Below are 57,671 nucleotides of genomic sequence, written 5' to 3'. Positions count from 1 at the left end.
GCCGCCTCAGTCAAGTGGAGGTTCAGTCGGGTTGGAGGTACTGCGATGCTGACTCGGCTGTTTCTTGGGTAAATATTTGTAACAGCCCTGTTGCCGAACTTAACGGCAAAGGACATATTGCTTGGCCGTCTGGGAAGCAAGTTTTACACTTGGGTCAGCAATTTGTAATTCCTGACAATTTGCACGGCTATCCTGTGGTTGGTTTGCGGTTGCTGCTGGGCTTGACTTGGTGGGCGGAAGATGCTCAGATTTTTGTGAACGGCGAGTTAGTCGGACAGGGAGATTTATTTGATTTTGCCGATCGAGTTTTGTTGAGTTCGTCGGTCAATCCCGGAGATGAATTTTTAGTTATTTTGCGGTTGGTAAGTCCGGGTCACGATAGCGGGGCTTTAGTGCGATCGATTTGTTTGTACGAAGCTGCTGACTCTTCTTGTTTCGATCCGGGTTTTGTGGCTGCCGAATTAGAGATTTTGCAAAATTCGCTAACTCAAAATTTAGAAAATGTAAATTCCCAATACCTCTCCACCGAAATAATAGCAAATCGCTTCGGGTTTGTCAAGGGGGAAAGGCTGAAATCTGAGATTGATTTGGCGATGAATTTGATTGATTGGTCTGCTGTGGGCGATCGCGAAAAGTTCGATCGCTCTCTGTCTGTTTTGCGGCACAATTTACTGGGATATCTGCGGGCTTTTTCGGGGGATTTAGATGAGGGAACCGCAGAAATTCACAGGCGGGACGCCTTTTCCACAGAGGACGCAGAGGGAGGAAGAAAAGATGCGGTTTGTGAGGTGGGAGAAAATAGCAATCCGACATCTATATATATAGGAGAAAGCGGTGAGTTGACATCTATATATACCGGTACAATCTATTTGGTCGGTCACGCTCATTTAGACTTAGCTTGGCTGTGGCCTGTCCCGGAAACTTGGGAAGTGGCAGAGCGAACTTTTGAGTCGGTATTGAAATTGCAATCGGAGTTTCCCGATTTGATTTTCTGTCATTCTACTCCGGCGCTTTATGCTTGGATGGAAGAACATCGGCCTGACTTATTTGCTGCGATTAAAAAACAGGTGGCTGTCGGACGCTGGGAAGTTGTCGGGGGGATGTGGGTAGAACCGGATTTAAACTTGATTTCCGCTGAGTCAATGGTGCGGCAAGTTTTTTACGGACAGCGTTACGCAAAAGAAAAGTTTGGGGAATTGATGCGGGTGGCTTGGCTACCGGATACTTTCGGTTTTGGGTGGCAATTACCTCAGATTTTGCGGCAAGGTGGAGTTGATTATTTTGTGACGCAAAAGTTGCGGTGGAACGATACAACGCAATTTCCCCACGGTGCATTTTGGTGGGAAGGGTTGGACGGTACTAAAATATTTAGCATGATGTCTGCTCCAATTGGTGAAGGTATAGAAGCTGTGAAAATGGCAAGTTATGCTTTTGACTGGGAAGTTAAAACTAATTTGCAAGATGCTCTTTGGTTGCCTGGGGTTGGCGACCACGGCGGCGGCCCGACTCGTGATATGTTGGAGGTGGCGAAACGCTGGAAAATGTCGCCTTTTTTCCCGAAGTTGGAGTTTGCGAAAGCGGTTGATTATTTGTCTTTGATTGAGAGTCAGTTTTTGCCGGAAGTTGCGACAACTAAGTCGGAAAGCTATGTTCCAGAATCGGACAATCAGGAGAATTTGCGGGCGCGAGAATTGTCAAATTTGTCGGCAATTTCCGCAACTAACCCCGAAAGCGATGTTTCAGAATCGGACAATCAGGAAAATTCGCCAGTTGTTGAAACTGTCGGGAATTTACAGGCGCGAGAATTGTCAAATTTGTCGGCAATTTCGGATGCAAATCCTCCCATCTCGCAACTCAAAACTCTCCCTGTTTGGAAAGACGAACTTTATTTAGAATTCCACCGGGGTTGCTACACGACTCGCGCCGACCAAAAACGCCAAAACCGCCGCTGCGAAGAATTGCTCTACCAAGCGGAGTTGCTGTCTTCGCTGGCCGCGATTTGTACTGGTGCGGTTTATCCGAAATCCGAGTTAGAATCTGCTTGGAAACAGATTTTGTTTAACCAGTTTCACGATATTTTGCCCGGTTCTGCGATCGCCCAAGTTTACGCGGATGCTAATATAGCCTTTGCCGAGGTCGATCGCACTTGTCGCGAAATCCTGCTAAAATCTTTGGATGCAATCTCGGCTCAAATTTCTCTGCCGAATCCTCCGCAGCCCGACGCTCAACCGATTTTGATTTTCAATACTCTCAATTGGTCGCGCTCTGAGGTTGTCGCTGTACCGCTTCCCGATTCTGCTGATTCCGCTTGGCAAATTTACGATTTTTCCCGACGGCGATTGGCTTCGCAGATTGTCAGGGGCGATCGACCGCAATCGCAATCTACACTGTTATTCTGGGCAAATAATCTCCCCGCCGTTGGGTACCGGGTGTTTTGGCTGTGTCGCGAAAACGCTGAAACTGTTGATAATGCGTCCGCGAGTCCAGAAACTGAAAAAAAGACAGAGCTATCAAAACTTACATACGGTATAGCACAAAAAAACACGCCTTGTCAAGAAACGCATTTTGCAGCCGCACAAATGGTTCTAGAAAATGAATTTATTCGGGCAACAGTAGACGGAAAAACCGGGGATTTATCCAGCATTTGGGATAAAGTAAATAACCGAGAAGTCTTGAATGCAGCAGGCGGCAATCAACTGCAATCATTTGAAGACAGCGGCCAATATTGGGATGCTTGGAACATTGACCCAAATTATGAAAAACATCAACTACCAGCGCCGACACTGAAAGATATTTCCTGGATAGCACAGGGAGAAATAAGGCAGAGTTTGCGCGTAGTCCGACAAATTGGCAAATCGGAGTTTTGCCAAGATTATATAGTAGAAATAGGTTCGCCGCTGCTGAAAATCAAGACAGTTGCAGATTGGCAAGAAAAGCACGTTTTAGTAAAAGCAGCCTTTGGCTTAAATGTAGAAGCAGATTTTGCAACCTGCGAAATTCCCGCAGGTGCGATCGCACGCACAACTAAACCGCAAACACCCGCCGAAAAAGCCAAATGGGAAGTGCCGATTTTGCGCTGGACTGATATCAGCAATGACGGTTTTGGAGTGAGTTTGCTCAACGATTGCAAATACGGTTGCGACCTTCAACCAAATCAAATTCGCCTGACTTTGCTTCGGGGTTCGACTTGGCCGGATGAACAAGCAGATGTAGGAGTTTCCGAATTTACTTGTGCAGTCTATCCCCATGCTGGAAATTGGCAACAGGCCGGCACAGTTAGGCGCGGCTGCGAGTTGAATTTGCCGCTGCTAGTAAAGGTGTTGCCGCAGTTGGGAGAAAATCGAAACAAGAGTTTACCCGCAGTTGGCAAGTTTTTGGATTTGTCGGCGGACAATTTAGTTTTGATGGCTTTCAAACAGTCGGAAGACGATTCTAATGTGTGGATTTTGCGCTGTTGCGAATCCGAGGGGAAAGAGGCTGTGTTAAAATTCAATAGTGATTTGGGATTAGAGATTGTACAGCCAGTAGATTTGTTAGAACGACCTGCCAATTTGTCGAAAAAGCTGCCCGAAGGGCGAGGATTTAAGATAGAGCCCTGGAAAATCGCGAGTTTTGCAGTTGTCCCCAAAACAGACACCTAAAGACTTTATACCGAAATCTGCGATCGGCTCTAAACCTACATCTTTTTCTCTGATTTATTCTCTTCTCATCTCCCCTCTGCGCCCTCTGCGCCCTCTGCGGTTCATGGAAAATAAATCCAGTTCGCACAGGTAAAAGCCCAAAGTTAAAATTTAATTGTACGAGCATGATATTGCAATGATTACAGCCTTTTAGTACAGCCAAAAATAAGCTATTCCCAAAGTAACAAAAGTCAGCGGCAGCCCGAACCGCAAATGTTCCTTAAAAGTCAGCCGATCGCCTGATTTTCCTGCAATTTCAGCTACAATTAAATTAGCCACAGAACCCAACAAAGTTAAATTCCCCGCTAGAGTAGAACCCGCCGCTAACAACAGCCAAGCTTGCGTATCTGTTTTGACAATCACCGATTGCAGAACTAACACTGCGGGTACGTTAGAAATTAAGTTAGAAAGAATTACTGTTACTCCCAACAAACTCAGCGGCGTATTAGTCAAATTAGTTAAATTGTCCAACAAACCCAGTTGTTGAGTTGCTTTAGTAATCACAAACAATCCCGCAAACATTACTAGCAAATTCCAGTCCACGCCTTGCAAAATGCGATCGGACTTGACGCGCCTAGTAATTAACAATATACTGGCAGCTATCCAGGCAGATTCTGCTAAAGGTGCACCCGCTAAAAAAGCTACTAAAAGTCCTGCTGTCACCCACAAACTTTTTGCTAGTAAAGGTTTGAACAATCGATACCGGACTTGGGGAACCTCCGGCAAAGATTTGCAAGAACGCACTTCTGGATAAAGCAACCACAGCCAACCTACTTGAACCAGCAAACAAATTAAAGCTACCGGTGCGAGAGACCGGGCAAATTCTAAATAACTAATTCCCGAAAAAGAACCGACGAGAATATTTTGCGGGTTGCCACTCACAGTCGCCACAGAACCTAAATTAGTACCTCCGGCTAAAGCTAAAAGATAAGGGAGAGGATTGAGAGATAAAGAGCGAGTTAGAGTGAGTGTTAAGGGGGCGAGCAAAATAGCAGTAGTGTCGTTGAGAAAAAATGCCGATAGAATGCCGCTGCCAAAAGTAACGGCCACCATAATGCCGAAAGGAGAACGAGTAAAGCGAGTTAAAAACTCCAAAGCGAGTTGAAAAAAACCCGATGATCCCAAAGCCGAATTAACGACCATCATTCCCAGCAAAAAAACGATCGTACTTGGGTCGATCGCCTCCCAAGCAGTTTTGAGATTGAGTATCCCCAAAACCACCGCCAAAGCTGACCCAACAATGGCGATCGCCGCCCTGTTCATCCGCAGCCCGGGCAAATATCCCAACCCCAAACCCGAGTAAGTTAGTCCTAACACTAGATATTTGAGTGTTATCATAGATACTTAAAACCATTTATTGCCGATTTATTCCATTGTGGAGGATGCTGGACGTACAGACTGGGTAATTGCAGCTAAACCGGATGGCGCCACAACTAGCGGGAAATATCGCCGACCGACAGTCTACCAATTACAAACAAACACAGGGCTTACACGGGAAGGCGAAAACCAGCGCGCTGGACAAATTGTAATTTTGTTACAGTTTGTAAATTTTATCAAATAACAGGTGTAATTTAGTTTCACAAAAAAGTTAAATTCCAGAAAGTAAAATTAATTACAGTCGAGTTAATTTAAAAGTGTTTGCTAAAAAAAGTCATTCAAGCAACCCAGAAACCAACAATTCTCACTTGACAGGCACGGGCGGCGAGCTCGCGGCACCAAAACTTTCGTGCAGCAAACAAGTCGAACAGGATTGGTATCGAACTCTCTACGACTATTTTCCGGGCATTTACTTCGTTCTAGACGCTTTGGGAAGGGTTTTTTCGCTCAATCAATTCGGCGAATCTCGCCTCGCCTACAAATCGCAGGAATTAATTTGTCATTCAATTTTTAACATATTTTACTGCCAAGATCGAGGTAAAATGCAAGCAGAATTTGCCGGATTGGTACATCCGAAAAACGGTACGCCTGCTTCAAAAGTTGCCTGTTGGGAAGGTCGCTTGACTTGCAAAGACGGCAGGATTATCTGGGTAAAAGCAACCGCGCGCACCATGACGGAGGTAGACTGGAAAATAGAGGAAAATAGCGAGGGTTGTTCAATTGCCAATTTCCAGGGGCCGGCTGTACTGTTAGTTTGCGAAGAAATTAAGGCTGCTTCACTGGTAGCAGCGCCGCCGAACCTGAGAGAAAATTGGCGCAGTGCAACTTTGGCGATCGCAAAATTAGCCAAAATTCAAATTACAGAACGCAACAATATAAAACAATTCATCCGCGAAGTAACAGAAACCGCTGTCAGTATTTTCAACTGCGATCGAGCCAGCATTTGGCTGTACGGCGAAAACAAAACGCAGCTTAACTGCATCGACCTTTACGAACAGAATACAAAAGTCCATTCGGTACAAATAATTATCACAGCAGCCGACTGTCCGGCGTATTTTCAAGCCTTAAAATCTGAAAGTGCGATCGCAACGGTGTCAGCAGAAAATGACCCGAGAACGCGAGAACTGGTCGGTCTTTATTTTGCAGATCGGGGTACGACTTCCCTGTTAAACGTACCGATTGTGCTGGCAAATCAAAGGTTGGGAATAGTCAGCGTCGAACGCCAGGGTTCCGGCAGTGAGTGGACGGAAGAAGAACAGAAATTCACCCAAATTTTAGCAGATTTTGTATCATCAAGTTTGTCAGATAGCGAAAAGTTTAAATTAGAATCAATGCGGCGGAAACAGCAGCAAAATTTGCTGAACAAATACTGCGAGCAACTAGAAGAAAGAGTAAAAATACGCACGGTCGAACTCAAAAACGCCAACAGAAAACTGCAACAACAAATAATTAAAAGAAAAAAAGTAGAAGCAGAAATGCGCCGGCAGCACCAAGAACAGCAAATTATTTTTGATGCCGTGCCGGCGATGATTTGGTACAAAGATACGGAAAGCCGCCTGCTGCGAATTAATCAAGCCGCCGCTGCATCGAGAGGTTTGCCCGCCGATCAATTAGAAGGAAAATCTTTTTATGAAATCTATCCAGAGGAAGCAGAGCAATATTATTTAGAAGATTTGGAAGTAATCAATTCCGGCGTTCCCAAACAGGGAAAAATTCAACTGCTGCCAAGTGTCTCCGGTCAAAAATGCTGGGTGCGGAAAGATAAAATACCTTACCGCGACGAAACAGGTAAAGTCGCTGGCGTGATCGTGTTTGCAATAGATATCACCGACTTAATGCGAGTCGAAAAAAAACTTCGAGAATATCGCGATCGACTTGAAGCAAGAGTCGAAAAACGCACTGCTATGTACAGGCAAGCCATGACCGCTTTGTACTCGGCAAATACGCAACTGCAACAGCTAATTAACAACAGCTATTCCGGCGAAAATGGCAGCAGCACAGCAGCACCGAGCTTGCTCGAATCCGAAGCTTATTTTGAAGCAGTTGCCGTGGCTGACCGCGACACAATTTTGAGCGTCAGCAGCAACTTTGCCGAACTGTTCGGTTACGAACCTGCGGAAATGGCGGGAATGAGCTTGCTGGAACTGCTGTCGCCGAAATCATACAAACAGGCGCCGCAAATGATTTCGGCTGCCAGCAATACAATCTGTGAAACAATTTTTCTCAGGCGGGATGGAACTGCTTTTCCCGCTGATGTTCGCAGCAAATTCGCGATGTGGGAAGGTCGTTTAGTGCAGGTAAAAGCAGTGCGAAACCTCACGGAACGCAAGTTAATAGCAGCAGAATTAGAGCGATCGCGCTCTCTGCTGCACGCTACCTTGGAAGCAACGGCAGACGGCATTCTCGCCGTTACTACCGCCGGAGAACTGATTAGTTTTAACGAAAAGTTAGTTCAAATGTGGGGGATTTATGAAGAAGTTAGAAACTCGATGGATAGAACGGTGCGTCTGACATTTCTCACCAAGCAAGTTAGAGATCCGAGAGCTTTTTTGCAGAGAGTTAAAGAAATTTATAGCGATGCGGAATCCGAAGGCTGCGATATTATTGAATTTAAAGACGGCCGGACTTTTGAGCGCTACACTCAGCCGATTCGAGTCGGACAAAATATTATTGGCAGGGTGTGGCGCTTCCGCGATATTACTTCTCGCGAAAAAGTGACGGCAATGTTGGGAGATTCTCAACGGCGCTTTCGGGCAATTTTTGATTCTTCGTTCCAATTTGTGAGCTTGTTGAAACCGGACGGCACTCTGCTGGAAGCTAACCAAACTTCTCTGGATTTCGCGGGAATTAAGCTGCGGGATGTGGCAAATAAACCGTTTTGGCTATTGCCTTGGTGGGGAGATTCTGAGGAAGTTCGGGAACAGTTGCAAGAGGCGATTTCTCGATCGGCAAAAGGCGAATTTGTTCGCTACGAAGTGGAAGTTCAAGGTGCAAATCGGACGGCAACTGTTGATTTTTCTCTCAAACCGGTCGCGGATGAAACGGGCAAAATAGTATTGTTGCTGCCGGAAGGTCGGGACATTACTCAAAGTAAGCAAGCCCAAGTCGCGCTGCGGCAACAAATAGAACGGGAACGCCTGATCGCGCAGATTCAATCGCGCATTCGTTCTTCTCTGGATCTACAAGATATTCTCAACACTACAGTAGCGGAAGTGCGGGAGTTTTTGGCAACCGATCGCGTGCTGGTTTTCCGCTTCCGGCCAGATTGGAACGGAGATGTGGTGGTGGAGTCGGTTGGAGAAGGATGGATTCCACTGAAGGGGATGGGAATTGACGATTGCTGTTTTGCCAATACTTACATCGGACAGTATTTAAAGGGTCGCATTCGCGCCATAGAGGATATTAATGCTTCTAATTTGAGCGAGTGTCACCTTAAATTTTTGGAGACTTGTCAGGTGAAGGCAAATTTGGTGGTGCCGATTGTCCAGCAGGGAATAGAACCGAGGGAAGGTAACAGTTCTTGTCAAGTGCCGAAGTTGTGGGGTTTGCTGATTGCCCACCACTGTTCGGCACCCCGCCAGTGGCAGCAGTTTGATATGGATTTGCTGAGTCAGTTGGGCACTCAAGTGGCGATCGCGATCGAACAATCTTTACTTTACCAGCAGCTAGCTGCTGCCAACCAGCGGTTGGACGGGTTGGCAAATTTGGACAGTCTGACTCAGCTAGCTAACCGCCGCCGATTTGACGAGGTGCTCAACCGGGAATGGGAGCAGGCGAGATCGGGGGAACCGCTATCTTTGATTATGTGCGACATTGATTGTTTTAAACTTTACAACGACAATTACGGCCACCAGACCGGGGATGCTTGTTTGCAGCAAGTGGCGCGGGCGATCGGGGATGCTTGCACGAACGCACCCGCAGAACGCCTTTATTTGGCTGCTAGGTACGGCGGCGAGGAATTTGGGATAATTTTGCCAAATACAAACATCGCGACTGCACAAGCAGTTGCTGAGCAAATCCGCCAGCGCGTCAAAGCTCTGGCTATTCCCCACATCAAGTCTGTTGTCAGCGACTGCGTGACTCTCAGCATGGGGGCGGCGACGATTTCTGAAAATCAAAATTCGCCGAAAATGCTGATTGAAGCTGCTGATAAGGCGCTTTATCGGGCTAAGTCTGGCGGGCGCGATCGAGTGGAGGTGAGTCAGTAGTCAGCAGTCATCAGTCCTCTGACGGATTGCTAAAAAAACGATCGCCCTAACTGGCATAAATAAAGTTAGTGCGATCGCGGTACTATGAATCAGCTATTTATCTATCAGACTCGGCGCGGGCTTTTTACGCATTTCCACCAATATTGTTACAATACTTCACAGAAAGAGGGGAAGAGTGAGAGATGCGGAAATTTTTCCTTCTACTGACTGCGGACTGCGGACTGCGGACTGCGGACTGCGGACTGCGGACTGCTGACTACTGACTACCGTGTTTAGCTAACAATTTTTGAAACACTTCATACATATCCTCAGCCAACTTTTTAGGATTCCACAAAGGTGCGAGATGTTCTGGCTGCTTCGACTTTACCAAATGCTCTTTCACCGCATTTCTGAAACCAGCATCGCGGCCAAACTTAACTCCCCACTGCGTGTATTCCTCCCAACTCCAAGCCGCACCCACATCGAGATTTGCACTTTTGAGAAAAGCGTAACCCATCCGCGAAAGATATTGGTCGCCGGATCTCGTTACCACTGGCAAATTCGCCCACAAAGCCTCTAAATTGTGAGTCCCGCCGTTGTAAGGATAGGAATCTAAAAGCACGTCGGCTACGTAATAAATAGCGCGGTGTTCTTCTTCACTTCTAGTTTGCCCGATAAACTTAATTCGAGCAAAATCTACTCCCTGAATGTCGCATTCTTCGCGGTAAGTGCTGTGAATAATATCGGGGTCGCCTTGACCTTTGCGGATTAACAAACTATCTGGTACTTCCTTGAGGATTTTAACTTGAGCTTGCACCATTTCGGGATTTGTTTTTCTCCCAGGCGCAACGCACAGATAAGTCATTTGATCCAAGCCGATGCCGAGAGCATTTCTAATCGCCTCTCGATTCACGGGAATGCTTTGCAGTTCGCTAATTGCTACCGAACAAACTGGCAATCTTACTAACTGTTCTAAGTAATTTTTTTCAACACCGGGCGGGTGAGTGTGTTCGTCACAAAGAAAGTAGTGATTGTCTGAAATGTAGGGCGCGTCGAATCCCAGCCAAGAAACGCAAATTCCCGCAGGATATTGATACAGCACTTCGACATTGGTCGGCACTGTCATCGAGTCTAAGTCTATTAAAACATCCAAATCGTCTTGCACTACTTCGGCGAGGATTTCGCCGCCGTCAGCAAAGCCGTTTGGATATTTTTTAGGCCAGTAAAACTTGCCCGCCATTTCTTCAAACCGCTGCGTAACTTCATCTCGGTTGAGTTTCCCGGTCACGTAAAGATGAACGTGGGGGGTGATGCGACTTAATTCGCGAATTAAAGCTTCGCTGCACCAACCTACCGAGTGGCGGCGGAAGTGTTTGGAAAGGAAGCCAATTTTTAAAGGCTTTTGTCCCGTATAATTTGCGGATTTGATTGTGTTGACCTGGCGCTGCGGGACGGCTTTTTTGTAGTATTCTTTGGCAATTAGTCTGTAGAAACTGGCATTTTTTTCGCGGTTATCTCGCAGGTGGGAAACTGCAAACAGGAAGATTTCGTAGAGCAGTTTTAGCTCGATTACGCTAAAGCTTTCGACTTGTTCGTAGCAAAGTTTTTCGATTTCTTCGAGTTTCTGAATTGCCTGCTGGCTGACACCTGATTGCAGGTAGGAAAAGACGTAGGCTGTGGCTGACATGACTAAGGCATTTTCGCCACAGTTTTCGCAGTATTTGTCTGCTATGTTGCGGGCTCCGGCAAGGTTGGTGGAATGGCTTAGCAAGTCGCAAAGTTGTTGGTAGGCTTCGCTGAATTTGGGGTTGCATTCGATCGCCTTTTCAAAATTTGCGATCGCCTCCAACGGCTTATCTTGTTTCTGAATGTGTCCTATCCGGCAGTAAACCTCTGCCCAATCCGGTTTCAATGCCAAAGCTTGCTGGTAGCTGGCTAAAGCTTCTTCCAGCCGCCCCTGCATGGAAAAACAACTGCCGAGGTTAGCGTGAACTTCCGGCCAATCTGGCTTGATTTTCAGAGTATTTTGGTAATAAGTAATTGCTGCTTCGTAGTTGAATTGCTGCAAAAAAGAATTGCCTAAATTGAAGTGCAGAACTTCTAATTCCGGCTTTAAAGCTACTGCTTTCTGATAGTTAGCGATGGCGGCGTCGAGATTGCCTTGTTGCGATCGCGCGCTGCCGATGTTACCGTAAGCTTCGGCCCAATCCGGTTTAATGGCGATCGCCTTGGAGTAGCTTTCGATGGCTTCGTCGCGCTTTCCCTGGCTGAAAAGTCGATTGCCTAAGTTAAAGTGGAAGTCTGCACCGACAAGCTGGGGGTTGAGTTCGGATGTTCTCTGGAAACAGGCGATCGCTCCTTCGATGTTGCCGTGTTGGTGATATACTTTCCCTAAGTTCCAGTGAGCGCCCGCTAAATCTGGACTCAAAACAATGGCTTGCTGGTAATGTGCGATCGCCTCTTCCAAACGCCCCATTTTGAAATACATACTGCCGATATTGGCGCGCACTTCCGCAAAATTTGGCTGCAATTCTAGGGCTTGAGAATACGATCGAATGGCAGCTTCAATTTTGCCTTCAGCTTGCAAAGCATTCCCTAAAGTTACGTAAGCGTGGATAAAATCTGGTCGGATTTTTATCGCGTGCTGACAAGCTGCGATCGCCTCTTCAATTTTACCTTGAATTAAAAACTCTTCCGCCAGTTTTTTGTAGGGTTCTACTTCTTGATAATTAGCAACTTGTCCGCTATCTGGAACATTCAGCGAGGTAACTTGTTCGGAAACTTCGGCGGGATTTGTAAACGGAGTATTTAAATTTTCAGTAGTTGGCGCTGGCGGCAAATTGATACTCGAAGGCTGCAACCCGTAACCTTCATCTTTGCTGACAGATAGTGGTTGCTGTTCGTCGGATTCTGGTTCTAATTCGATAAATTTGCCGTCGGCATTTTCCCGCTGTGTTTGTGCGATTAAACTCGATAGTTTCTCCGCAGTGCTGGCATTTTCCGGTTGCAGTTGCAGCACTTTTTGATAGCAAGCAATTGCTGCATCTAACTTTCCTTGCTGCTGCAAAACATCGCCAAGCATCACATTAACAGAACACAAAATCGGATTAATTTCAAGAGCTTTTTGGTAAAAATTTGCCGCCTGCGTTAATTGCCCTAACTTGTAATACATACTGCCTAGATTCGCGCTAGCTTCTGCAAATCTCGGCTGAATTTCTAAAGCTTGCAAATAAGCTTTAATTGCCATTTCCAGCTTGTCTTGAGCGTGCAGGGCATTGCCCATTGTCAAATAAGCCGGAGCAAAATTCGGTTTTAATTTAAGAGCGAGATTGCAACAGGCGATCGCACTTTCAAATTCTCCTTGCAAAACATAAATTTCCGCTAATTTTTTGTGAGATTCGACATCTTCCCAGTTAAACTCTAAAGCTTTCTTGTAATCTGCGATCGCCTCATCAAGCCTGCCTGCATCTTTCAGCCGATTTCCCTTGACAAAATAAGCTTGAGCTGCTTCTAAATTCACCAACGAATCCGTTATCATTTGCTCTGCCACTCTTACAGATTGTACAGTAATACTATTCAGCCATTCTACCCACTGTCGGGATCGCACAGACCAAGTACACCCTCGATTTATATATTCTACCTGCTGTCTCAGAAGATTTTCAGCAGTTGCGCCGCCCGAAAGAGCGCCCTCTTTGCCCTCTTTTAAAACTCCGACTGTCGCCTCTAAAAACCGCCTTGTATATCCCTCCCAATCCGGTTTGTCGGCACGGTTCCAATTAGTTACCGATGCCAAATTTTCCACACCTGACATTGAAACTAGACGGGCAAATCCCGCAGTTGTTTCCGGCAAAGCTGCCAATTCACTCGTCACAATCCGGCAACCGCAGGCCATCGCCTCCATCACGGCAATAGATGACGTTTCCGAATAGGTATTCGGGTAAGCTAAAACCGCGACTGAACGCAGTTGTCGGACGAGTTCGGGTTGCGCTACCGAACCGATGTACTCGACGCCTTCTGTTTCCTCGCACTGGCTGTAAAGCTGACCGAAAAAAACTTCATCTGCATTCGCCTCAATTTGGTGTACTTTCATGCTAGAAAATACTTTCAATCGCGTTCCAGGTACAGCTTGACGGATTTTCGGAAAAACTTTTAATAAAATGTCTAGTCCCCGAAACGGAGTGCTAGTGTAAGCTATAATTGGCGGTTGAGATTTCTGAGATAGGATAGAAAGATCGCCGGCAAAAATGTTAGCAAAACAAGGTGCGATCGCATTTCTTAAAACACAACTGCGATGCGAGTCAATCCCAAAACAGCGCTGGAATTGCTCCCGCTGCCAGTCGCTGACAAATACAAAAGCATCGCAAGTATTGATTTCTCGCCGATCGTTAAAATCTTGGAGAAAGACAAAACCCGGTTCGTTATGAATCCACAAAATCAACTTAGTTCGATGCCCTAAAAACGGCTTGATTTCCCGTGCTTTGCCGGCTATATTGACGATAACTAAAAAATCGAGCGATCGCAGCAATTCAAAATTAGATATGTCCCACACCCTGCGCCTGCAATCAACCCCGCGCGACATCCCCGACTCCGAAGTATTGTTGAGCAAAAATACCTCGTTTCCCTGTGCAGCCAAGGCCTCAGCCAAGTAACAAATAGCCGACTGAGTGCCGCCCAAAGGTTCGCGGTAAGGAGTTTCAATTTTGTAATCCCAAGTATAGGTATCCAGAAATCCGATTTTCATTGTGGCAATTATCCGCCGATTTGTGAATTGTATTTTTTTGTTTCACCGCAGAGGGCGCAGAGGACACAGAGAAGAAAGAGAGAAGTTCCCACTAGAAATAATTTGCGAGTTCGCTCTCTTCTTCTTCTTCCTCTCTGCGTTCTCTGCGTTCTCTGCGGTTAAATAAATCCATAATAAATGGTATAATCTTAAAACTATTGAGGAGTATCCAACATGACCGCAGAACAAGACCCCGTAAAATTGATGAAACAGCAAGTCGGCTTTGCTGCCGCCGATCGCGTAAAATCAGGTATGATTGTCGGACTCGGCACCGGGTCAACTACAGCTTATACTATTCAAGCGTTGGGCGATCGCATAAAATCAGGTGAACTCAAAGATATCAAGGGAGTGCCGACATCTTTTCAATCAGAAGTGTTAGCCAAACAGTACGGAGTGCCGCTGACAACTCTCGATGAAATTGACAGAATAGATATTGCTATTGACGGCGCTGATGAAGTCGATTCGCAGCTAAACTTAATTAAAGGCGGCGGCGCAGCCCACACCCGCGAAAAAGTTGTCGATTACCTCGCAACTCAGTTTATTGTAGTCGTTGACAGTTCCAAAATCGTAGATAAATTGGGCTCGACTTTTCGAGTACCCATCGAAGTGATACCGATGGCAATTACACCAGTTACGCGCGCCATCGAAAAATTGGGCGGCAAACCAGAACTCCGCATGGGAGTCAAAAAAGCGGGGCCGGTAATTACCGACCAAGGTAACATGGTACTCGATGTCAAATTCGACAATCTGGACAACCCTGGGGAATTAGAAAAAACTTTGAATAATATTCCCGGCGTGTTAGAAAATGGCTTGTTTGTCAACTGTACAGATTTAGTTTTAGTCGGCGAAATCCAAGACGGCAAACCCGCAGTCCGGGAGATTTCTAAATAGTCAAAACTGCCCCAGAGGTGGTCAAAAACTCTTTGTGGAACAGGCATCTTGCCTGTTCAGGAGAATGCTGCAAATATGCTAGTTAAGCTGTTGGGCATCTAAATTGTATTTTTAGGGCGGGCTTTCTGGCCCAACTCCTACTCCCACAAGACTTTTCTTAAATTTGACTATACAATTTAAATGCACTTGGGCTTACCTTGACTTTGATTGTCAAAATTCAGGGGTTTAAACTCCTGTATGACGGAGGAATATTTTTAGGGTGGTTTATAAATCTCCATCCTAAAAACCAGGCGATTCAACTGTCAACTGTCAACTGTCAACTGTCAACTGTCAACTGTCAACTGTTTATGATGCAATATCGCAGATTCGGTCGCACAGAATTATCCATGCCTGTCTTTTCCTGCGGCGGGATGAGATATCAGTACAAATGGCAAGACGTGCCAGCCAATGAAATTTCCCCAGACAATCAACAAAATTTAGAAGCGACAATTCGCTACTCGGTTGAATGCGGCATCAATCACATCGAAACTGCTCGCGGTTACGGCACTTCTGAGATGCAGTTGGGGTGGATTTTACCGAAGTTTCCCCGCGAACAGTTGATAATTCAAACTAAAATTACTCCTAAAGCTAACCCCCAGGAGTTTCGCGAGGAATTTGATAAATCTTTAGCTTATTTGCAACTAGAATACGTCGATTTGCTATCAATACATGGGATTAATACGCGGGAGTTGCTAGAGGATTGTATGCGTCCGGGTGACTGCGTGGATGTGGCGAGAAAGTTGCAAGCAGAAGGCAAAGTTCGGTTTATTGGTTTTTCAACTCACGGGCCGACGGATGTGATTGTCAAAACAATTGAAACCAATCAATTTGATTATCTTAACTTGCATTGGTACTACATCAATCAAAGTAATTGGCCGGCTATTGAAGCTGCTAAACGTCGCGATATGGGCGTTTTTATTATCAGTCCTTCCGACAAAGGCGGACAACTTTACAGCCCACCGCAAAAATTGGTAGATTTGTGCTATCCGCTGAGTCCGATCGTGTTTAATGATTTGTTTTGTTTGTCGCATCCGCAAGTACACACTTTGAGTTTAGGTGCCGCGAAACCAGAAGATTTTAACGAGCATTTGAAAGCTGTAGAATTGTTAGATAGAGCCGATGAACTCTTGCCGCCGATATTAGCAAGGTTGGAAAAAACAGCAATTGATAAATTAGGAGAAGATTGGTGGAAAACTTGGCACGTCGGTTTACCAACTCTCGAAAATACTCCCGGAGATATTAACATTCAAGTGATTTTGTGGCTGTGGAATTTGGCGAATGCTTACGATACGATCGACTATTGCAAGATGCGCTACAACCTTTTAGGTAATGCGGGCCACTGGTTCCCCGGCAAAAAAGCCGATCGCCTGGATGAATTAGACTTGCGCCGCTGTCTGGCCCACAGCCCCCACGCTGCTAAAATTCCCGGTATTCTTCAAGCAGCCGATCGGCTTTTTGGAGGTGAAGCTGTTCAACGCCTCTCCCAAGAATAATCAAAAAAAACCCGGTTTCGATAGAGAAACCGGGTTTGTTAGCCGGAGCACGCGAGATTTATTTACGCGCACACAATTAGCCTATACTTGAGAAACTCTCACAACCATCGCCCATCCGTCTCATCCATTCGGGCGATAGAACTTTTTTCTCAACTCGCTCCCATTTTGCTTTAATCTGAGATAAAACAGTTAATAATTCAATTAGGTACTTTTTATGACTCTCAAACGCCGAGATTTCTTGTATTTGCTGACTGCCACCGTCGGAGCTATTACCGCAGGTGCTTGCCAAGCGTCAGGAAATAATGTATCACAAGCAAGTCCCATTGCAGAAAGCCAAAAAATAGCCCAAACCCCCGGGCCTTTTACACTGCCACCTCTGCCTTACGAATACAATGCTTTAGAACCGCACATCGATGCGCGGACAATGCAATTTCACCACGACAAACACCACGCCGCTTACGTTAAAAACCTCAACGATGCTGTCAGCAAATACCCGCAACTTAAAAATATCACTGCGGAAAATATGCTGCGAGATTTGAGCAAAGTGCCGGAAGATATTCGCACAACCGTGCGGAATAACGGCGGCGGACACCTAAATCACAGTATGTTTTGGGAAATCATGGGTCCCAACGGCGGCGGCGAACCCACAGGGGCAATTGCAACAGCAATTCAGCAAACTTTCGGCAGTGTTGACGATTTTAAAGCAAAATTTAACGATGCCGGCACCAAGCGTTTTGGCAGCGGTTGGGTTTGGCTAGTCCGCAATAAAGCTGGCAAACTTGAGATTGCAACTACTGCAAATCAAGACACTCCTTTTATGGAGGGCAACTATCCAATTATGGGTAACGATGTTTGGGAACACGCTTATTATCTCAAATACCAAAATTTGCGTGCTGACTACTTAAAGGCTTGGTGGAATGTTGTTAATTGGGCGGAAATTAACAAGCGCTACGAAAAGGCGATCGGGTAGTTTTCGATTAGATGAAATACAGGACACGGCAGATGAAATACAGGACACGGCACTGCCGTGTCCCTACTAGCTACCGAATGGGACGATCGAACTGCTGTACAACTTTCCGCAAGTAAACGCAGTGTCGCGCGCCCTGACTCGTTGGCGTTGTGAATGCTTCGACTGACTCAATTGTGCCGCCCAAACGCTCGATCGCCCTTTGCAACTCCGTTTCTTCCTCCACCGTCCAATTCCCGCGGTAAAGTACGGCCAAACCGCCATTTTTCAGCAGCGGTAGCGCACATTTAGCGCACAGAGAAGCCGCTCCAACTGCTCTGAGAAGTGCTAGATCGTAAGCTTGTTTGTGCTGCGCCCCTCGGGCAATTTCATCCGATCTGCCCAGCAAAGTCGCCGCATTTTCTATCCCTAAAGATGGCAAAACTGTTTCCAAAAAAGTAATTTTTTTGCGAGTAGAATCGAGCAAAGTAACTGATAAATGCGGCAGGGCGATCGCGATCGGCAACCCCGGAAAACCCCCACCCGTCCCAATGTCGATCGCTTTCTGCACCGACTGGAGGGGTAATTCGGGATTTTTCCCTGCACTGCTATTAGCTGGCAGCAGTCTCGCAATTCCCCGCAGAGAATCCCACAAATGTTTTTCCCAAAACTCGATCGGATCGGTAATTCTAGTTAAATTCAATGAGCGATTGCCCTCGACAATTAACTCGTAAAGCCGCTGAAATTGTTGCTGCTGCGACTCATCCGGCTGCCAATTCAGCGTTTGCTGCCACAACTCATTCATCTGGGGCAATACAGGTATTGTAATCTGATTCATCTTCTATTCCCACTCTTTTGTAAACTCTGCAAATTTTCTGCACTTAAAAATGCTTCATAATGCGATCGACCCGCCCGCACTAACTAATGACTAATGACTGATGACTGATGACTGATGACTGATGACTGATGACTGATGACTGATGACTAATGACTAACAAAACTAATTTCCTTAGCTTCTAACTTAGCCCGATCGACCTCCTGCAAATCCCCGCGATCTAAAGTCCAAAAGCGATCGGCAACGCTCAGCAAATCGCTAGCATCGTGAGTAACAATCAACAAAGTCCAGTGACTTTTCAACTTGCTCAACAAGCTTACCAACTGCCGGCGCATCGACCAATCCAAACCCGCCGTCGGTTCGTCCAAAAGTAGCAAATGCGGCTGCCGAATTAGCTGCACCGCCAGGGCTACCCTGCGCTGTTGCCCCCCGCTCAAAGCGTGGGGGGAAGCCCGCAGCGGCAAATGTCCGAGTCCTACTTCTGCCATTGCTTTGTTGATTTGTTCTTGTCCCAATTCGGGATGTCCCAACCGCAATTCTTCTAAAATTGTGCCTCCGCAAAAATGCCGTTCGGGAAACTGGAACACTAAACCTCCTAATTGTTGCAAGTGTTCCGGTGTTAATTCCTGTTCGCGCCAGCGGATGTCGCCGCTAGTTTTTTCCGCTAAACCTGCTAATATTTCTAATAGGGTACTTTTGCCAGAACCGCTGCGACCGACAATCAGCCCCATTTGCTGCGAGGGAAGTTCTAAGTTAATGTTTTTCAGAATAGCATTCGGACAGGCTGTAGGATGATATACTAAGTTTTTTAGATAAAGCATTAACGGTAGTTGTTAGTTGTGAAGAAGTCATCAGTCATTAGTCAGAAGAAAGAAAAATAGTTATTTTGGGATCGGGAACTCCTGGTTGTGCTATTAATAGTTGAGGCTTTTTTTGCAGGTGCCGATCGCCCAAAATTATTTTACATAAATCTTTACAAAATTTTCCTTTTTTTCAGCTTTGGCGTTTGATTTTTAACTTGTTTCATGGTATATTTTAATAATGGAAATGTGTAGATTTATATATAATGAGTCACACTCCCATTATTAAAATATACCGCAACCGCCTCAAAAAATCAAGCAAATTTCACTATTTTTTTGTCGCGGCCGCAGAGTCTGAGATTTTAACTCTCAAGTTTCTAGTTTACAATATATTGCACTCAGAGAATTGACTATGACGAAAATCCCTTTAGCATCGCTTGGCAAGCAAATGTTAAGTTCTAAACAGACACTGCGGGCGATCGCCTGTGCAGGAGCGATCGGCCTCACTATCTGCATTAACTCCGCAGTAGCGGGCGATCCCTTTCGCACCAGCAACCCGCAGGCGATCGGGCCCAACACCGAAACCGCTTTCAAAACAATGTTTCAGCAAGGAAACTACAAACAAGCAAAAACTCAAGTTCAACAAGCACTATCAGCCGAGCCAAACGAGCCGCTAGCCTATGCGATGGCAGCCTCCCTATCATACATCGAGCAGGACTTAAACTCGATGAATTCCTACGCGCAAAAAACCCGCGAAGTCGGCGAAAATTTAAGTAAAACTAATCCATTGCGCGGCAACATTTACACAGCAGCAGGCCACTTTTTAGAAGGGGCGACCATTATAGCCAAAGAAGGAACAGCCAAAGGCGCGCCCCAAGCACTCAACAAACTGCGAGTAGTATTTCAATACCTAGATGCAGCCGAAAAAATAGCACCCAACGATCCAGAACTCAACTTGCTCAAAGGCTACATGGATTTAATGCTAGCCACAAACCTGCCATTTTCCAACCCCAGCGAAGCCATTAAACGACTGGAAGAAAAAGCCTTTCCCCGCTACTTAGCTTATCGCGGCATGGCAGTAGGCTATCGAGACTTGAAAAAGTACGATCGCGCTTTAGAGTTTGCCAACAAATCCCTAGCAGAAACGCCCAACAATCCAGAAATTCTTTATCTAAAAGCACAAATCTTGTTCTCCCAAGCCCGGGGTAAAGACAGCAACAAAACCTTACTTGAGGAAGCCCGAAAAAACTATGACGCGGCCTTAGCAAAACCCGACCAACTGCCGCGCAGTTTAGTAGCCGAAATCTTCTTTCAGCAGTGCAGAACCCGCAACCGTCTCGACAGCAAATCTCGCAACTGCGACCCGATGCGCGATAAAATCAGAGATGCAGATGGGATATGGGGGCCGGCGGCCTTACCACCACTATAAAAACACCAAAAAACTATGAAAGTAGAGTTTCGCGAATTTAACCCCTTTGACCTCTGGATTTGGCTGAAGTTCAGCAACGTGCCTTCAAACGGTGAAAAACAGTATGTTGAAGAAGTGTTTGACTCTTGGTTTTTTTTAGGAAAACTGGGAGGATTTAATGCGGAAAATTTGCAAGTTCAAGATGAAGGCTTAGACATCAGTGACATGAATTACGATGTTAATCTAGCCGACCAAAGCATGATGGCTTTGATGCACAATATGGGAGAAATGGAGTACGAGGGAGTTTGGGCTCGCTGCTGGTTTGACTTGGGGACTAGCGACGCGATCGGCATCGATGTTTTAATTAATGTTTTCCAGCAACTCAGCAAAGAATTCGTAACGATTGAAGAACTGATTATTGGCGGTGAAAATATAGATTGGCCAGTTGAAAATAGGAGGAACAGAGAGGGTTTTGAGCCTGATAATTAGTTGGCAGTCATAAATCATCAGCGAGCAGTTATTAGGGACGGATTAAACCCAAAATATTTGCCGTAGGGGCGGGTTTCACCCGAAATATTTGCGATAACTAACAGGATTGATAAACCCGCCCCTTCCGCCCCTTATGCGTTACATTTATCTACCTTACACTAGGCAGCGTACTCAACACCTGATAGAGCAAAGAGTGGCGTTGCTTAATACAGGTATGAATTCAAGATTTCCCAATGGCTATAAGCCAAGTCGGGTGAGTTTTGTAACTTCAAGCGAAAAGTTGATTCATACCGTGAATCAGCAACGCCCAAAGAGTTAATAAAACCGAGGGCTACAGCCCCCAGCAAAGCACTCCAAATTCCCCAGCGCAACCGAAACCCCTCGACTAGCCAAGCAGCCAATCCAAAGATAGCAGCGTTGATAACAATCATAAACAAACCAAAAGTTATCAACAATGCTGGAAAAGTAAACAATAAAAAAATCGGTCGCACTAAAGCATTCAGCAATCCAAAAACCGCAGCCGAAACCATCGCTTTTCCAAAACTGTCAATGTCCACCCCGATGGGCAACTTGGAAATAATGAAAAAGCTCACGGATGTTACCAGCCAAGCAATTGCCAGCGAAACGATATCCATGTGTTCATCTCCTTAAAAAAGCTAAACATTAAATAGGAACAACAGCACATCCCCCTCTTGCACAACATACTCTTTTCCTTCACTGCGAACTAAGCCTTTTTCCTTAGCCGCTTTCATCGCGCCCGTAGCAACCAAATCTTCATAAGCTACAGTTTCTGCCCGGATGAAACCCCGTTCAAAATCCGAGTGAATCACCCCCGCAGCTTGCGGTGCTAACATTCCGGCGATAATCGTCCAAGCGCGAGTTTCCTTCGGCCCGCTAGTAAAATAAGTCCGCAAACCCAATAATTCGTAAGTAGCTCGAATCAGAGATTTTAAGCCACCTTCTTTTACCCCCAGAGATTCTAGGAAATCCGTGCGTTCTTCCTCTGATAACTCCACCAATTCTGACTCAACTTGCGCCGAAACTATCACAACCTTAGCATTTTCTGCTTCCGCTATTTTTCGCACTTGTTCGACATAGCTATTTCCGGTTGCTAAATCGTCCTCAGAGACGTTAGCAGCATAGATAATTGGTTTGTTTGTCAATAATTCCAAACCTTTAACTAATTCAGCTTCTTCATCTGTGAAACTGTACTGCCGCGCCGGTTTCCCCGCATTCAAAACCGCGACCAATTTTTCGAGCACGTCCACTTCTGCTTGAGCTTCCTTGTTGTTGCGGGCTTGCTTGCGAGTGCGATCGAGCCGGCGTTCAATTTGAGCTAAATCTGCTAAAATTAGTTCGAGATTGATAATGTCAATATCTCGCTGGGGATCGACAGAACCCGCAACGTGAATGATATCATCATTGTCGAAACAGCGGACAACATGGACGATCGCATCTACAGCCCGGATGTGAGACAAAAACTGATTTCCCAATCCTTCTCCCTGACTCGCACCCTTCACCAAACCCGCAATATCCACAAACTCCATCCGCGTCGGCACAGTTTGCACGGAATTGGAAATATCGCTCAGCACCTTCAACCGTTCGTCTGGCACTGCCACGATACCCGTATTTGGCTCGATCGTACAAAAAGGAAAATTAGCAGCAGTCGCCTTGGCGTTCGCAACCAAAGCATTAAACAAGGTAGATTTGCCAACATTAGGCAGTCCGACAATTCCGGCAGTAAGCATAGCTATTTAGAAACATATAACTGTATCAAAATATCATAAGCAATAGCAATATATCTGACTTGTGCTTTCTAACTTCCACTGCTAAGCTTAAATAAATATACAACTTAAGGTAGATGGCTCAATGGTTAACCGATGGTTAAGCAAAGTAACGATCGCTGCGGTGCTGTCGCTGCCTCTGTTAGGGCTCGCAGCAGCTAGCGTTTTCGCTGAGAGGGTCAAAATTTCGGTGCTTAACAACAGCGGCAAGACGATGACAGGCCTCTATTCGGGTAGTTCCGACGAGGATTGGGGAGAAAACCTGTTAGACGGTCCGCTTGCCGATCGGGGCACTTTCTCTTTTGACTGGGATTCAGCTGACTACGAGGGTCCTCGCGCGGCGGACTGTGTTTTTGATGTCAGGGCCGACTACTCTGACGGCACATACACTGATTTGCGTGATATTAACTTTTGTAAAGAGAGTTCGATCAACTTCAATTAATCGATAATTTAGGCAAAAACCGAGTTTTTTCAAGTCTGATATTCATCAAAAAGATTTTGGACTTTGGGGAAACTCGGTTTTTGCGATCGACCTTACAAACAGTCTTAAATTTCGCTTTCAACTAAAACATAATTTACACAGGTTCCGGGATTGTCTGAGGAATTGGCTCGGGCACTGTTTGGGGAATCGGCGAGGGTACAGTTTCCGGCACCGGTTCTGGAATTGGCTGCGGAATTGGCGCAGGTACCGGTTCCGGTACTAGACCGGGAATCGGTTCGGGAACGGGGCCCGGTACTGGCGGCGATGCGGGTATAGTCGGCAGCCCCGGTTCGGTACTGGGAATCTGCGGGCCTGGAAACGGACTAGGGTTGGGAAAAATCATGTTATTGTTTTGCTCGCTAATAGAGATGTCTCAAAAACATTTGGTCGCCACTCCCAGCTATATTTTAAAACAAAAATAACTGACCTTGTGGTATTGTTTTATCTCATCATTTTAAACTCAAAATTCCGGCTAACACATCTATCTAAATAGCGATAATTTACTGTTACGTCCGCATGAAATTATACCTTCGGTATTAAACTAGATATCTCACCTACAGCAATCAAGATTAAGCGTGTCACCAGCAAACTCTCAACAACAAACTCCCCTATTAGATGCGCTGCGCGATCGCACAAATCAGCCGCACGCCCCCTTCTACGCCCCCGGACACAAAGGCGGACAAGGAATCTCTCAACCCCTAATTGACTTGTTCGGTGCCGCAGTATTTCGCTCGGATTTGCCGGAATTGCCCGAGTTAGATAATCTCTTTAACCCAGAAGGTGCAATTGCCGAAGCTCAAGAATTAGCCGCCGCAGCATTTGGAGCCCAATCAACTCGGTTTTTGGCTAACGGTTCGACTTGCGGAATTATCGCCGCCATCTTAGCAACTTGCGGCCCCGGCGATAAAATTATTTTGCCTCGAAATATCCACTCATCGGCGATTTCAGGTTTGATTTTATCCGGTGCAATTCCAATTTTTGTCAATCCAGAGTACAACCCGGATTGGGATATCGCTAACTGCATCACCCCAGAAGCCGCAGCAGCGGCCCTAGAACAACATCCCGATGCGAAAGCAGTCATGGTGGTTTACCCAACTTATCACGGGGTTTGCGGGGATTTGCGGGCGATCGCCCAAATTACCCATCAATACAACATACCGTTATTAGTAGATGAAGCCCACGGCGCGCACTTTAACTTTCATCCAGACTTGCCAGAAGCAGCACTATCAGCAGGGGCCGATTTAACAGTACAATCAATCCACAAAACCCTCGGTGCAATGACACAAGCATCGATGCTGCACGTCAAGGGCGATCGCATAGATATCCAAAAATTAAATAGGGCATTGCAGTTAGTACAATCTACCAGCCCGAGTTACATATTATTAGCATCCTTAGACGCAGCCCGCCAACAAATCGCACTCCACGGCGAACAGTTGATGGCCCAAACTTTACTGCTTGCTGAAAAAGCGCGATCGCAACTAAGTCAAATTCCCGGTTTATCAGTTTTAGAACCATTAAATACACCCGGTTTTGCCGATTTAGATCGAACGCGGCTGACAGTGAAAGTAGCGGATTTAGGAATCACAGGATTTGCCGCCGATGAAATTCTGCACTGTCAATTCGGCGTTACAGCAGAATTGCCAATGCCGCAACATCTCACATTTATTATCAGCTTGGGAAATACAGAATCAGATATTGACAATTTAGTTAAAGCTTGTACTTTTTTAGCTGGAAGGAAGAAGGAAGAAGGAAGTTCGGCAACGGATTCTGTAACGGATGTAACGGATAGAAGGAAGAAGGAAGAAGGAAAAGGAAAAGGAAAAAGGGAAGATTTTTCCCATCCCCCACTCCTCCACTCTCCCACTCCCCCTCTCCCCCTCTCCCCCCCTCTCTCCCTCTCCCCCCCTCTCTCCCTCTCCCCCCGCGAGGCCTTCTTTTCGCCAACGGAAACAGTAGCAGCAGACAAAGCAGTCGATCGCATCAGTGCCGAACCGATCTGTCCTTACCCCCCAGGAATACCAGTCCTGATACCCGGTGAAATCATTACCTCAAAAGCCCTTGAATACCTGCAACAAGTCCTTGCAGATGGCGGAAAAATCACAGGTTGCAGCGATCCAACCCTCCAAACTCTCAAGGTTGTGCGAAAGTAAATACTAAGGCTTGGGGGAAATGGGTGAATTTCTACTTTTTCCTGACTTCCAACTTCGGTCTTCCTTGAATCTAAAATCTAAAATCTAAAATAGAACAAATATGCTTTGGCCCTACGTCACTCCTGGTATCCCAGACGATTTATTTGAACGTTTACCGGGAATTCCCATGAGTAAGCGAGAAGTCCGACTGCTGTTAATCTCTCACCTGCGGCTGCAAGCAGACTCCGTGGTGTGGGATATCGGCGCTGGTACTGGTACGATCGCCGTAGAAACAGGTTTGCTGTGTCCCAAAGGTCAAATTATCGCCATCGAAAGGGATGAAGAGGTAGCAAGCTTGATTCGCAGAAATTGCGATCGATTCGAGCTCAACAACGTAGAAGTCATTGAAGGTAGTGCCCCGGAATGCCTCAAAAATTTGTCCAAACCCCCCCACCGAGTTTGCATCGAAGGAGGTAGGCCGATTAAAGCCATTCTCCAAGAAGTCTGGGGATACTTGCAACCCCACGGTCGAATTGTAGCCACAGCAGGCAATTTAGAGAATCTTTACGCCCTTTCTGAAAGCTTCGCCCAATTGCAAGTCCGCAATATCGAGGTAGTCCAGTCCGCCGTCAACCGCTTGGAGACTCGCGGCCTCAGCCAAACCTTTGCCGCCGTCAATCCCATATTTATTCTCAGCGGCGAAAAGCTGGATTAGAAGTCAGTTGACAGTTGACAGTTGACAGTTGGCAGTTGACAGTTGGCAGTTGGCAGTTGTCATTGGACAATACTCCGGACAGTTTTTTGGGCAGCGACTGAAACCCGCATTCTACCGTTAAGATTTCACCTGCTGAGGAAGCTGGAACCCTTATTCTACCGTTGGTGATTGAAAACTGTCCGGACTATTGATTGGAAGCAATGCCCCATGCCCAATGCCCAATGCCCAATGCCCAATGCCCAATGCCCAATTCCCGATGCCCAATTCCCGATGCCCAAATGTAATTCTTAATCTTTTTTACGTTCACTTAACCTTCATACTTAAGAATAGGGGCCACCATAGCTGGATTGACCGCCTGACTTGAGATATTGGATGACCGATCGGGGATAGGGTTAGCTGTGCAAGGGAAGAAACCGTGCTCTAGAACAATCGAAAATCCAAAATCCAAAATCCAAAATCGAATAACCCGCCATCTTCAAGAGAAATTCATTTTATGCCTTGGTCTCGTATCCTCAGTGGAATCGTTGCGATCGTCCTTGCTTTGGGAATGATTATTTTGGGAGGATGGTACTTCACCATCGGCTTTGGAGTCATCGTCTACCTAGGTCAATTGGAATATTTTCAACTAGCCCGGGCTAAGGGGATTGCACCTGCTGCCAAAACTACTTTAGTTGTCAGTCAAGTTCTGCTAATTACTGCCGCCCTTGCACCGCAACTCGTAGATGCGATGTTTCCCCTAGCTGGAACCTTCATTTGTTTCTACCTGCTGTTCCAACCGAAGTTATCGACGATCGCCGATATTGCCGCTTCTATTTTAGGATTGTTCTACGGGGGTTATTTGCCCAGCTATTGGATACGGCTGCGAGTCGGACTTGACCCAGCTTATCAAGCCACTACTGGACTGGGACAAGCAGTGGCAAGCAATTTGCCTGTTCGCATTTACCCGCCGCAGTCTTGGACAAACCTCAGTAATATCTCTTTGGGATTGACTTCGTTACTGCTAGCCTTTTTCTGCATCTGGGCCGCTGACATTGGGGCTTATTTTGTAGGCAAATTCTTCGGCCGCACTAGCCTCTCCCATATCAGCCCCAAAAAAACCGTTGAAGGTGCCGTATTTGGAGTTTGCGGCAGCATCGCCGTGGCCGCCGCTGGGTCTTGGTATTTGCAATGGCCTGGGTGGCCCTATACTGGGGTTGCTTTTGGTCTGTTGATTGGCGTTGCTAGTTTGTTGGGAGATTTAACTGAGTCGATGATGAAGCGAGACGCCGGCGTTAAGGATTCGGGACAGTTGATCCCCGGTCACGGCGGCATTCTCGATCGCACCGACAGTTATGTTTTTACCGCGCCTTTAGTCTACTATTTCGTGACTTTATTCTTGCCCGCGATCGACTCTTTTTTAATTAATCGGTAATTGGGAATTGGGAATTGGGAATTGGTGATTGGGAATTGGGAATTGGGCATGGGGTATATATTCCCAGGCTTTGCCGAGGAAGCAAGTCAACTGTCAACTGTCAACTGTCAACTGTCAACTGTCAACTGTCAACTGTCAACTGTCAACTGTCAACTGTCCACAGTTAACTGTCAACTGTCCACAGTTAACTGTCAACTGTCAACTGTCAACTGTCAACTGCCAACTGTCAACTGTCAACTGTCCACAGTTAACTAACTAAGGCAAAACTCTAATTCCGCCCCGACAAACAATCTCCCCCGGACTCAAAATCAATTCTTCAATCTCAACTTCCGGCCCGAAATCAATTTTAAAACCATTGAAATCACTGCTCTTTAATTCTCCATCCATTTCCATTTCTGGTGCTTCAAACATCAATTCGCGACCGCTAGCAATCCGCAAACCAGTCCGCAATACAAAAGGAATTTGCGTACCGCCAGCGCGCAAAATTGCCGCCGAAAGCGTCAACAAACCCGCCTCAATTACGACCTGCGAATTTTGCAACTTCAGCGACTTTTCGCTATCTGTCAGCGGCAGCAGGGGCAGCAAAAATTCGCTCAAAGCATCAGCCAGCAAAGGCGCTTTCAGCGACGCATTCAAATCCGCTTGGCTGAGCCTCAAAACGCCTGTCACGGGAACAGATTCAATGAGGCGCAGGGGTTGGCCTTTGAGAGCTTGACCGAGGTTGATGCGAATGCCGCAGCCCTCTATGGCAACTTCAGTTAGGTGTAGTCCTTTATACACAGCACCGCGAGCGGCTGCCGTGACTTTAGGGATCGCACCGCTGAAGATTTGTCGATCGCTCCCCTCAATTTTCACTTTCAACTCGTCCACCTGCTGAACTTGCGATCGCAGCCACAACTGCACCGCCGGAGACAGCACCGCGCTCGCGATCCGGCTGCCTTGACTAGGCGGCGGTGGAAGGGGCTCCGCGCCGAGATCGGCAGTCCCACCAGAGCCAGCAGCGCCACCTCTATTGTCAAATTGAAGAGAGTTTCGATCGACAGTCATAAACAATTTCAGAATATAAACCTTAATATTCAAGCACAGAAATTTAACTAGAACTTACGCATCCAGCGTCAAAAACCCGGTTTCTTCACAGATATATCGCCGTTAACCTCTGATTTTTCTAAGAAACCGGGTTGATGAGCGCAACTGTTATTAACTCCAAAACCAAGCAGAAATCTCGAATCAGCAAGGCCAGAAGCAGAAAAATCCTCACCCTTTCCCCCCGACAGGCTCTTTCCTTAGTTTGCGAGTTGTGCGATCGAGGGTAAATTTCGCGATCGAGCGTATAAATTTAACCAGCAGTACGGGATTTATGGTAGTGTTGGTTTATGGTCGGGTCAGACCCACACCTTTCAAACCAGCCGCAAACCAACGGTGCAGACCTGTGCCTGCGGCAAGTCTTTTCCTCGTAGTTTTTGCACAACATTCAGGGTCATGCCATAAGGACAATCTGCACCAGGCCGGGCGTCCTGTAAGGATTGGTCAGCATTATAATTTATTCCCAAGCAGGAATTGAGCATTAGTAGTAAGGTTAATCAATTAACCGTGTCGTGTTTCCTCCCCACCGCTCGTTGGGGATTTCCACACTCCCGTCATGTCTGATGAAAGGCTGCAAAAAATCCTCGCCCAGTGGGGCATTGCCTCTCGCCGTCTTGCAGAACAGATGATTGTAGCTGGACGAGTCAGAGTTAATGGCAATATAGTTCGCTTAGGAGAAAAAGCGAATCCCGATCGCGATTTCATCGAAGTCGATGGAGTCCCGGTGAAACCAACGGATCGACCGGCAGAGGTCTATCTGTTGCTCAACAAACCGGCAGGCGTAGTTTCTACTTGCAGCGATCCTGCGGCCCGATCGAAAGTTCTCGACCTGCTGCCGCCCAAACTGCGCTCAGGTCAAGGCATTCACCCCGTAGGACGCTTAGATGCAGATTCCACCGGCGCTCTGTTGCTCACCAATGATGGTAAGCTGACATTTTGTTTGACCCATCCGCGTCACTCGATCGCCAAAACTTATCAGGTTTGGGTGCTCGGCGATCCCCCGGAACCCATACTGCAAGCGTGGCGTCAGGGCATTATCCTGTCAGCCAGAAAGACTTTGCCAGCGAAAGTTAGAGTTCTCGATCGCGCGCGAGACCAAACTCTGTTAGAAGTCATTCTATCAGAAGGCAGAAACCGACAAATTCGGCGAACTGCCGAACAATTGGGATATCCCGTGGTGCGCCTGCACCGCACAGCCATCGGCCCGATTCAATTGCAGCGGCCCGAATTGCCAATATTGCCACCCGGCTGCTACCGACCCCTAGAAGACTCGGAAATTATTTTTTTATGGAATCTAGTCAACCTAACATCAATAAGCGTGCCAGTAAATCTCCAGGAGCACAGCATATGACAAAGAATTTATTGTTTTTATTCTTCAAAACAACTAAGAAGAAACTGCACTCCCAAGAACCAGAACCAGCTCAGAAGAAGCTAGCGGAAATTGGGGCTCAACTCCGCGAATATCGCGAACAGCAGTCGATTTGTTTGGATAAAGTAGCCCTGGTAACAATGATTCGGCGGAATTTGCTGCAAGCCATCGAGGAAGGTCAACTCGACCAACTCCCCGAACCCATCTACACCCAGGGTTTGATCAAGCGGTACGCCGAAGCAATGGGTTTGGACGGAGCTCAGTTTGCCGACTTTTTCCCGATCGAATCGCCTCCCCGATCGTCCGCCAAGCTATCCTGGCAGGATGGGCCTCAGTTGCGGCCGATGCACCTTTACCTCTTTTACACATTTCTAATTATCTGTTCAGTCAATGTCTTATCTCAGTTGATGGGCGGTTCTGTGACAGCAAAAAACGGTGCCGGCACCAAAGAACTAGCGCTTGGGCCGCAAGAACAAGCCCGTTTAGCTGCCTCAGCATCGAGCGCCTCAAAAAAGCAGAAACCGGATGGTTACGCCACTGTAGAAGCAGCCAGAACCGGTCAAAATTTAGATATATCTGGCAATAAACCAGTGATGGTTAGCGTCACTTTTAAAGCAGAATCGTGGATACAGGTTGAAGTCGATGGCAAAACAGAGTTTGAGGGAATTTTGCCGATCGGGACTGTACGCACCTGGCAGGCTCAAAAGCAATTGGTAGTTGTAGCTGGTAACGCCGGCGGGGTAATGATTGCTGTTAATAACGGACAAGCCGAACAACTGGGAGTTCCTGGAGTCGTCAAAGAAGTTGTTTTTAAAGCAGACGAACTCAAGTCTTCAGCAAAGCCAAAAGGATAAAGGTTAGCTGGGCATGGGGCATGGGTAATCGGGCAAACAGGGAATCGGTAATAGTTAGTAGTTTTTCTAATAACAAATAACAATGCCCAATGCCCAATGCCCAATTACCAATTCCCCATTATCAATTTTTCTGGGGAGCGCGCCCGCTGATGTAAGTCATCGTTTTGAACCGATCGCGCACTTCCCAATTCAAAGCTTCAGGCCGATACCGCCAGCCCCAATTTCCCTCTGCTTTCCCCGGAAAATTCATCCGCGCGTCTGTACCCAAACCCAACAAGTCTTGAAACGGCACAATTGCCAAATTAGCAACAGAAATCCAACCCATGCGGATTAAAGACCAGTGGATTCCTTGGGGATCTATGCAGCCCAAATAACGCAAAACCTCATCTCTTTCGTAGTTTTGCAGTTGATTGAACCATCCCACAGTCGTGTCGTTGTCGTGAGTGCCGGTGTAAACTACGCAGTTGCGATCGTAGTTGAAAGGCAAAAAAGGATCGCCAGGGCCCGCGCCGAAAGCAAACTGCAAAATCTTCATTCCCGGAAACTCGTATCGATCGCGCAAAGCTTCCACTTCAGGAGTAATTACCCCTAAATCTTCAGCGATAATCGGCAAGTTACCAAACTTCTCGTTAATTAGATCCAACAAAGCTGTTCCCGGCGCTTTAATCCACTCTCCCTCGATCGCAGTTTCTTGTCCGCGCTTCACCGCCCAGTAAGCCTCAAATCCTCGAAAGTGGTCGATCCGAGTTACGTCTACATAAGCGAAAATCGCTTCAAAACGCTCAACCCACCACTCGAAATTATTTGCTTGCAACTTCTCCCAATTGTAGACGGGGTTGCCCCACAATTGACCTGTACTGCTAAAGTAATCTGGGGGAACTCCGGCCATTAAAGCTGCTTCTCCGGTGGCTTCATCCAAGCAGAAAATTTCTGGATGAGACCACACATCCGCGCTGTCGTGAGCTACATAAATCGGAATGTCGCCAATAATTTTAATGTCCCGCAGGTTGGCATAGCGTTTCAACTCCGTCCACTGGCGAAAAAACTCAAACTGGAGGTATTTGTAGTAAGAAATCTCAGCATTTAGCTGCTGGCGCCACTTCTCTAGCGACTCTGGTTCTCGACGGGCAATTTCTGGTTCCCAATTGTTCCAGCTAACACCGCCAAAGCGATCTTTTAGTGCCATAAATAAGGCGTAATCTTCCAGCCAATTCTCTTTGCTTTGGCAAAAAGCTGAAAATTCTTTTTGCTGGATAGGAGAGGCTTTGGCTTGGAAGTTTTCGCAAGCTTTTTTGAGCAAAGGCACTTTCAGGGCGATCGCCCGATCGAAGTCTACATAATCGAGCGGAAATTCTGGCAAATTAGCGAAGTCTTCATCTGAGAGCAATTGATCGTCCCGCAGCAGTTCTGGGTTGATCAGCAGCGGATTTCCGGCCATTGCTGAATAGCACGAATAAGGAGAATTGCCGTATCCTGTCGGGCCCAGCGGCAATACCTGCCAGTATTGCTGGTCGCTCTCTACTAAAAAGTCTATAAAGCGATATGCTTCTATTCCCATGTCCCCAATGCCAAATCGACTGGGAAAGGATGTGGGGTGGAGTAGAATGCCGCTCGATCGGGGAAAAAGCATAATCTATCTAAAGATATAGGAGTTAAACATTGACAATTTGACCGATATTCCCTACAAGTTAAACTTCGCAGTTTTGAGGGGGATTGTCAGGGCAAATACTTTTGTGATTGTCTCATATTTTCTGCGAGAAGGTGCTTGCCAAGTATTTGTACGGCAGTCTATTTATAACTGCTGAGTGGAGCAAAAAAAATCAAAACCGGGAGTTACGCGATCGCCCCGTTTTCGCAACGTCGGTTTTTTTACCCAGGCTCGCCTGCTGCTACTAAGTATTTTGGTCGATCGCACCCGGTTTTGGCATAAGAAATGAATATAACTTTTCTTTCGCTGTCGCCCTATCTCTCTAAAATCGTGAATTCCCTGCCACCAAAAATCACCCATCACTTAAGCAGAGCCAATGCACAAATCAGCCGACTGTTTTGTATCTAAAAAAACAGTCGGCTGCGAAATTACTGGTGAAAATGCTGAGTTTAAGCTTGCTTGTTCAACAATTTCTCCACTTGTTTGAGAGCTATAGTGCCGACGTTGTAAGCAGCCCAGCCGCCAGCCAACAAGACGGGCAGCAATACAATTAGTATGCGGAAGTCAAAATCCATGAGTTCTCCTCCTAAAGTTTTTTAACAAATTCTCATAATCTATTTGTATCTCATTTTGTCGCTGTTCTCCTGACTCTTTCAGCAAATATTGTGGCTCGCTTGAAAGTTCCTCCACCTACCTCGCCATCGCCCAATCCTGACATCGCTGTGCAGCCATCGATCTGGAAACTCAGAGCGAGAGCGGGCGATCGACTCTCGCTGCACCACTCAACCCACAATCTGTTTCGCAATCCCTTCCACCACCTTAGTTAGAGGATCTTTAGGGAAGTGCAGGGCAAACACCCCCTTGCTGGCGAGCAGCATCATCTTGTCGCTGTGGGGCAGCACACCTGCCACTGGGATGTTGTAAATACTCTCTACTTGCTGCTTCAAATCCTCGAAATCTAGGGATTCTGGGGCTTTGTTGATCGTCATCAAAATCTTGGGAACTTCTAATTTGCGGGCCACATCTACCGTGACAGCCGTTCCCTGAAAATCTTGCTGATCCGGACGCAGAATCAGCAGCAGGATGTCGGAAATGGTGATGCTGAGGAGGGTTTCTTCGTTGAGCCCCGGGTGCGTGTCGATAAATAGGTAGTCTAAGTTCAGAACGTCGATCAGTTCTTGAAATCCGTCGGTAAGCAGTCCTACGTCGTAACCTTCGCGCAAAACTCGCGCTATCTCGCCTGCTTTAATGCTCGAAGGAATCAGGTAGAGGCTGCCGTTACTGGCTAATTTTGGCAGCAGCGAACTCACATTGTAGGCCGTATCCGCGATCGGACACCGGCCCCACAGGTAATCGTTCAGGCAGCGATCCATATTGCTCTCGCTGAAACCGAACAGCACGTGAATCCCGGGCGATTGAATGTCTGTGTCCACAATGGCGACCCGGTTTCCGCCGCGAGCGATAATAGATGCCAGGTTTGCAGTCGTGTTCGATTTGCCAGTTCCACCCCGGTAAGAGTGGACAGAGATGATTTTGGACATGATCTGCGTATGAGCGTAAGAAACGGGGAGAATCAATTATGATGCAATTCTTGATGCAGTCGAGTTCTCTGTCAATCTTCCTTGTCCCCCAAATCCTCCTTGTCTGCTAAACTATCAATTTTTTCATCTTTTATCCTCTTTTCTGCGCCCCTGCGCTGCCGCATCTGTTTGGCTTTGGCTTGCAAATCGCTGAACTCGTCATCGGGTTTGGTTTCGGCCCAACTAGCACCGCCGCCGGCATCTCCCGCACCCGTTTTTGAGCCGCTTTCCGATTCAGTCACGGCGGTGCGCTGCTTCTGCTGTTTGGCTTTTTCCTGCAACTGAGCTAAGTATTCGTCTGTCTGACTTTCGGGCTTGGGAAGCTCTGCGGCACTGACAGTTATTTCTTGGGGTTCCGAAGGTGCTTTTTCAGAGGTTTCTTTTTTGCTAACCCTCAGTTTATCTTTCTTTTGCTGCAATTCTTTAAAGAAATCAGATTCTGTGATTTCTGCGACTTGCTGGTCTTTTTTGGCTTGGTCTATTTCGATTTTGAAGACTTGTTTTACTCGATCGCTAATTACTTTCCCGTATCCGGCTTTATTAAATCTCTCTGCTGATACAATGCTACCGCCAGTTAGGATTAATGCGATCGCTGGCGCTGCCACAGGAACCCACCCTCCCAACAGAAAAATCCCAAAGCTAATCGCGCAACACCCGGACAGTATTGCTCCGAATGTCAGCGCCAACTGCGCTGGGTGAGCCATCCGCGATGCCAAGGTTCCTCCCACAATTGACCATCCCGAAATCCACAGGATTTCAACCCATTCCGGCCAAAACCAAAACATCGGTCTGTTGTCTAAAACTGCACTCAAAATTTGGCTGACTACTTGTGCGTGTGCTACGATTCCGGGCATGAACTGGTTGTTTTGTTTTCGCCCATTACTGTAAGGAGTATAAAAGAAATCTTTAACGGTTTCTGTGGTGTAACCGATGAGCACTATTTTATCTTTAACTAAATTTGGGTCAACTTTCCCTTCTAAAACATCTGTAATTGTGACTTGGTTTGCGACTTGCCGCCGGGAACGATAGTTAATCAATATTTGATATCCCCTGGTATCGGCATTGTTGTATCCTCCGTCATTGCTTTCTAGTTGTTTTAATTGGGTTTTTCCCAGCCAGAAAGATCGATCTAGTGCCATTTGGGGATAGATTTTTTCCTCTTGCAGGTAGCGGAGTGTTAGCTGGAGGTTGAAGGAAGCTAAAACTTGAGAATTGTCATTACAAAGATGTTTTTCCACCGAGGAGTTGCCCTCAATTTTCGGCGGTTTCATAAATAATAAAGCCCTGCGGAGTATGCCGCCCGGATCTACTCCGAAATCTGCAAATCCTACGCGGTTTTCTGGCATTCCTGGGGGAGGCGGAGAACCCGGATTGTCCGGGTCTCCGTCGGTGACTAAACATACTCCGATAATTCGATCGCTTTTTTGTAAAACTTTAGTTAATTCCTCGCGCCCGTCTCCTAAAGGTACGTCTCGCAGTACGTCTAAACCGATGACTGCCGGCTGCATTTTGTCTAGTTTTTGTAAGATTTCAGCTATTTTGCGATCGGATATCGGCCACTGTTTCAGTTTCTGAATGTCTGCTTCGGTAATCCCCACAACTAGCAAGCGCGAGTCTGGCTTTTCGTCGGGACGCCACCTCAGCATTTGATCGTAAGCGCTTAATTCTATTGGTTCGAGTATTCCTAGCTGTCTGGCCCCCATCAAGGATAATGTTACTGCCGCGCTGGCAATTAATACAGACTTAGCAAATGCTAGTGATGGTTTATACCTTTGACTCAATTGAGCCGCTGCCGATCGAATTTTGTTAGATATTTTACTCATTATCCCAGGATAAAAGTTTGACTTGTTTCTGGAACAGCAGTTGTTTCGCCTTTGCCGCCTGCCGGAGACTTCCTCCATCTTAGAACACCCGGAAACTCCGACCGCTTTGTAACAAAATTTTACACTTCGCTGCGAGCAATTGTATGCAATGATACTCGCGACCTAGACCGCCTGAGTTTGCAGACGTAGAATCCACTTGCCGATCGAATTAATTAATGTTATTGATGATATGTCAAGGTTCAAATTGTGTATCTGCGCCCTCGACTAGCCGCTCAAAAATATTTGTCGCCATCAGCGAATGCCTGTGTTTGCAATATTATAGTCAGGAACTCTTGGCTCAAGCCACTGAGCTTGTAATTTTTTACAAGCTGTTCTGACCAGACCCCTCTTTTGAGGAGACGTTATTCAGGTCACGACACCGGAGAATGCGACGCCAGTTTTCCGCTCTGTCATCTGCAATTAAATAGTTTTAAAGTCACTGAAACAGTGTTGCAGGTCTAACAAGCCTTTATAACCAGGTCGAGGCGAACATTACCCGAAAGGGATTTGGAGACAACCATATCTCCACAGAGGGGCAACCATACCCCTCTACCCCGCAAGGGGGATTCAAGACGATTGAAATCGCCTGGTCGTTTTCCTCTCAGGACTAAAGTCTCTGAGCTTCTCACTTACCGAGCTTTTTTGTGAAAGGTACAACAAAATGAAACGTTTTCTACATCGGGCTACACTTGCGGTCGCCGTAGCTGCGATCGCAGCTACCGTCCCCAGTTCACTTGCACCGATGCCGGCCGGGTCCCAGCCGCTTCTGCTGAGTCAGAATGTTAATTTCAAGCCTCCCGACGTAACCGCCCCCGGCAGCCGACAAGGAGGGACACATCGCGGCAGCAAGCTTTGTCCGGCGGGTTTATCTATTACTCCTTTAGTGCCTCCTAGTAATATTGGTTTAACCCTAACAGAGTCTCCCACAATTTTTGTTTATGTTCCTCAAACCTCGGCCGAAATAGAGTTTACTTTGCTCAGCGACAACGAGGAGAAAGTGGTCTACGAAAAAACATTTAAACTTGACAAATCCGGGATTGTTGGAGTTAGCATTCCTGCTACCGCCGACAATAACAAATCCCTTGAAGTTGGCAAGCGATACGTGTGGTCGTTTTCGATGGTTTGCGACCCCGAAGACCGATCGGCGGATTTAGTTGTTAAAGGGTTTGTGCAGCGCATAGAAGCACAGGCAACTCTCAAGAGCGATTTGGCAAATCCCGACCCGATGACTAGGCTCAACGTTTACGCTAAAAATGGGATTTGGTACGAAACTCTCGCTACTTTAGCGCAAATGCGGCGCCAGACACCGGGGGATGCGAGGCTGACAGCCAAGTGGACGCAATTGTTGCAGTCCCAAGGACTGGAATCAGTTGCAGCTCAACCGCTCGTTGGGCCTCTTTAAAGCTCGCTATTTCTTGAAGTTTTGTCGGTCTTCCGATTGCGATGCGAATGACAAATTTACTCGATCGCGCCCGGAGTTTTAACCCCGGGCGCGATCGGTAGACTGCAATCGATTGCCGATCGACCCCTAGTTCAGTCTTTTTAATAACGACTGCTGACTAATCACTGCTGAGTGTTTGCACAGTCAATTCTTCAATTCTTCAATCCAGTGACCGAAAGCAGCCACGGTACAAGCCCCCGGATTTATCGGTGCAGAACTAAAAAACATAGTATCCGATAACAAGTCCCCGGATCGATCCGCGAGGTCGCTTTCTTCAATTCTTCAATCCAAAATCTAAAATCTAAAATCTAAAATCGATTGATGGCTAATAACTTTCCGACTATTCTAGCTCTTGATTTTGACGGTGTGATTTGTGACGGACTAATCGAATATTTCCAAACAGCTTGGCGTACCTACTGTCAAATCTGGAAACCAGTCGAAACAGTGCCAGATCCAGATTTAGCTTTGAGTTTTTACCGAGTGCGGCCCGCCATCGAAACCGGTTGGGAAATGCCGCTGCTGATTCGCGCACTGCTGACAGGAATTACGGAAGAGCAAATTTTGCAGGAGTGGCCGAATATAGTACCGCATTTATTGACCGAAAATAATTTGAAAGCGCAGTCTGTCGGCGCTATGTTAGACGGATTGCGCGATAATTGGATTGCTGAGGATTTAGCTGGGTGGCTGTCTTTGCACCGCTTTTATCCAGGGGTAGCCGATCGCTTGCACTCGTTGCAGGATAGTTCGGTGAAAGTGGCGATCGTCACTACGAAGGAAGGCCGTTTTGTGCGGGAACTTTTGCAGCTAGCAGGCGTACAAATGCCGTCGGAGTTGATTTTTGGTAAGGAATACAACAAGCCGAAACACCAAATTTTGCGGGAATTTTTGGCCGCGTCTGGCAAAGATTCGACTATTTGGTTTGTGGAAGATCGGTTAAAAACTTTGCTGTCGGTGAAGCAGCAGCCGGATTTATCTCAGGTGAGGTTATTTTTGGCTGATTGGGGTTACAATACTTTGGCAGAACGGGCATCTGTGGCTCAAAATCCACCAGTTCAATTGCTTTCTCTGTCGCAGTTTGCGGGAGATTTTGCCGATTGGCTGCCGCTCGAATGTTGATGTTAGATTTGTTTGCACTTGTGATTTTTTTCGCTTTTCAGAGTCAAAAAAAAATCACAAAATTTTACATCTTTTTTGTTGACTTTTGCGGCGCTGGCATGGTATATTAATATAATCGGATGGTGGCAAAAATATTATTTTTGCCACCATCCCATTATAAGATATATAATAACAGGATTTCCCGAAAAAAGCAAGGATATCGATAAAAAAAATGATTTTTTTTTATACAGTCTTGGAGGTACTATTGACCTGAGAAATCGGTTTTTTTTACAGTTTCTTCGGGCTGCAACGAAGTATTTTAGTTGATGAAACTCGGTTTATGACAAAAAAAGCAAGCTTCGGAACCCAAAATTTGAAAAGTGTTTTGATAATTTCTCAGCTTGAAAGCTTTCTAATATTGAGACTTAAAACCCATGCTCGATTTAACTAAAGCAGCCAAGGCAATGCAGGGAATGAGCCAACATTTGAATGTGGAAGCGGCTGCCGCTCGCCAGCGTTTGGAAGTGGCTCAGAATTTGCTGGTCAAGGCTGCTGCGGGACAGGCAAAATTGGTGGAATTGCAAGAGAGTTGGCGCGATCGCACTTTATTCAATGCTGCCACGCCGATCGAGCCATTGTCCGATCGCACCTACATCACCGCACCCCCCGCCGCCCACACAGTCTTCGCCACAGACGGCTCGCAAATTTCCCCCAACCATCACGAAATAGCCTACTGCTACCTGCTCAATGTCGGCACAGTCATGCTGCACTACGGACAAAGCCGCCACCCTGTTTTAGACAGCGTGCCCGAGGTTTTCTACAAACCCGAAGACTTGTACGGTTCGCGGCAGTGGGGAATTAGAACCGAAGAATGGATGGGATACCGGCGGGCAGTTTCCGAAGCAATTGCTTTGGCAGAAATGGGCGAGAATTGGGCAAAAGTTAACGGCAATAAATTGCCTGCGCCAGCTTTAGCAATGGTAGACGGTTCCCTGATTTATTGGTTTTTGGAACAGTTACCCAGCGAAGCGCGCGATCGAATTTTGCTGCCAATTTTAGAAGCTTGGGACAAGTTGCGTTTAGCAGGAATTCCCCTGTTAGGATACTTAAGCGCTTCTCGCAGCAGCGAAAGCTTATCTTTTTTGCGGTTTGAAGCTTGCACCCACGAAGTACCAGACTGCATGACAAACTGCCCGAACGTCGGATTTGCCGCCACAATTTCTTTCGCCGAAAAAGCACCTTGTCAACAATTTGAACCTCTGCGGGATGCCATTTTGTGGGCAACAATCCTGTCACCGGGACAAAGGAGTCCTTTGTGGAAATCCCAAGCTCGCATTTTAGATTTGTACGGTCTTAATTCCGTCTATTTCTGTTACGTTCACGTCGGCACAGAAATTGCTAGAATAGAAGTGCCGGAATGGGTAGCACAAGATCCAGCACAGCTAGATTTAGCATTAGGAATGATGCTAGCTCAAGTACACAAAGGCGGCGGCTATCCGGTGACGCTAGCAGAAGCCCACAACCAAGCAGTTGTCACTGGGGGCGATCGAACTCGCTTTTTCGCTTTGTTAGAGCAGCAAATGATTAAAGCCGGCTTAAAAAATGTTGGAATTTCTTATAAGGAAACACGGAAGCGCGGCAGTATTGCTTAAAGTAATAAGCTGTTACGCATTTAAAATAGTATTGTAGGGTGCGTCAGCCCTTTATCGTTTCCCTTGTAAGCGTAAGTGTTCTAGCTGACGCACCCTACAGGCCTCGTTAGTGGTTTAAATGCTCCACAGCTTAAGTACAGTTCTCGACGCAGAAACCGGGTTTTTTACAGAAATACTGAAATTGAGCCTTTAACATAGATGAAAAACCCGGTTTCTTTGGTATGAATGCGTAAGTTATGTAGAGTTAAAATAGAGTTAAAACTGTTATATGCCCATAGAACTAATTATCTTAATTGCTTCGTTACTTGTATCTTGGCTGGTGTTTAATTGGGCGTTTAAAGTGTTGAAAGCCAGCATCGGGACAGCGATTTCTTTAGCAGCAATTGTGCTGGCGATGCAGTTATTGTTTGGCATCGGGCCAAATCAACTTTTCCAACATATAATTCACCTGCCGGAAACCCTGGGGAAAATGATTTCGGGCAAGTGATCCGATTTTAGATTTTAGATTTTAGATTTTAGATTCTTTTAGATACCCGACTTCTTGAAGAAGTCGGGTATCTGGGTATTCCGAGAATTTTACCCTCTTATCGATAATTCATCCGTGTATCCGTGTCAAAATCCGTGTCGTGCTTTCCTTCATATACTCACATCTTGCACCATTCTCAAGAACAGGCAAGATGCCTGTTCCACAAAGAGTGAATTGTCTTGTGGAACAGGCATCTTGCCTGTTCATAAAAAGCTTATTGAGGAGGGTGCAACATCTCAGTATATTAACTTCCCAGCATTTGCAACTTGTACAAACTGGCATACAAACCTTCTAGCTGCAACAATTCTTCGTGGCTGCCAGACTCTACTAACTGCCCGCGTTTGAGCACTAAAATACGATCGACATTTCGGATAGTCGATAGCCTGTGAGCAATAATTATCGCCGTTCTGTCCGCCATCAAACGCTCTAGAGCTTCTTGAATTAAAGCTTCCGTCCCCACATCCAAACTAGCAGTTGCCTCGTCTAGAACTAAAATACTGGGATTGCGAATGGCCGCGCGAGCAAATGCTAATAATTGCTTTTGTCCCCCCGAAAGATTGGTTCCCCGTTCCCGCAATTGCGTATCGTAACCTTGAGGCAACTGTTCGATTAAACGGGCAACATTTGTCTTTTCTGCTGCTGCTTGAATTTCCTCAATCGAGTAATTTTCTCCCAAGCTAATATTGCTCTTCACATCGCCAGCAAATAAAAATCCATCTTGGATAATCACGCCTATGTGCCGCCGCAACTCTGCTTGAGGCAAATCCCGAATATCCACATGATTAACCAGAATCCGCCCTTGAGTAGGTTCGTAAAGGCGGCAGAGGAGACGGATAATCGAACTTTTGCCTGCACCGGTGGGGCCGACTAATGCTACTTTTTCGCCGGATTTGATGGTAAAATTGAGATTTTGCAGGACGTATTCGTTTTCTTTGTACGCAAACCAAACATTGTCAAACTGAATTTCTCCCGATTCAGAATTCTGCGATTTGACATTTTCTCCTCCCCGAAGCTTCGGGGGGTTGGGATTGTTAGGCAATAAACGATATTCTGAACTTGCTGGATTTTGATGATTATCTGCCAATCCTCGATCGAACGGAGACAAGTTGTAAGCCGTTGCCTCTGGATGTCCCGTTATCAACAACGGTGAATAACCTGCCCTTCTTCCTTCTTCCCTCTTCCCTCTTCCTTCTTCCTTCTTCCCTCGGGCTTCAAACATCCGTGTATCCGTGTCAAAATCCGTGTTGTGCCCTTCCTTCTTCCCGCTAGTTGGATCTTTAATTTCAATCGGTTCGTTGAGAATATCGCTAATCCGTTCTACAGCGGTAAATCCTGCTTGAATTGCAGTGAATTTCTCAGCAAATTGCCGCAGCGGATCGAAAAGACGCTGAGCAAATAAAATAAATGCCGAGAGAGTACCGAAATTAAGATCACCGGCTAAAACCCTTTGGCCGCCCATCCACAAAACGGCTGCAATCGCCACTAAAGCAATCCATTCTAATGTCGCAGATACTGCTGAGTCGTAAAAAATCGTTTGATCGACTGCTTTAATGTAGAGTTTATTGGTGATCCTAAACAATTCTGAGTTGAATCTTTCGCGGCGGAATAGCTGCACTACGCCAATACCAGTCAAGTTTTCTTGCAGTTGTGAGTTAAGGTCTGAAAGTTCTTCTCTTGTAGTGTAATTTGCTATGCGATATTGGTTCTGGAAATAAATTATGACTGCGGTAATGGGTATCATCATCAGCACCAACATTAAAGCTAGCTGCCACTGCATGGTAAACATGAAAACGGCAATTACTAAAATTGAAAATAAATCGCTGACAATGCCGATCGCCCCTGAAGAGAAAACCTCTCCCAAAGCTTCCACATCGCTGGTGAGGCGAGTCATCAATTTACCTACAGGAGTGCGATCGAAAAATCTCACGGCTAGCGATGTGACGTGCGCGAACAAATCATTTCTAATATCAGTAGTAATTATTTGCCCTACTTTCGTGACTAAATAGCCTTGAACTGATTGCAGTGCCAATCTAACTGCTATAGTTAGCATGAGCAAAACTGCCAGAAGATTCAATGCAGCAGATAAAGGCAATCCGCGCAAGAATTCGTAGGTAGGTTCCGAACGAATTACCGAAATTGCCTGTCCGATTAGAATCGGCTGAATTGCTCCTGAGACTGCTAGCGGTACTAATAGTGCGATCGAAATAATCAGCAAGCGTTTGCTGCGGGTTGCGTAAGATGCCAACCTCATGAATAACCGCCAGTCTGTTTCCTGGCCGGATTTGTTTTTGGTATCTGCTACTGGTGAGGAAATGGTCATTGACAGAAAAAATGGTATAATACATCCAATTAATAAGTGTAACAAATAGAATCAATATTTTCCACGAATATCAGTAACAGGCAAGATGCCTGTTGCACAAAGAGTGTTTTCTTGTAATAGGAGGTTGAGTTGAGGAAGGAAACCCAACTAAAATGTTTGTAGCCATACAACACTGGTATCATAATCTAGTGGTAGAAATTATATTAATTATGCACGAAATAGAGACAGCCCGATTGTATCTGAGACAATTTACGCCCGACGACTTAGATGAGCTGTACCGCATCTACAGCGATTCAGAAGTGATGAAGTATCTGAGCGAAGGCGTCAGAAATAGAGAAGAAACAGCAGCCGATTTATTTAAGATAATCGCAGATTGGGAAAAACACGCTTTCGGTTTGTGGGCTGTTGTCAATAAAGAAAATAACCAATTGATCGGCGACGGGGGGCTTCGCTTTTTAGGCAAAACACCTGAAGTAGAAGTCGGTTACGTGTTAGCAAAAGCTTATTGGGGGAAAGGTTTAGCATCGGAAGTTGCAGCGGCGACGCTCAAGTACGGATTTGAAGTATTGAAACTAGAAAAAATTGTGGCTGTTGCAGATACCGAAAACATCGCCTCGCGGCGGGTAATGGAAAAAATGGGGATGAAATACCAGCATAACCTCGACGATTCCGATCGAGTATATTATTCAATCTCGCGAGAAATCTACCAGTCAAAAGTAGTTGAGTTGAGTTGAGGAAGGAAACCCAACTAAAATGTTTGTAGCAAGACTTATCAAAACTGGTATCATAATCTAGTGGTAGAAATTAAATTAATTATGCACGAAATAGAGACAGCCCGATTGTATCTGAGACAATTTACGCCCGACGACTTAGACGATCTGTACCGCATCTACAGCGATCCGGAAATAATGAAATACCTCACAGGAGTTAAAACTAGAGAAGCAACAGAAATCGCCATTCATGCTATGCTCAAAGGTTGGGCAGAAAACAACTTCGGAATGTGGGCTTTAGTACATAAAATAGACCGTAAATTGATCGGTCGCTGCGGACTTGCTTTTCTGGATCGGACACCGGAAGTTGAGCTGGGCTATGCGATCGACAAAGTTTATTGGAATCAAGGATTGGTGACAGAAGCATCTTTTGCTAGTCTAAATTATGGATTTGAAATATTAAAGTTAGAGAGAATAGTTGCGATCGCACGCCCAGAAAATATCGCCTCGCAGCGGGTGATACAGAAAGTTGGTATGAAATATGAAAAAAATGCTCGTTATTACGAAACCGATGTACTGTATTACTCTATCTCGCGAGAAACCTACGAGTCAAAAGTAGTTTTGTAGGGTGTGCGTTGCACACCTTACTGCATTTAAATTACTCACATTGCACTTGGTCATTATTGTCGGCTGACAACTACGAAGTCCTTTGCAACTGCTTGTTAACTTTTTGAATTTTCTTAGCAAAATACTCTTGTCTGTGTCCCAATCTTTTAGCCACGTCCAACCCTTTTTGATAGGATTCCAAAGCTTTATCGTAAGCCTTCATCTCTTGATAAACTTGACCGATATTGTCGTAAGCGTTCATCAATCCGTAGAAATTGTAAGCCCGTTCTTCTAACAGCAACTGCATTTGATAAATCCGCAAAGTCGGCTCCCACTGCTTTTGCGCTCGGTAAAGCAATGCTAATTTATCTAAAGCTTCGCTCGCCTGAGCATACTGTTGAATGGGGACGGCTAAATTGTAGGCTTCCTGATAGTATTGAGCTGCTAAATTGATTTGACCTATGGTTTGGTAATCGGTGGCGATCGCAATTTTGAGCGGTGGTATAGCACTCGGGTTTTGCAGGTTGAGATACACTGAGGCTAGTTTTTCCCTGGCTGCGATCGCCTTTAGGGGTTGTTTCGACTGCTGGTAAACGTAGGCCAACTGTCTCAGAGTATCTACCTCAGTTGGAGGAGTTACAGGCTGCGGCGGCGCACCGTTTCCCGCAACTACAGCCGCATTTTGCACAGCAGAATTAGCAGCAAATAAAGCGCGGTTTTCCTGAATTAAAGTTGCCAATTCCTCATACACGGGAGCCGCTTTATCGTAACTCAACCAATTGATGTGAATTAGCCCGATCGCCTTCAAAATCTGACCTTCAGCCAATATATCTTGGTTTTGGCGCGCATTTTCGAGAATTTCTTGGTAAACTTCTACAGTCGGGCCTTTAGCGCGCACCTGCTGAAAAGCCGCAGCCAGGGCGGGGAGCAACTCAGTATTAAGTGGTACTTGGGATTTGACTTGTTTTTGAATTGCTTGCAACCGTTTAGTAATAAGCTGTAATTCCAGGTTTTTACCGTTACTCCAAGCAACACTTCCCACCCGACTCAAAGCAGCAATTTCCGCCTCCGGGCCCAGATACCTCCGCAGCCGCAATTCTCGGAACCAAATTTCAAAAGCACCCGGGCTGTCTCCAGCTTGCAGTTTAGCCGCTGCTTCTAAGTTTAACTCCTCCAAAGCCGCTGTCAGTTCGTCCCGCTGAGTGCTGCTCAAAGATTCATTAGCGGGAGCTAGGGGATCGGGTGTGGTAATTTCTAGAGGATTAGGAGAAAATTGATCCAGGGCTGGTGGATTAGTTTGGGCGCTAGCAATAGAACCAGCACACAGCCACAAGAAAAGCAAGCACCCAATTGGCACAGAATTTCTCATTCTTAAAATTTGGTTGCCGCGATTCGGCATTCCTTCTCGAAAGATCAAATTTTGCATATCTACAAAACGGTATAAATTATGTTACAAAGATGGCACAAAAGCAAACTGTTCAACAAGAGCAACAAAATAAAACTTACCGCACTGAGCAATTCTTTTGATTTAAAGGCGTTGGGCGATCCTCTTCGAGGGCTTCGCCAACGCATTTTGCGCTTATTCAGTTTAGCCCTAATTTTGTTAACTGTTTGCACAGCTTGCGCCCCCCCTCCCGCCGCTGCTAGAGACCGCTCTTTTCCAGAAATGTCCTTGGACTTTTTGGGCGAGTACCAATTGCCAAAAATCAATTTTGAAGGAGCACCAGTCGGCGGTTTGTCAGGAATTACCTACGACCCCAAAGGTATTAGCGCAGTCACTTCCAAAGCTTATCGCTTTTATGCTCTTTCCGACGACCCTAGCGAAAACGGAGAAGCCCGATTTTACAGTCTCAGACTCGACCTCACATCAAGCGATCCAGCAAATATTCGCCTGAAAAAAGTTGCCGTTGAAGGCGTTACCTCCCTGAAAAAAGCAGACGGTGAAACCTTCTCTTGGGGTTCCATCAATCCCGAAGGGATAGCCCTTTCTCCCCGCAATTCAGTATTTGTCGCCAGTGAAGGCGTTACTCATGTTGGCATCCCTCCTTTTCTAGGTGAATTCGACCTCAAAACAGGGAAATTGCGGGGAAATTTGCCAATTCCCAAACGCTACATTCCCGATGCCAGCGATGAAAAACAGCAGCAAGGAGTAGTTGACAATTTAGGTTTTGAATCTTTAACTATCGACCCAGAAACCTTTAGCCCGGGCGGTCTAGATCCGTTTCGTTTGTTTGCAGCTACGGAAGCGCCGTTAATGCAAGATTCAGACCCAGAACAGGCAAGCAAACTCCGTCTTTTACATTATATCATCGTAGATAAAACGCCGCAATTAGTCTCGGAAAATCTTTACACGCTAGACCAAGTTCCCATGACTATTTTGAACGGTTTAACAGAATTAGTAACTGTCGGTGGCGGTCAGATTCTGAGTTTAGAACGTTCTTTTGGGCTGTCGGGATACAGCGCTAGGATTTATCAAGTAGCGGTTGGGGCGGCTACAGATACTTCGAGAATCCAGAGTTTTAAAGGGCGAGTGGCAACGGTCGAACCTGTTAAGAAAAAGTTGCTTCTGGACTTGAGCCAACTCGGAATTCCGCTGTACAATTTAGAGGGGATGACCCTCGGCCCGCGCTTGCCAGATGGCAGCAAAAGTCTAGTTTTGGTCAGCGATGACAATTTTGATGAAGCGCAAAAAACTCAGTTTATTTTGTTGAGTTTGAAGGGCCAAGTTTAGGTCAGAAGGGCGGGCTAGAAGCCCACCCCACCCCACAAGAAGATTTATTGTTTGTGAAACAGGCATCTTGCCTGTTTATCAAAACAGTACAATAAAATTCACTCTTTGTGGAACAGGCATATTGCCTGTTCCTAAAAAAGTTAAATCACATTACAAAAAGATTTATTGTTTGTAAAATAGACCCGCAAGCCTGTTGAGGAAAACCGTACAATAAAACACCCTCTTTGTGGAACAGGCATCTTGCCTGTTCATAAAAAAGTTAAATCACATTTATCCACCTATAAAATACCCGAATTATGCCAAACTGTAAGACTTTACAATTACCAGAAATCGAACTTTCATACCTAGAATGGCAGCCAGAAACTGGGCAAGAAAAACATCCCCGTTTGCTGCTGCTGCACGGTTTAGCAGATAGTGCGTGTGTCTGGACTGGCTTGGGCAATTACTTGTCCAACCGCTATCATATTGTAGCGCCAGATATGCGCGGTCACGGAGAAAGTAGCAAACCGAAAACAGGCTATACTTTTAAAAGCGCGATCGCAGATTTAGAAGCTTTGATGGCACATCTCAACTGGACTGATGCACACATTTTAGGACATTCTTGGACGGGAAAACTAGCAGCGATTTGGGCGAGGGAAAATCCCGATCGCTTTTGCAGTATGATTTTAGTAGACCCCATCTTCATCACCAAAATGCCCGCCGCGATGAAACTCACTCTGCCAATTGTTTACCGAAAATTAGACTGTCTCAAATGTGTGGGCCCGTTTGCGACTTTATCCCAAGCAGAAGCAGCAGCAAAACAATCGGGAGAATACGCAGATTGGAGTGACGTGCAGCAAATGGTATTCCAACAGCAAATCGAACAAAAATCAGACGGAAATTGGGGCAGTAAATTTGTGATTCCCGCCAGAAATCAGATTTTTGCCGAAGTAATGAAAGTTGCCGGTTTAACTGAATATATTGATATTCTGACTTTGTTTGTACAGCCGGAAAAAGGCGTAAATCGCATGGCTTGGCAAATGCAGCCGTATCAGACATACTTGAAAAATCTTACCGTTGCAAAAGTACCGGGGAATCACTGGTCTTTTTTGACTCAACCGGAAACTTTTAATCAAACTGTGGCAGATTTTTTAGAGGGCACAAAACAGTGAATGTAGAAATTATCGCACATCGGGGATTTTCGGCGATCGCCCCTGAGAATACTTTAGCAGCTTTTGAACTGGCGATCGCCCGCGGAGCTCATTCGATCGAATTTGACATCCAGCTATCCGCCGACAACGTACCAGTGATTTTTCACGACGCCACATTAGATAGAATCACGGGCGTTTCTGGCAAAGTTAGGGAAACCACCCTGTCACAATTGCAAACACTTAATGCGGGAAAATGGTTTAGCGATGAATTTTCGCCAGAAAAAATTCCTACCTTAAAAGAATCATTAGCTACATTCAAAAATGTTGACAAATTTCTTTACTTTGATGTCAAGCCGCACTGCGAGTGGTCTGATGCAGATGTAGCGGATTTTGTCAATACTTTGAACGGTGCGGGAATCAAAGAAAAATGCGTTATTACCTCGTTTAGCGACAAATTTTTGGAACAAGTGCGGCGGCTATCTGGCGATTTGGCGATCGGACACATTGTTGCTAATCTAGAAGCATACAACACTCAATTAGCTCGAGCTGTGGCGTATCGGCATAATTTGATTAGCAGCCAGTATCGCGTGTTGCTGGAAAACCCCGCACTCATTCAAGAAAGCCGGAGTCAGGGAGTTGACATTGTGGCCTGGACGGTGGACGATCGAGCGGATATGCAAAAGTTAATTGATTTGGGTATAACGCGGATAGTCACTAATTGTTTGATATGATTTTTTTAACCGCAGATTAACGCAGATTAACGCAGATAAGAGATGAATTATTTTCGCAAAAGCATCCACGAAATGTCTGGCTATGTGCCGGGAGAACAGCCACCGCTAGGCACAAAAATTATTAAACTAAATTCTAATGAAAATCCCTATCCGCCTTCTCCCAAAGCCTTAAAAGTGCTTCAGGAAATAGACGGAGAAATGCTGCGGCGCTATCCAGATCCAACTGGCAAAATTTTCCGCATTGCTGCTAGTCAAGTTTTGGGAGTGGCTGACGATTGGATTGCGGTAGGTAACGGCAGCGACGATTTATTAAACTTGATTGTTCGCGCTGTGGGGGAATCAGGGAAACAGATTGTTTGTCCCGCGCCTACCTATGTATTGTACCGCACTTTGGCAGAAATTCAAGATGCAGAATTTGTTGAAGTTCCTTATCCAGACGACTACCAGTTACCAGTCGATTTGCTAATAGCAGCCCAGGGTGCAGTGACATTTGTAGCTTCGCCAAACAGTCCCTCGGGAACAGCCATATCTGTTGCAGATTTGGAGAAACTGGCTAAAGAGTTATCGGGCATTCTGGTAATTGACGAAGCTTATGTAGATTTCGCCGAAGAAAATGCTTTGGAGTTGACAAAAAACTACAGTAATGTTATAGTTTTGAGGACGCTTTCAAAAGGTTATTCCCTAGCAGGATTGAGGTTGGGTTTTGCCATAGCAAATCCGGCGCTGCTGGCAGAATTAAATAAAATCAAAGACAGCTACAATGTGGATGTTTTAGCCTATGCAGTGGGGGCAGGTGCGATCGCACATCAAGAGCACAAAACAGCCAACGCCGAAAAGATTAAGGCTTCGCGAGCAAAACTAGCCGTTAGCTTCAAGGAATTAGGCTTTGAAGTTTGGCCCTCGCAAACCAACTTTTTGTTAGTGCGGCCACCAAACGGCGATGCAGAAAGAATTTATCAAACACTGAAAGTACGGGGAATATTGATTCGATACTTCAATCAGCCGCGATTAGAAGACAAGTTGCGGATTAGTGTAGGTACGGAGGAACAAAATCAAATATTGGTTAAAACTTTGAAAGAAATCCTATAAATAGCGATCGCAGCAATATAGATTCGTAGTGAGAACTTCAGTCCGCATCTATCAAAGGACTAAAGTCCTAACTACAAACCATTTGATTACGGATAATTATTAGGATTGTCGATCGCCAACCCTTCTGAATGAGCAATATTCAGCAATCGATTGTCCGCCGAAACAAAAACCAGTTGAGTATCTGGCACGGAAACGAGAGTAGATTGAACGCGCAAAGCCGAGGCTAATTGCACAGAATCATAAGCCCGTAGCGGGTTTTGCATCACCAGTGCGCCCGCTGTTTCTATCAAAGTGCGATCGACTTCAAGAACTTCATACTGATTGTCAAAATCCGTACGAAAATCTCCCCTAAGTTGGTCAACCTCATCGACAGATAGAGTACCCTCTCGTTGACGGCGTGAAAAAGCGCTGCATACCTCCACCCAAGTAATCTGAGAAATCGCGAGAAAGTTACCTGCTGCTGGAAGAGTAATTGATTGAATCCAATTACTTCCCAATTCAGGCACATACCGTTTAACCAAAGCGCTGGTGTCTAAGAAATAGGCATTTACCACGGGCCGCGATCCTCAATAACGATTTCAGAAAGAGGTTTCCCCACTCTTCCCTTGAGTTTTTCAAACAGTTCGCGCCGCTTTTGTTCTGCCGCTGCATCTAGCTTACCCTGTTTCTTTGGCAAACGCACCAATCCCCGTACATCCATCAACTTAATCGCTTTTTCGCGATCGCCCTTGAGTTCTTCCTGCGACACTTCCGCTACAATTGTGATTTGCACAGTGTCCCCATCATTCAATGATAAAGGACTCAGGGGACGAAAAACCCCGTTTTCGTACACAGCAGCAATAGTTTCTGGCATAATTAGCCTCTTAATTAAATGCTTTGACTTATTGTACTTCTTTTAGAGTTTTCAGTAGGGTGCGTCAGTTGTGATTATTTTTGCTCCAAACAAACCATCTCGTCACTGACGCACCTGATAACAAATGGTGCGTCAGAATAATACTTTCGGCGCTGATTTAAAATCTCAAAACTGACGCACCCTACCACTTATTGTACTTCTTTTAATTACTTCGTTGCCACCACCGCCAAATTCCAAGCTAAGCGATTCATCAAAGGCAACTTTTTCAAAAACCCATCCAACTCTTCCAACCGAGAGTATTCCGGTTTCAATCTCTCTTGTTCAATGATAATCTTTTTCCAATAACGCTCCTCATTCGGATGCACTTTTTCTATCAAATAAAAGCGCAAAAAAATCCACAGCGCCGTCAACCAAAACGTATCGTAAGCCGTCTCCGAAAACAAAGACTTGACAAATTTCACAATATTAATATCCAAAGGAGTTTCATCCTCCGTCCGCACCTCAGTCGCCATTCTGCGGTAAACATTAATCACCGGATTGTGCTTCATCGGGTCCCAAAAACAAGCTTTACCCCCAGGCTTCAGCACGCGGTGCATTTCGCGAATAGCCTTGGATGGTTCCGGCAAATGGTGCAGCAAATTAGAAGCGTAAACAATATCAAAACTGTTGTCCGGGAAATCCATAGCCATTGCATTTACAGTGCAGCCCTCTATTGTGACGCCGTTTTTCTCGGCTAATTTCAGAGCAACTTCTACCATGCCCTGAGAATAGTCAGCGGCTACACAGTGCGCGCCTTTTTTAGCAAAATAAACGCTGTTTTCTCCGGCGCCGCAGCCTAAATCTAACAAGCGTTTGCCCGTAATATCGCCCAGTTGCTTGAGGATAAATCTATTTTCTGGGGCGGTACAAGCTTCAAAGTAATCATTGACCCGAATGCCGTCAACATCAATTGTGGATGCCCAAGCATCGTGGAATTGTCGCTCTTTTTTTAAAGTTTCGTCTTGCATTTTTTCTGGGGGGGTGACAAATATAGCTAGGAACCATGCCTGAGTAAGGTTGCAGCTCTGAGTCCATGTCGATAAGAGTGACACTTATTGCGAGTTAACTTCAATTTCTCAAACTAAAAATTGAGAACGGGTTCGTTGTCTTTGGAAGTGACCCTGATAGAATTTAGGTAACATATATTTTTATAGGTCGAGTTTAACTTTCATTACTCCTATATTTTTTTAACACAAGTCGGTCAAATATGAGCCATGTCTGGGTTTCCGGCGGGGTTGTCACCCCGCCAGCGCCACTCTATTAAAACATATTTGCAGCACTTGGATCGGGCGCGATCGTTGAACCCCTTGTTGCTCTTTCCAATTGTTGATTGGAGTTGGAGTAGCTATGTACGGACTGGTTGCCGTGATTCGCTAATCAACAAATCACATTACCTGAGTTACTGACTGTTTTATTTTTCCGTTCTGTAAAACCTACTCATAACTACCAAGAGTAGCTGTAGGGTGCTTTTCGGTAGACCTTACGAGAGCTTTAGAGTGCGCCCAAAACCACCTCGCGAGTAGCTGTACGGTACAGGACAATACGACCTCACGAGTAGCTGTACGGTACAGGACAATACGACCTCACGAGTAGCTGTAGTTTATCCTATATACAAATATATTACCCAATTGAGCGAGACAAAAAGTGATATAATACCAGCTAATTAATTGCAGGAGATCGATCGCACATCAAATGGATTACAAAACAGCCCGCAGTTTTCTGATCGACCAAGGAACCGCCCTCGAAACCAAGAAAAATCCCGACGCCTTCCTGATGCGTCTCAAACAAGGTCAGCCGCCCGTACCCGGACAGGTGACATCAATTTTATTAGCTTTAAAAATATTGTTTGAAGGCCTGCAAGAATCTCCAATGCTCGATCGGCAATTAATCTCGGCACTGCATTTACTCTCAGTAGAAGGTTTGCTGCAATTTGAAGCAGGACTCCGCAAAGGAGTTGCTTGGCCGCCGCTGCTGAAAGAAGACTTAAATCGAATTGCCATCGCCGTCAAGAATATCTTTTCCGGCGTCTGGCAATAGTTTAGCTCAGTCAACTCCCGATGTTTAACAATAGAAATTGTCAAACTCTACTCGCGAAAGCTTTCCAGCGATGCCAAAAGAGCCGGCAGTCCCGCCAGCGTCGCCGACACCAAAGCCTCATCTTTGTAAACTCGCGATGCTCGGACAAAGTGGATACTTTTAGACGCAGAGGTGATAGAGCCTCGCAGTTCCGAGTTGCCGGTTTCAACCCGCCCTAAATTTTTTGTTCTTCGCGTCAGCCCAAACATAGCAGTATCCTCAGTTTATCCCTAGTTTATCCCTAGATATACGCCCGTAAAGTTTCTCAGGGCTTGGCTCAATACTTCTATTATTACTCATATAGGTAACAGAGATGAAACCTTGAAATAATTATTCACGATAGGCAGGGATCAAGTGAAACTACATACAAGCCCTTATTAATTTGTTACTGGCCCCTCCTGTTTAAGCCGATCGCCCACAGCGACTCAGACACCAGACAGCAACATCACCGATTTCACAGAAAAAACTCGTATCAATGATGCTAACTCTTAGCGCAACAACAGTTCTAGCTCAAATCAGACCGACCGTGCAAAGCTTGCCCGACGGAGACTACCGCTACCGAGACTCGTTTGCGATCGATCGACCTTTCAGAGAAATCCAATTTCGCAAACAAGACAGATACATCACCGGCAGCGACTCCGACAAACGCACGGGAAAAAGTTACTGCTTCCGGGGAATCCCCCAGCACAACAACATTATTAACATCACCGTAGCGATCGAAATTTCCCCAAAAAAAGCACAGCAAACCGAGTGGAAATTGGCACCGGGAAGCCCAATTAATTTCGACAAGCTTTATCCGCTGCAAGCTGGGCCGGGATTAGAATTGTACAAATGTCTGACAGCATTTTTGCCAAAATTGAAAGAGTCATCAGTCATCAGTCATCAGTTAGATCGAAATCATCATTTTCGGAGTGCAGTGCGAGCGTCCCCGATCGCGATTCAAAAGGCCCGCGCTCCATACAGTGCCAGCGTCCCCGATCGCGATTTAAAGCGCCTGCTCGCTGCTGAGAACACGCGAGCGGGGACGCTCGCACTCGGATATAATTCCGATATAACCCGATTTAATTTAACCTAAGAACCGGCATTTTCCAATTCTTGCCGCAGCATTTCCCGGTAGACTTTCGGCAAACTAGAACTCATAGAATTGTTCTCAATTCCATATCCCAAACTCGTCCAAGTTCCCGAAAGCATCCGCAATACCTCAGTTAATCTTTCCTGCCGCAGCATCTGTGAAATATCAGCTTTCCAAAACTTGCGATCGCTCAACCAAGCATAAACCACAGCATCCTGATCTTCCGGTTCAAAACTGTAATCTTCCCAAAATAAAAAATTAGCACGGCGCGCCTGATAGCGCTTAGCCTTCTCCTTCCAAGTCGAAGTCAGAAATTGATACCTGCCCGCTGCCGTAGTACACTTGCCCCGATTCGGGCCATTAACAATCTTCACGCACCAGTCAGGATGGCGGCTCAAATCTAATATGTATTTGCCACCGTAAACAACGTGATAAGGGCGAGAAACATTCGACTCGCTAGCAGAAATAGTACGCATCAGCGCCCGAATGTAAGGATCGCCTGTTTTCATAGCCAGCGGCGGCGATTTGCTAACCTCACTCGCCGACTGTGACAACTGCTGATTTCCCCGCAAATTGGCAACTAAAAAAACACCGCCGCCAATCACAGCGCCGATTAAAAGTAGAAATCCGAGGATTTGAATTTCCGATCGCCTCAGCAAACCCCTTTTTCGACGGCCCAATTTCTCAGCTTCTAGCCAAGTCATTTCCATTTCCGCAATTTCAACCCATTTTCGAGCCGCCCGCATCCGGCGCACCAGAAAATCGTATTGATATAGCGGCGCGGCTAACAGCGTTAAACTCGATAAAGCCCCCGCCAATTTAATCAGCCAGAAATCTAATTCACCGGCTACGGCAACATTTGTTAGAGTAGATATTCCTGTGAGTAACTGAGCCGGATCGATCGATCGCGCCGGCCAATAAAAAATCGCAAGTTGCACCAACAGCGACAGATTGAATGCAAAAAAAATCACTACTAAAGCATTCAAGCCTTCTCGCAAGTGCGATCGAATACCAGTATGCCGGCGCTTGAACTTGCGCGCAACGCGAAAGCGCCCCGGCAGCATAATTAGTAAGGGATTTAAGATTTTGACGGCGAACAAGTGAAACACAAAAAACAAAGGCAACTGAATCAGCCAAGCCGCCAGCAGTAGAGTCAGAAAGCCGATATCATCGCTGACAAAAGGAATGCCCCTGCGAAGGACAAAACTAAAACTCTGAGCGAGAGCAAATGCCCTTAACCACGAAATCGGATAGGGGAACCAAGCTGGCCACTTGAGAGTTTTCATGCTGGGAAAGAGAAATTTCAACGGCGAATCGTAAAACTATTAAGATTTTGCCAGATTTGGCGATCGGAAAATTGGTGTAGCGTGCCTCAGCCCAAATTTTTGACCCAACTCACATCTTGCACCATTCTCGATCGGCCTTTTTTGGGCGGGATCTCCTGCCCAACCCCTACTCCCCACAAGAAAATGCACTTTTTGTGGAACAGGCCCGAAAGCCTGTTCTTGACAACGGTGCAACATCTCAGATCCAAATCAAATTGTTTTTTGTCTGGCGCACCGAACCCAAGCGGAGCTAATTCAATCAAATCACACTGGCAAACAACTCCTCAAAACTCTTTGGCGCAGCGTCCGACTTCGCCACAATTTCCACAACCCGGTTGCGAGAAGCCGGCTGAAACAGCGCCTCCACGCACACTTGGGCTACCTTAGTACGGGGAATGCTACCGTCTGATAGTTTGTCCGCAGCAGCCATGACGATCGCATCTGAAGTATCCTCATTTTTGAGACCGCCCGGACGGACGATCGTATAAGTCAAACCGCTTTTTTGCAAATACTCCTCCGCCTGCTTTTTCCAAACCAGAATCAGCCAAAACAGATTCAGCGGGTGAAAAAAGTTAGAGACGCACAGAGAAGTCACAAGCACAAAATGCTCAATTCCCTTAGCCTTAGCTGCATCCACCAAATTTTTAGTACCTTCAAAATCCACCTTGTAAGGCGCTGTCGGGTCAAAACCAGGGGCCGCCCCTGTCGCGCACAGCAACACCGTACTGTCGCCGATCGCATCGCCCAGAGAAGTCGCATTTAATACATCGCCTGTCACTAACTCTGCCTCCGGTGGTAAAATTTGCCTAGCTGTCTCTAGATTTCGGACTAAGGCGCGCACGGGAATGCCCCGCTTGACTAATTCTGTGACGATTCTGCGCCCAGTCTGACCTGTGGCTCCTGCTACAAATGCTTTCATAAGTGGAGTTATGCTGAACTAGGGTAAGTTTTGTTGCTATCTATTTCTCAATTGTAGGGAGGAAACTCCCTTACCACATCCCCAACCCGATCGATTGGCGTGTATAACAGGAGAGCATACGATGAAGCAGGATTCCGCTGAATATCAAACTGTTGAAGCTTCTGACGAAAATTACTACCCAGATGCGAGTTTTGCGCCGCCCGAGAGTAGAGGTGCGGATGCAGCAGAGGAACTTGAGCCGATTTGGTTTCACACGCATTTTGAAGACAGCATGGAGATGTACGCGGATGCGGAGACGGTGGCGAAGCATTTGAACAACCACAAGATTTGGTTTTGTCAGTGCGCTTGGCCGATGAAGGCCGAGCCGATCGGCGAAAACGGCTACGATTTATTAGTCGGGCGTTTTGGGGCTTTCGGCTACCGCGTTGAAGCGAGAATTGGTTTAGAGTTGCTGCCGCCTGACGCTGAAGGCTGCTATTTGATTAAGACTATTCCGGTTCCGAATTATACCTCGCCTGGATATGAAGTGGATTTTCGATCGGCGATGAAGCTAGTGGAGATACCGTCTGACGAGTTTGCCGCCGATTGGCCTGCGTCGGAACGTGCTAAGCTGCCGCCTGCGATTACCAGTGCGACGTGGAAGCTGGATTTGGCTGTGGGAGTTTGCTTTCCCAAGTTTATTCGATCGATGTCTCAACCTTTAATTGAAAAAACGGGCGATGCGCTTTTGGAAAAAATCATCAAACAAGTTAACCGCCGCTTGACTTATAAAACTCAGCTTCTTTTTCACGATAGTTTGGGCATTCCTTTTCCGAAAAATCCTAAGAAGCATTAACAATACTTACGCTCTAACTCAAATTTGTAGGGTGCGCACTGCGCACCTTACCCCTTGAAGCAATTCCTTAGACCTAGATAGCAACTGGGGTAAACTTTAATTTTAGGGTTTAGCTAGGTGTAACTCTACAAAGGGAGTCTCCACCCTCCCGAAGTAAACCATTTCTAATAACATTTGTTCAATTGCTTCGCCGGAATAAATAATCTTACTTCTAGGATCAATATTTTTTTGATAGCTGAATCTAAATTGATATTTATCTGGTTTGAGTCCTCCAGAAACCCAAATACTACCATCTCCAAAATCTATGGTTAGCTCTGCCTGATTACCCTTGCGCCAAAAGAGGATAGTATAGGGGAAAAAGGTCACACTTTCTCCAGGCAGCGCTAAAATAAAATCCGATTCCGAGGGTAATATAAGTATATTGCTGTTTCTACCCCACTCTCTGATTTTGCCATCCGGTTCCCGAAGTTCTGGAATTAATGTTGTATATCCACTGAAATAAAGAGGGATCGGAGTACCGTTGGTAATTTTCATCCCTAACTCTACAGAGGTATAACCATGCGAGTTAGATTTTTTTACGGGAACACTCAGCACACGGTTGGGCAGGGCGAACGCATCTAAATTTTATGTTAACAGAATATGGTATATTGGAGAGTAATTATTGATTACATACGAAACAT

At 46.1% G+C, this 57,671-nt stretch carries 46 protein-coding genes and 1 pseudogene (1 of these 47 running past the window's edge); 26 read left to right on the top strand and 21 right to left on the bottom strand.

Annotated features, from left to right (window positions below; translation table 11 throughout):
• A protein-coding gene (locus tag QUB70_RS08030; protein WP_332979499.1) for an alpha-mannosidase crosses the window boundary here: on the top strand, positions 1-3,641 show its 3' portion. 58 nt of this gene lie to the left of the window's left edge; 3,641 of the gene's 3,699 nt are visible here — the last part of the coding sequence; the start codon falls outside the window, past its left edge; it ends in the stop codon at positions 3,639-3,641.
• Between the two features lie 189 nt (positions 3,642-3,830).
• On the opposite strand, the gene QUB70_RS08025 is transcribed toward QUB70_RS08030, so the two are convergent.
• Positions 3,831-5,018 carry an anion transporter gene (locus QUB70_RS08025; RefSeq protein ID WP_332979498.1) on the bottom strand — a complete coding sequence of 396 codons (1,188 nt, stop codon included), beginning with the start codon at positions 5,016-5,018 and terminating at the stop codon, positions 3,831-3,833.
• Between the two features lie 296 nt (positions 5,019-5,314).
• Here QUB70_RS08025 and QUB70_RS08020 point away from each other — a divergent pair, with 296 nt between their 5' ends.
• Positions 5,315-9,265: a PAS domain S-box protein gene (locus QUB70_RS08020; RefSeq protein WP_332979497.1), complete on the top strand. Its 3,951-nt coding sequence runs from the start codon at positions 5,315-5,317 to the stop codon at positions 9,263-9,265.
• Between the two features lie 256 nt (positions 9,266-9,521).
• Here QUB70_RS08020 and QUB70_RS08015 read toward each other — a convergent pair whose 3' ends face one another.
• Positions 9,522-13,985, bottom strand: a complete 4,464-nt coding sequence (locus QUB70_RS08015; RefSeq protein ID WP_332979496.1) for a tetratricopeptide repeat protein — start codon at positions 13,983-13,985, stop codon at positions 9,522-9,524.
• Between the two features lie 213 nt (positions 13,986-14,198).
• Between QUB70_RS08015 and rpiA the strand changes: the two genes are divergently transcribed.
• From rpiA to QUB70_RS08000, 3 genes are all read left to right on the top strand, one after another.
• Entirely contained in the window at positions 14,199-14,915 is a 717-nt protein-coding gene (gene rpiA / locus QUB70_RS08010) for a ribose-5-phosphate isomerase RpiA (protein WP_332979495.1), read from the top strand.
• A gap of 347 nt (positions 14,916-15,262) precedes the next feature.
• Positions 15,263-16,447, top strand: coding sequence for an aldo/keto reductase (locus QUB70_RS08005; protein WP_332979493.1), 1,185 nt, complete (start codon positions 15,263-15,265; stop codon positions 16,445-16,447).
• A gap of 214 nt (positions 16,448-16,661) precedes the next feature.
• Positions 16,662-17,417, top strand: coding sequence for a Fe-Mn family superoxide dismutase (locus QUB70_RS08000; protein WP_332979492.1), 756 nt, complete (start codon positions 16,662-16,664; stop codon positions 17,415-17,417).
• Positions 17,418-17,487: 70 nt separating this feature from the next.
• Here the strand turns inward: QUB70_RS08000 and rsmG are convergent, their stop codons facing one another.
• Both rsmG and QUB70_RS07990 read right to left on the bottom strand, forming a co-directional pair.
• Complete coding sequence (gene rsmG / locus QUB70_RS07995; protein WP_332979490.1) at positions 17,488-18,231, bottom strand: 16S rRNA (guanine(527)-N(7))-methyltransferase RsmG; 744 nt, start codon at positions 18,229-18,231, stop codon at positions 17,488-17,490.
• A 146-nt stretch (positions 18,232-18,377) separates the two neighbouring features.
• Complete coding sequence (locus QUB70_RS07990; RefSeq protein ID WP_332979488.1) at positions 18,378-19,049, bottom strand: ABC transporter ATP-binding protein; 672 nt, start codon at positions 19,047-19,049, stop codon at positions 18,378-18,380.
• Between the two features lie 391 nt (positions 19,050-19,440).
• On the opposite strand from QUB70_RS07990, the gene QUB70_RS07985 reads away from it, so the two are divergent.
• Positions 19,441-20,457, top strand: a complete 1,017-nt coding sequence (locus QUB70_RS07985; RefSeq protein ID WP_332979487.1) for a Sll0314/Alr1548 family TPR repeat-containing protein — start codon at positions 19,441-19,443, stop codon at positions 20,455-20,457.
• 15 nt (positions 20,458-20,472) lie between these two features.
• Complete coding sequence (locus QUB70_RS07980) at positions 20,473-20,925, top strand: DUF3531 family protein (protein ID WP_332979485.1); 453 nt, start codon at positions 20,473-20,475, stop codon at positions 20,923-20,925.
• A 308-nt stretch (positions 20,926-21,233) separates the two neighbouring features.
• Here the strand turns inward: QUB70_RS07980 and QUB70_RS07975 are convergent.
• Positions 21,234-21,560: pseudogene (locus QUB70_RS07975) on the bottom strand (phage holin family protein); the annotation flags it as partial.
• 21 nt (positions 21,561-21,581) lie between these two features.
• Positions 21,582-22,673: a redox-regulated ATPase YchF gene (gene ychF / locus QUB70_RS07970; protein WP_332979484.1), complete on the bottom strand. Its 1,092-nt coding sequence runs from the start codon at positions 22,671-22,673 to the stop codon at positions 21,582-21,584.
• Between the two features lie 121 nt (positions 22,674-22,794).
• Here ychF and QUB70_RS07965 point away from each other — a divergent pair, with 121 nt between their 5' ends.
• A complete protein-coding gene (locus QUB70_RS07965) occupies positions 22,795-23,151 on the top strand; it encodes a hypothetical protein (protein WP_332979483.1) in 357 nt (118 codons plus the stop codon).
• 133 nt (positions 23,152-23,284) lie between these two features.
• Here QUB70_RS07965 and QUB70_RS07960 read toward each other — a convergent pair whose 3' ends face one another.
• A complete protein-coding gene (locus QUB70_RS07960) occupies positions 23,285-23,533 on the bottom strand; it encodes a gamma-aminobutyric acid A receptor, epsilon-like protein (RefSeq protein ID WP_332979482.1) in 249 nt (82 codons plus the stop codon).
• Between the two features lie 232 nt (positions 23,534-23,765).
• Between QUB70_RS07960 and QUB70_RS07955 the strand changes: the two genes are divergently transcribed.
• The 3 genes from QUB70_RS07955 (at position 23,766) to QUB70_RS07945 (ending at position 27,445) form a co-directional block, all read left to right on the top strand.
• Positions 23,766-25,340, top strand: a complete 1,575-nt coding sequence (locus QUB70_RS07955; RefSeq protein WP_332979481.1) for an aminotransferase class I/II-fold pyridoxal phosphate-dependent enzyme — start codon at positions 23,766-23,768, stop codon at positions 25,338-25,340.
• A 100-nt stretch (positions 25,341-25,440) separates the two neighbouring features.
• Positions 25,441-26,034, top strand: coding sequence for a precorrin-6Y C5,15-methyltransferase subunit CbiT (gene cbiT, locus QUB70_RS07950; RefSeq protein WP_332979480.1), 594 nt, complete (start codon positions 25,441-25,443; stop codon positions 26,032-26,034).
• Between the two features lie 493 nt (positions 26,035-26,527).
• Positions 26,528-27,445, top strand: coding sequence for a phosphatidate cytidylyltransferase (locus QUB70_RS07945; protein ID WP_332979479.1), 918 nt, complete (start codon positions 26,528-26,530; stop codon positions 27,443-27,445).
• Between the two features lie 255 nt (positions 27,446-27,700).
• Here the strand turns inward: QUB70_RS07945 and QUB70_RS07940 are convergent, their stop codons facing one another.
• A complete protein-coding gene (locus QUB70_RS07940; protein ID WP_332979478.1) occupies positions 27,701-28,492 on the bottom strand; it encodes an LmeA family phospholipid-binding protein in 792 nt (263 codons plus the stop codon).
• A 592-nt stretch (positions 28,493-29,084) separates the two neighbouring features.
• Between QUB70_RS07940 and QUB70_RS07935 the strand changes: the two genes are divergently transcribed.
• On the top strand, positions 29,085-29,879 hold the full coding sequence (locus tag QUB70_RS07935) for a pseudouridine synthase (protein WP_332979477.1): 795 nt from the start codon (positions 29,085-29,087) through the stop codon (positions 29,877-29,879).
• Positions 29,876-30,751, top strand: coding sequence for a helix-turn-helix domain-containing protein (locus QUB70_RS07930; protein WP_332979476.1), 876 nt, complete (start codon positions 29,876-29,878; stop codon positions 30,749-30,751). The genes QUB70_RS07935 and QUB70_RS07930 overlap by 4 nt, the downstream gene beginning before the upstream one ends.
• A 121-nt stretch (positions 30,752-30,872) precedes the next feature.
• On the opposite strand, the gene malQ is transcribed toward QUB70_RS07930, so the two are convergent.
• The 4 genes from malQ to QUB70_RS07910 form a co-directional block, all read right to left on the bottom strand.
• Positions 30,873-32,381 carry a 4-alpha-glucanotransferase gene (gene malQ, locus QUB70_RS07925; RefSeq protein ID WP_332979475.1) on the bottom strand — a complete coding sequence of 503 codons (1,509 nt, stop codon included), beginning with the start codon at positions 32,379-32,381 and terminating at the stop codon, positions 30,873-30,875.
• 467 nt (positions 32,382-32,848) lie between these two features.
• Positions 32,849-32,974 carry a photosystem II protein Y gene (locus QUB70_RS07920; protein ID WP_332979473.1) on the bottom strand — a complete coding sequence of 42 codons (126 nt, stop codon included), beginning with the start codon at positions 32,972-32,974 and terminating at the stop codon, positions 32,849-32,851.
• Positions 32,975-33,181: 207 nt separating this feature from the next.
• Entirely contained in the window at positions 33,182-33,940 is a 759-nt protein-coding gene (locus QUB70_RS07915; protein WP_332979472.1) for a MinD/ParA family ATP-binding protein, read from the bottom strand.
• A 71-nt stretch (positions 33,941-34,011) separates the two neighbouring features.
• Positions 34,012-35,802: a CHASE2 domain-containing protein gene (locus tag QUB70_RS07910; protein WP_332979471.1), complete on the bottom strand. Its 1,791-nt coding sequence runs from the start codon at positions 35,800-35,802 to the stop codon at positions 34,012-34,014.
• A gap of 700 nt (positions 35,803-36,502) precedes the next feature.
• Here QUB70_RS07910 and QUB70_RS07905 point away from each other — a divergent pair.
• The 4 genes from QUB70_RS07905 (at position 36,503) to QUB70_RS07890 (ending at position 40,516) form a co-directional block, all read left to right on the top strand.
• A complete protein-coding gene (locus QUB70_RS07905; RefSeq protein ID WP_332979469.1) occupies positions 36,503-37,243 on the top strand; it encodes a DUF928 domain-containing protein in 741 nt (246 codons plus the stop codon).
• 360 nt (positions 37,244-37,603) lie between these two features.
• On the top strand, positions 37,604-38,398 hold the full coding sequence (locus tag QUB70_RS07900) for an HAD family hydrolase (RefSeq protein ID WP_332979468.1): 795 nt from the start codon (positions 37,604-37,606) through the stop codon (positions 38,396-38,398).
• A gap of 413 nt (positions 38,399-38,811) precedes the next feature.
• Positions 38,812-40,029 (top strand): DNA double-strand break repair nuclease NurA, encoded by a 1,218-nt coding sequence (locus QUB70_RS07895; RefSeq protein ID WP_332979467.1) that lies wholly within the window; start codon positions 38,812-38,814, stop codon positions 40,027-40,029.
• Between the two features lie 268 nt (positions 40,030-40,297).
• A complete protein-coding gene (locus QUB70_RS07890) occupies positions 40,298-40,516 on the top strand; it encodes a hypothetical protein (protein ID WP_332979465.1) in 219 nt (72 codons plus the stop codon).
• Positions 40,517-40,799: 283 nt separating this feature from the next.
• Here the strand turns inward: QUB70_RS07890 and QUB70_RS07885 are convergent, their stop codons facing one another.
• Positions 40,800-42,875, bottom strand: a complete 2,076-nt coding sequence (locus tag QUB70_RS07885) for an ABC transporter ATP-binding protein (protein ID WP_332979464.1) — start codon at positions 42,873-42,875, stop codon at positions 40,800-40,802.
• A gap of 152 nt (positions 42,876-43,027) precedes the next feature.
• Between QUB70_RS07885 and QUB70_RS07880 the strand changes: the two genes are divergently transcribed.
• Together QUB70_RS07880 and QUB70_RS07875 are read left to right on the top strand one after the other, a co-directional pair.
• Positions 43,028-43,609: a GNAT family N-acetyltransferase gene (locus QUB70_RS07880; RefSeq protein ID WP_332979463.1), complete on the top strand. Its 582-nt coding sequence runs from the start codon at positions 43,028-43,030 to the stop codon at positions 43,607-43,609.
• Between the two features lie 81 nt (positions 43,610-43,690).
• Positions 43,691-44,212: a GNAT family N-acetyltransferase gene (locus tag QUB70_RS07875; RefSeq protein WP_332979462.1), complete on the top strand. Its 522-nt coding sequence runs from the start codon at positions 43,691-43,693 to the stop codon at positions 44,210-44,212.
• Positions 44,213-44,282: 70 nt separating this feature from the next.
• Here the strand turns inward: QUB70_RS07875 and QUB70_RS07870 are convergent, their stop codons facing one another.
• On the bottom strand, positions 44,283-45,617 hold the full coding sequence (locus QUB70_RS07870) for a tetratricopeptide repeat protein (protein ID WP_332979461.1): 1,335 nt from the start codon (positions 45,615-45,617) through the stop codon (positions 44,283-44,285).
• 21 nt (positions 45,618-45,638) lie between these two features.
• Between QUB70_RS07870 and QUB70_RS07865 the strand changes: the two genes are divergently transcribed.
• The 4 genes from QUB70_RS07865 (at position 45,639) to hisC (ending at position 49,872) form a co-directional block, all read left to right on the top strand.
• Complete coding sequence (locus tag QUB70_RS07865; RefSeq protein ID WP_332979460.1) at positions 45,639-46,922, top strand: esterase-like activity of phytase family protein; 1,284 nt, start codon at positions 45,639-45,641, stop codon at positions 46,920-46,922.
• A gap of 296 nt (positions 46,923-47,218) precedes the next feature.
• Complete coding sequence (locus QUB70_RS07860; protein ID WP_332979459.1) at positions 47,219-48,073, top strand: alpha/beta fold hydrolase; 855 nt, start codon at positions 47,219-47,221, stop codon at positions 48,071-48,073.
• Entirely contained in the window at positions 48,070-48,783 is a 714-nt protein-coding gene (locus QUB70_RS07855; protein WP_332979458.1) for a glycerophosphodiester phosphodiesterase, read from the top strand. The genes QUB70_RS07860 and QUB70_RS07855 overlap by 4 nt, the downstream gene beginning before the upstream one ends.
• 42 nt (positions 48,784-48,825) lie before the next feature.
• Positions 48,826-49,872 (top strand): histidinol-phosphate transaminase, encoded by a 1,047-nt coding sequence (gene hisC, locus QUB70_RS07850; protein ID WP_332979457.1) that lies wholly within the window; start codon positions 48,826-48,828, stop codon positions 49,870-49,872.
• An 86-nt stretch (positions 49,873-49,958) separates the two neighbouring features.
• Here the strand turns inward: hisC and QUB70_RS07845 are convergent, their stop codons facing one another.
• From QUB70_RS07845 to QUB70_RS07835, 3 genes are all read right to left on the bottom strand, one after another.
• A complete protein-coding gene (locus QUB70_RS07845) occupies positions 49,959-50,426 on the bottom strand; it encodes a type II toxin-antitoxin system VapC family toxin (protein WP_332979456.1) in 468 nt (155 codons plus the stop codon).
• Positions 50,420-50,725 (bottom strand): antitoxin family protein, encoded by a 306-nt coding sequence (locus QUB70_RS07840; RefSeq protein ID WP_332979454.1) that lies wholly within the window; start codon positions 50,723-50,725, stop codon positions 50,420-50,422. The genes QUB70_RS07845 and QUB70_RS07840 overlap by 7 nt, the downstream gene beginning before the upstream one ends.
• 206 nt (positions 50,726-50,931) lie before the next feature.
• Positions 50,932-51,732 (bottom strand): class I SAM-dependent methyltransferase, encoded by an 801-nt coding sequence (locus QUB70_RS07835; protein WP_332979452.1) that lies wholly within the window; start codon positions 51,730-51,732, stop codon positions 50,932-50,934.
• Positions 51,733-52,456: 724 nt separating this feature from the next.
• Here QUB70_RS07835 and QUB70_RS07830 point away from each other — a divergent pair.
• On the top strand, positions 52,457-52,801 hold the full coding sequence (locus QUB70_RS07830) for a Dethiobiotin synthetase (protein WP_332979451.1): 345 nt from the start codon (positions 52,457-52,459) through the stop codon (positions 52,799-52,801).
• Positions 52,802-52,848: 47 nt separating this feature from the next.
• On the opposite strand, the gene QUB70_RS07825 is transcribed toward QUB70_RS07830, so the two are convergent.
• The gene (locus tag QUB70_RS07825; protein ID WP_332979450.1) at positions 52,849-53,049 is read right to left on the bottom strand and encodes a hypothetical protein; all 201 of its coding nucleotides are present in this window, start codon (positions 53,047-53,049) and stop codon (positions 52,849-52,851) included.
• 266 nt (positions 53,050-53,315) lie between these two features.
• On the opposite strand from QUB70_RS07825, the gene QUB70_RS07820 reads away from it, so the two are divergent.
• Positions 53,316-53,915 (top strand): hypothetical protein, encoded by a 600-nt coding sequence (locus QUB70_RS07820; RefSeq protein ID WP_332979448.1) that lies wholly within the window; start codon positions 53,316-53,318, stop codon positions 53,913-53,915.
• On the opposite strand, the gene QUB70_RS07815 is transcribed toward QUB70_RS07820, so the two are convergent.
• Both QUB70_RS07815 and QUB70_RS07810 read right to left on the bottom strand, forming a co-directional pair.
• Positions 53,912-55,198 (bottom strand): glycoside hydrolase family 24 protein, encoded by a 1,287-nt coding sequence (locus tag QUB70_RS07815; RefSeq protein WP_332979447.1) that lies wholly within the window; start codon positions 55,196-55,198, stop codon positions 53,912-53,914. The two genes, QUB70_RS07820 and QUB70_RS07815, sit on opposite strands and share 4 nt — an antisense overlap.
• Positions 55,199-55,496: 298 nt before the next feature.
• Positions 55,497-56,156: an NAD(P)H-binding protein gene (locus tag QUB70_RS07810; protein ID WP_332979446.1), complete on the bottom strand. Its 660-nt coding sequence runs from the start codon at positions 56,154-56,156 to the stop codon at positions 55,497-55,499.
• 121 nt (positions 56,157-56,277) lie between these two features.
• On the opposite strand from QUB70_RS07810, the gene QUB70_RS07805 reads away from it, so the two are divergent.
• Complete coding sequence (locus QUB70_RS07805) at positions 56,278-56,991, top strand: DUF1997 domain-containing protein (protein WP_332979444.1); 714 nt, start codon at positions 56,278-56,280, stop codon at positions 56,989-56,991.
• Positions 56,992-57,093: 102 nt separating this feature from the next.
• On the opposite strand, the gene QUB70_RS07800 is transcribed toward QUB70_RS07805, so the two are convergent.
• Complete coding sequence (locus QUB70_RS07800; protein ID WP_332979442.1) at positions 57,094-57,525, bottom strand: hypothetical protein; 432 nt, start codon at positions 57,523-57,525, stop codon at positions 57,094-57,096.
• Positions 57,526-57,671: the final 146 nt, after the last annotated feature.

This window comes from Microcoleus sp. A003_D6 (assembly GCF_036702825.1).
In the GTDB taxonomy this organism is placed as follows: domain Bacteria; phylum Cyanobacteriota; class Cyanobacteriia; order Cyanobacteriales; family Microcoleaceae; genus Microcoleus.
The sequence above is the reverse complement of the archived record's forward strand: the minus strand, read 5'-3'. Positions and strand labels throughout refer to the sequence as shown.

What these genes read in the sequence shown, in the direction of transcription:
- QUB70_RS07985 (WP_332979487.1), top strand. Translation starts at nt 19,441, where the DNA reads ATGACGAAAATCCCTTTAGCATCGCTTGGCAAGCAAATGTTAAGTTCT.
- QUB70_RS07980 (WP_332979485.1), top strand. Translation starts at nt 20,473, where the DNA reads ATGAAAGTAGAGTTTCGCGAATTTAACCCCTTTGACCTCTGGATTTGG.
- QUB70_RS07960 (WP_332979482.1), bottom strand. Translation starts at nt 23,533, where the DNA reads ATGATTTTTCCCAACCCTAGTCCGTTTCCAGGCCCGCAGATTCCCAGT.
- QUB70_RS07820 (WP_332979448.1), top strand. Translation starts at nt 53,316, where the DNA reads ATGATGCTAACTCTTAGCGCAACAACAGTTCTAGCTCAAATCAGACCG.
- hisC (WP_332979457.1), top strand. Translation starts at nt 48,826, where the DNA reads ATGAATTATTTTCGCAAAAGCATCCACGAAATGTCTGGCTATGTGCCG.
- QUB70_RS07860 (WP_332979459.1), top strand. Translation starts at nt 47,219, where the DNA reads ATGCCAAACTGTAAGACTTTACAATTACCAGAAATCGAACTTTCATAC.
- QUB70_RS07920 (WP_332979473.1), bottom strand. Translation starts at nt 32,974, where the DNA reads ATGGATTTTGACTTCCGCATACTAATTGTATTGCTGCCCGTCTTGTTG.
- QUB70_RS07990 (WP_332979488.1), bottom strand. Translation starts at nt 19,049, where the DNA reads ATGCTTTATCTAAAAAACTTAGTATATCATCCTACAGCCTGTCCGAAT.
- QUB70_RS08005 (WP_332979493.1), top strand. Translation starts at nt 15,263, where the DNA reads ATGATGCAATATCGCAGATTCGGTCGCACAGAATTATCCATGCCTGTC.
- QUB70_RS07885 (WP_332979464.1), bottom strand. Translation starts at nt 42,875, where the DNA reads ATGACCATTTCCTCACCAGTAGCAGATACCAAAAACAAATCCGGCCAG.
- QUB70_RS07865 (WP_332979460.1), top strand. Translation starts at nt 45,639, where the DNA reads ATGTTACAAAGATGGCACAAAAGCAAACTGTTCAACAAGAGCAACAAA.
- QUB70_RS07915 (WP_332979472.1), bottom strand. Translation starts at nt 33,940, where the DNA reads ATGTCCAAAATCATCTCTGTCCACTCTTACCGGGGTGGAACTGGCAAA.
- QUB70_RS08015 (WP_332979496.1), bottom strand. Translation starts at nt 13,985, where the DNA reads ATGAAAATCGGATTTCTGGATACCTATACTTGGGATTACAAAATTGAA.
- QUB70_RS07895 (WP_332979467.1), top strand. Translation starts at nt 38,812, where the DNA reads ATGCTCGATTTAACTAAAGCAGCCAAGGCAATGCAGGGAATGAGCCAA.
- rpiA (WP_332979495.1), top strand. Translation starts at nt 14,199, where the DNA reads ATGACCGCAGAACAAGACCCCGTAAAATTGATGAAACAGCAAGTCGGC.
- QUB70_RS07880 (WP_332979463.1), top strand. Translation starts at nt 43,028, where the DNA reads ATGTTTGTAGCCATACAACACTGGTATCATAATCTAGTGGTAGAAATT.
- QUB70_RS07840 (WP_332979454.1), bottom strand. Translation starts at nt 50,725, where the DNA reads ATGCCAGAAACTATTGCTGCTGTGTACGAAAACGGGGTTTTTCGTCCC.
- QUB70_RS07805 (WP_332979444.1), top strand. Translation starts at nt 56,278, where the DNA reads ATGAAGCAGGATTCCGCTGAATATCAAACTGTTGAAGCTTCTGACGAA.
- QUB70_RS07940 (WP_332979478.1), bottom strand. Translation starts at nt 28,492, where the DNA reads ATGACTGTCGATCGAAACTCTCTTCAATTTGACAATAGAGGTGGCGCT.
- QUB70_RS07945 (WP_332979479.1), top strand. Translation starts at nt 26,528, where the DNA reads ATGCCTTGGTCTCGTATCCTCAGTGGAATCGTTGCGATCGTCCTTGCT.
- QUB70_RS07935 (WP_332979477.1), top strand. Translation starts at nt 29,085, where the DNA reads ATGTCTGATGAAAGGCTGCAAAAAATCCTCGCCCAGTGGGGCATTGCC.
- QUB70_RS07810 (WP_332979446.1), bottom strand. Translation starts at nt 56,156, where the DNA reads ATGAAAGCATTTGTAGCAGGAGCCACAGGTCAGACTGGGCGCAGAATC.
- QUB70_RS07825 (WP_332979450.1), bottom strand. Translation starts at nt 53,049, where the DNA reads ATGTTTGGGCTGACGCGAAGAACAAAAAATTTAGGGCGGGTTGAAACC.
- QUB70_RS07905 (WP_332979469.1), top strand. Translation starts at nt 36,503, where the DNA reads ATGAAACGTTTTCTACATCGGGCTACACTTGCGGTCGCCGTAGCTGCG.
- QUB70_RS07815 (WP_332979447.1), bottom strand. Translation starts at nt 55,198, where the DNA reads ATGAAAACTCTCAAGTGGCCAGCTTGGTTCCCCTATCCGATTTCGTGG.
- QUB70_RS07965 (WP_332979483.1), top strand. Translation starts at nt 22,795, where the DNA reads ATGGTTAACCGATGGTTAAGCAAAGTAACGATCGCTGCGGTGCTGTCG.
- QUB70_RS07870 (WP_332979461.1), bottom strand. Translation starts at nt 45,617, where the DNA reads ATGCAAAATTTGATCTTTCGAGAAGGAATGCCGAATCGCGGCAACCAA.
- cbiT (WP_332979480.1), top strand. Translation starts at nt 25,441, where the DNA reads ATGCTTTGGCCCTACGTCACTCCTGGTATCCCAGACGATTTATTTGAA.
- QUB70_RS07835 (WP_332979452.1), bottom strand. Translation starts at nt 51,732, where the DNA reads ATGCAAGACGAAACTTTAAAAAAAGAGCGACAATTCCACGATGCTTGG.
- QUB70_RS07910 (WP_332979471.1), bottom strand. Translation starts at nt 35,802, where the DNA reads ATGAGTAAAATATCTAACAAAATTCGATCGGCAGCGGCTCAATTGAGT.
- QUB70_RS07830 (WP_332979451.1), top strand. Translation starts at nt 52,457, where the DNA reads ATGGATTACAAAACAGCCCGCAGTTTTCTGATCGACCAAGGAACCGCC.
- QUB70_RS07890 (WP_332979465.1), top strand. Translation starts at nt 40,298, where the DNA reads ATGCCCATAGAACTAATTATCTTAATTGCTTCGTTACTTGTATCTTGG.
- QUB70_RS07930 (WP_332979476.1), top strand. Translation starts at nt 29,876, where the DNA reads ATGACAAAGAATTTATTGTTTTTATTCTTCAAAACAACTAAGAAGAAA.
- QUB70_RS07900 (WP_332979468.1), top strand. Translation starts at nt 37,604, where the DNA reads ATGGCTAATAACTTTCCGACTATTCTAGCTCTTGATTTTGACGGTGTG.
- ychF (WP_332979484.1), bottom strand. Translation starts at nt 22,673, where the DNA reads ATGCTTACTGCCGGAATTGTCGGACTGCCTAATGTTGGCAAATCTACC.
- QUB70_RS07875 (WP_332979462.1), top strand. Translation starts at nt 43,691, where the DNA reads ATGCACGAAATAGAGACAGCCCGATTGTATCTGAGACAATTTACGCCC.
- QUB70_RS08000 (WP_332979492.1), top strand. Translation starts at nt 16,662, where the DNA reads ATGACTCTCAAACGCCGAGATTTCTTGTATTTGCTGACTGCCACCGTC.
- rsmG (WP_332979490.1), bottom strand. Translation starts at nt 18,231, where the DNA reads ATGAATCAGATTACAATACCTGTATTGCCCCAGATGAATGAGTTGTGG.
- malQ (WP_332979475.1), bottom strand. Translation starts at nt 32,381, where the DNA reads ATGCTTTTTCCCCGATCGAGCGGCATTCTACTCCACCCCACATCCTTT.
- QUB70_RS08025 (WP_332979498.1), bottom strand. Translation starts at nt 5,018, where the DNA reads ATGATAACACTCAAATATCTAGTGTTAGGACTAACTTACTCGGGTTTG.
- QUB70_RS07800 (WP_332979442.1), bottom strand. Translation starts at nt 57,525, where the DNA reads ATGAAAATTACCAACGGTACTCCGATCCCTCTTTATTTCAGTGGATAT.